General features: G+C 71.7%; 57 protein-coding genes and 2 tRNA genes (2 of these 59 only partly in view). 31 read left to right on the top strand and 28 right to left on the bottom strand.

The genetic code is table 11. The annotated features are described in order from the left end of the window. A protein-coding gene (locus IEZ27_RS09985) for a tyrosine-type recombinase/integrase (protein WP_189646911.1) crosses the window boundary here: on the top strand, positions 1-86 show its end. Its footprint begins 1,204 nt before the window's first position; 86 of the gene's 1,290 nt are visible here — the last part of the coding sequence; the start codon falls outside the window, past its left edge; it ends in the stop codon at positions 84-86. A 74-nt stretch (positions 87-160) separates the two neighbouring features. Here IEZ27_RS09985 and IEZ27_RS09980 read toward each other — a convergent pair. Further along, a tRNA-Arg gene (locus tag IEZ27_RS09980) sits at positions 161-234 on the bottom strand. 54 nt (positions 235-288) lie between these two features. Then, complete coding sequence (locus tag IEZ27_RS09975; RefSeq protein ID WP_189646910.1) at positions 289-1,023, bottom strand: ZIP family metal transporter; 735 nt, start codon at positions 1,021-1,023, stop codon at positions 289-291. Between the two features lie 402 nt (positions 1,024-1,425). Between IEZ27_RS09975 and IEZ27_RS53750 the strand changes: the two genes are divergently transcribed. Together IEZ27_RS53750 and IEZ27_RS09960 are read left to right on the top strand one after the other, a co-directional pair. After that, entirely contained in the window at positions 1,426-2,355 is a 930-nt protein-coding gene (locus IEZ27_RS53750) for a protein kinase family protein (RefSeq protein WP_229823807.1), read from the top strand. Beyond that, the gene (locus IEZ27_RS09960) at positions 2,339-3,274 is read left to right on the top strand and encodes a cobalamin biosynthesis protein (protein WP_189646909.1); all 936 of its coding nucleotides are present in this window, start codon (positions 2,339-2,341) and stop codon (positions 3,272-3,274) included. The genes IEZ27_RS53750 and IEZ27_RS09960 overlap by 17 nt, the downstream gene beginning before the upstream one ends. A gap of 152 nt (positions 3,275-3,426) precedes the next feature. On the opposite strand, the gene IEZ27_RS09955 is transcribed toward IEZ27_RS09960, so the two are convergent. From IEZ27_RS09955 to IEZ27_RS09940, 4 genes are all read right to left on the bottom strand, one after another. Continuing rightward, positions 3,427-3,663, bottom strand: a complete 237-nt coding sequence (locus tag IEZ27_RS09955; protein ID WP_189646908.1) for a hypothetical protein — start codon at positions 3,661-3,663, stop codon at positions 3,427-3,429. An 84-nt stretch (positions 3,664-3,747) separates the two neighbouring features. Beyond that, complete coding sequence (locus IEZ27_RS09950) at positions 3,748-4,548, bottom strand: exodeoxyribonuclease III (RefSeq protein ID WP_189646907.1); 801 nt, start codon at positions 4,546-4,548, stop codon at positions 3,748-3,750. 57 nt (positions 4,549-4,605) lie between these two features. Continuing rightward, complete coding sequence (locus tag IEZ27_RS09945; RefSeq protein WP_189646906.1) at positions 4,606-5,577, bottom strand: inositol-3-phosphate synthase; 972 nt, start codon at positions 5,575-5,577, stop codon at positions 4,606-4,608. 8 nt (positions 5,578-5,585) lie between these two features. Next, entirely contained in the window at positions 5,586-8,072 is a 2,487-nt protein-coding gene (locus IEZ27_RS09940) for an ATP-binding protein (RefSeq protein ID WP_189646905.1), read from the bottom strand. 74 nt (positions 8,073-8,146) lie between these two features. Between IEZ27_RS09940 and IEZ27_RS09935 the strand changes: the two genes are divergently transcribed. Further along, complete coding sequence (locus IEZ27_RS09935) at positions 8,147-9,250, top strand: MFS transporter (RefSeq protein ID WP_229823805.1); 1,104 nt, start codon at positions 8,147-8,149, stop codon at positions 9,248-9,250. Here IEZ27_RS09935 and IEZ27_RS09930 read toward each other — a convergent pair. After that, entirely contained in the window at positions 9,219-9,842 is a 624-nt protein-coding gene (locus tag IEZ27_RS09930; RefSeq protein ID WP_221762303.1) for a hypothetical protein, read from the bottom strand. The genes IEZ27_RS09935 and IEZ27_RS09930 overlap by 32 nt on opposite strands. A 20-nt stretch (positions 9,843-9,862) precedes the next feature. Here IEZ27_RS09930 and IEZ27_RS09925 point away from each other — a divergent pair, with 20 nt between their 5' ends. After that, positions 9,863-10,045, top strand: coding sequence for a hypothetical protein (locus IEZ27_RS09925; protein ID WP_125636917.1), 183 nt, complete (start codon positions 9,863-9,865; stop codon positions 10,043-10,045). On the opposite strand, the gene IEZ27_RS09920 is transcribed toward IEZ27_RS09925, so the two are convergent. Continuing rightward, a complete protein-coding gene (locus IEZ27_RS09920) occupies positions 10,021-11,598 on the bottom strand; it encodes an ABC transporter substrate-binding protein (protein WP_189646904.1) in 1,578 nt (525 codons plus the stop codon). The genes IEZ27_RS09925 and IEZ27_RS09920 overlap by 25 nt on opposite strands. Positions 11,599-11,758: 160 nt before the next feature. Between IEZ27_RS09920 and IEZ27_RS09915 the strand changes: the two genes are divergently transcribed. Further along, entirely contained in the window at positions 11,759-13,651 is a 1,893-nt protein-coding gene (locus IEZ27_RS09915; protein ID WP_229823803.1) for a sensor histidine kinase, read from the top strand. Beyond that, on the top strand, positions 13,644-14,000 hold the full coding sequence (locus tag IEZ27_RS09910; RefSeq protein WP_125636919.1) for a DUF742 domain-containing protein: 357 nt from the start codon (positions 13,644-13,646) through the stop codon (positions 13,998-14,000). Before IEZ27_RS09915 ends, IEZ27_RS09910 begins: the two co-directional genes overlap by 8 nt. Here IEZ27_RS09910 and IEZ27_RS09905 read toward each other — a convergent pair. Beyond that, positions 13,978-15,384, bottom strand: a complete 1,407-nt coding sequence (locus IEZ27_RS09905; RefSeq protein WP_229823802.1) for an MFS transporter — start codon at positions 15,382-15,384, stop codon at positions 13,978-13,980. The genes IEZ27_RS09910 and IEZ27_RS09905 overlap by 23 nt on opposite strands. A 73-nt stretch (positions 15,385-15,457) precedes the next feature. On the opposite strand from IEZ27_RS09905, the gene IEZ27_RS09900 reads away from it, so the two are divergent. The 7 genes from IEZ27_RS09900 to IEZ27_RS09870 all read left to right on the top strand — a co-directional run bounded on the left by IEZ27_RS09900 (position 15,458) and on the right by IEZ27_RS09870 (position 22,000). Beyond that, positions 15,458-15,919: a MarR family winged helix-turn-helix transcriptional regulator gene (locus IEZ27_RS09900; RefSeq protein WP_189646903.1), complete on the top strand. Its 462-nt coding sequence runs from the start codon at positions 15,458-15,460 to the stop codon at positions 15,917-15,919. Positions 15,920-16,049: 130 nt separating this feature from the next. Beyond that, positions 16,050-16,122: transfer RNA gene (locus IEZ27_RS09895), tRNA-Met, on the top strand. A gap of 25 nt (positions 16,123-16,147) precedes the next feature. Beyond that, complete coding sequence (locus tag IEZ27_RS09890; protein ID WP_125636921.1) at positions 16,148-16,582, top strand: RpiB/LacA/LacB family sugar-phosphate isomerase; 435 nt, start codon at positions 16,148-16,150, stop codon at positions 16,580-16,582. A 10-nt stretch (positions 16,583-16,592) separates the two neighbouring features. Beyond that, positions 16,593-16,817, top strand: coding sequence for a hypothetical protein (locus IEZ27_RS09885; protein ID WP_125636922.1), 225 nt, complete (start codon positions 16,593-16,595; stop codon positions 16,815-16,817). A 115-nt stretch (positions 16,818-16,932) separates the two neighbouring features. Further along, complete coding sequence (locus IEZ27_RS09880; protein ID WP_189646902.1) at positions 16,933-18,096, top strand: amidohydrolase; 1,164 nt, start codon at positions 16,933-16,935, stop codon at positions 18,094-18,096. A 27-nt stretch (positions 18,097-18,123) separates the two neighbouring features. After that, positions 18,124-20,649, top strand: coding sequence for a Tex family protein (locus IEZ27_RS09875; RefSeq protein WP_189646901.1), 2,526 nt, complete (start codon positions 18,124-18,126; stop codon positions 20,647-20,649). 256 nt (positions 20,650-20,905) lie between these two features. Then, positions 20,906-22,000, top strand: coding sequence for a hypothetical protein (locus tag IEZ27_RS09870; RefSeq protein WP_189646900.1), 1,095 nt, complete (start codon positions 20,906-20,908; stop codon positions 21,998-22,000). 313 nt (positions 22,001-22,313) lie between these two features. Here the strand turns inward: IEZ27_RS09870 and IEZ27_RS09865 are convergent, their stop codons facing one another. The 8 genes from IEZ27_RS09865 to IEZ27_RS09830 all read right to left on the bottom strand — a co-directional run bounded on the left by IEZ27_RS09865 (position 22,314) and on the right by IEZ27_RS09830 (position 29,517). Further along, positions 22,314-23,207 carry a sigma-70 family RNA polymerase sigma factor gene (locus IEZ27_RS09865; RefSeq protein ID WP_189646899.1) on the bottom strand — a complete coding sequence of 298 codons (894 nt, stop codon included), beginning with the start codon at positions 23,205-23,207 and terminating at the stop codon, positions 22,314-22,316. A gap of 9 nt (positions 23,208-23,216) precedes the next feature. Beyond that, the gene (locus tag IEZ27_RS09860) at positions 23,217-23,603 is read right to left on the bottom strand and encodes an STAS domain-containing protein (RefSeq protein WP_125636927.1); all 387 of its coding nucleotides are present in this window, start codon (positions 23,601-23,603) and stop codon (positions 23,217-23,219) included. 52 nt (positions 23,604-23,655) lie between these two features. Continuing rightward, positions 23,656-24,633, bottom strand: a complete 978-nt coding sequence (locus IEZ27_RS09855) for a phosphotriesterase family protein (protein WP_125636928.1) — start codon at positions 24,631-24,633, stop codon at positions 23,656-23,658. A 112-nt stretch (positions 24,634-24,745) separates the two neighbouring features. Beyond that, positions 24,746-26,143 carry a methionine--tRNA ligase gene (locus IEZ27_RS09850; protein ID WP_189646898.1) on the bottom strand — a complete coding sequence of 466 codons (1,398 nt, stop codon included), beginning with the start codon at positions 26,141-26,143 and terminating at the stop codon, positions 24,746-24,748. Positions 26,144-26,276: 133 nt separating this feature from the next. Continuing rightward, positions 26,277-26,678 carry a TrmH family RNA methyltransferase gene (locus IEZ27_RS09845; RefSeq protein ID WP_229823801.1) on the bottom strand — a complete coding sequence of 134 codons (402 nt, stop codon included), beginning with the start codon at positions 26,676-26,678 and terminating at the stop codon, positions 26,277-26,279. 221 nt (positions 26,679-26,899) lie between these two features. Continuing rightward, positions 26,900-28,138: an APC family permease gene (locus IEZ27_RS09840; protein WP_229823799.1), complete on the bottom strand. Its 1,239-nt coding sequence runs from the start codon at positions 28,136-28,138 to the stop codon at positions 26,900-26,902. Between the two features lie 173 nt (positions 28,139-28,311). Beyond that, positions 28,312-28,779 carry a universal stress protein gene (locus IEZ27_RS09835; RefSeq protein WP_125636932.1) on the bottom strand — a complete coding sequence of 156 codons (468 nt, stop codon included), beginning with the start codon at positions 28,777-28,779 and terminating at the stop codon, positions 28,312-28,314. Between the two features lie 120 nt (positions 28,780-28,899). Beyond that, positions 28,900-29,517, bottom strand: a complete 618-nt coding sequence (locus IEZ27_RS09830) for a DUF998 domain-containing protein (RefSeq protein ID WP_189646896.1) — start codon at positions 29,515-29,517, stop codon at positions 28,900-28,902. Between the two features lie 214 nt (positions 29,518-29,731). On the opposite strand from IEZ27_RS09830, the gene IEZ27_RS09825 reads away from it, so the two are divergent. Together IEZ27_RS09825 and IEZ27_RS09820 are read left to right on the top strand one after the other, a co-directional pair. After that, on the top strand, positions 29,732-30,082 hold the full coding sequence (locus IEZ27_RS09825) for a MerR family transcriptional regulator (RefSeq protein ID WP_125636934.1): 351 nt from the start codon (positions 29,732-29,734) through the stop codon (positions 30,080-30,082). Beyond that, entirely contained in the window at positions 30,079-31,053 is a 975-nt protein-coding gene (locus IEZ27_RS09820) for an aldo/keto reductase (protein WP_189646895.1), read from the top strand. The genes IEZ27_RS09825 and IEZ27_RS09820 overlap by 4 nt, the downstream gene beginning before the upstream one ends. Here the strand turns inward: IEZ27_RS09820 and IEZ27_RS09815 are convergent. Together IEZ27_RS09815 and IEZ27_RS09810 are read right to left on the bottom strand one after the other, a co-directional pair. Then, positions 31,050-32,189, bottom strand: a complete 1,140-nt coding sequence (locus tag IEZ27_RS09815) for a low temperature requirement protein A (RefSeq protein ID WP_229823797.1) — start codon at positions 32,187-32,189, stop codon at positions 31,050-31,052. The two genes, IEZ27_RS09820 and IEZ27_RS09815, sit on opposite strands and share 4 nt — an antisense overlap. A 10-nt stretch (positions 32,190-32,199) precedes the next feature. After that, positions 32,200-33,132 (bottom strand): sensor histidine kinase, encoded by a 933-nt coding sequence (locus IEZ27_RS09810; protein WP_189646894.1) that lies wholly within the window; start codon positions 33,130-33,132, stop codon positions 32,200-32,202. A gap of 179 nt (positions 33,133-33,311) precedes the next feature. On the opposite strand from IEZ27_RS09810, the gene IEZ27_RS09805 reads away from it, so the two are divergent. Further along, the gene (locus IEZ27_RS09805) at positions 33,312-33,866 is read left to right on the top strand and encodes a DUF1707 SHOCT-like domain-containing protein (RefSeq protein ID WP_229823795.1); all 555 of its coding nucleotides are present in this window, start codon (positions 33,312-33,314) and stop codon (positions 33,864-33,866) included. Here the strand turns inward: IEZ27_RS09805 and IEZ27_RS09800 are convergent. Then, positions 33,836-34,948 carry an aromatic ring-hydroxylating oxygenase subunit alpha gene (locus IEZ27_RS09800; RefSeq protein ID WP_189646893.1) on the bottom strand — a complete coding sequence of 371 codons (1,113 nt, stop codon included), beginning with the start codon at positions 34,946-34,948 and terminating at the stop codon, positions 33,836-33,838. The genes IEZ27_RS09805 and IEZ27_RS09800 overlap by 31 nt on opposite strands. A 63-nt stretch (positions 34,949-35,011) precedes the next feature. Further along, entirely contained in the window at positions 35,012-36,106 is a 1,095-nt protein-coding gene (locus IEZ27_RS09795) for an FAD-dependent oxidoreductase (RefSeq protein ID WP_189646892.1), read from the bottom strand. A gap of 50 nt (positions 36,107-36,156) precedes the next feature. Here IEZ27_RS09795 and IEZ27_RS09790 point away from each other — a divergent pair, with 50 nt between their 5' ends. From IEZ27_RS09790 to IEZ27_RS09775, 4 genes are all read left to right on the top strand, one after another. Beyond that, positions 36,157-36,720, top strand: a complete 564-nt coding sequence (locus tag IEZ27_RS09790) for a TetR/AcrR family transcriptional regulator (RefSeq protein WP_189646891.1) — start codon at positions 36,157-36,159, stop codon at positions 36,718-36,720. 89 nt (positions 36,721-36,809) lie between these two features. Further along, positions 36,810-37,181 (top strand): hypothetical protein, encoded by a 372-nt coding sequence (locus IEZ27_RS09785; RefSeq protein WP_189646890.1) that lies wholly within the window; start codon positions 36,810-36,812, stop codon positions 37,179-37,181. A gap of 115 nt (positions 37,182-37,296) precedes the next feature. After that, entirely contained in the window at positions 37,297-38,760 is a 1,464-nt protein-coding gene (locus IEZ27_RS09780; RefSeq protein WP_229823794.1) for a DUF2079 domain-containing protein, read from the top strand. Positions 38,761-38,791: 31 nt separating this feature from the next. After that, positions 38,792-39,583 (top strand): NAD-dependent epimerase/dehydratase family protein, encoded by a 792-nt coding sequence (locus IEZ27_RS09775; protein ID WP_229823788.1) that lies wholly within the window; start codon positions 38,792-38,794, stop codon positions 39,581-39,583. On the opposite strand, the gene IEZ27_RS09770 is transcribed toward IEZ27_RS09775, so the two are convergent. Beyond that, positions 39,580-40,662 carry a glycosyltransferase gene (locus tag IEZ27_RS09770; RefSeq protein WP_229823787.1) on the bottom strand — a complete coding sequence of 361 codons (1,083 nt, stop codon included), beginning with the start codon at positions 40,660-40,662 and terminating at the stop codon, positions 39,580-39,582. The two genes, IEZ27_RS09775 and IEZ27_RS09770, sit on opposite strands and share 4 nt — an antisense overlap. A gap of 38 nt (positions 40,663-40,700) precedes the next feature. Between IEZ27_RS09770 and IEZ27_RS09765 the strand changes: the two genes are divergently transcribed. The 3 genes from IEZ27_RS09765 (at position 40,701) to IEZ27_RS09755 (ending at position 46,095) form a co-directional block, all read left to right on the top strand. Further along, positions 40,701-41,519 carry a PIG-L deacetylase family protein gene (locus IEZ27_RS09765; RefSeq protein ID WP_189646887.1) on the top strand — a complete coding sequence of 273 codons (819 nt, stop codon included), beginning with the start codon at positions 40,701-40,703 and terminating at the stop codon, positions 41,517-41,519. 49 nt (positions 41,520-41,568) lie between these two features. Beyond that, the gene (locus IEZ27_RS09760; protein WP_189646886.1) at positions 41,569-42,627 is read left to right on the top strand and encodes a lysylphosphatidylglycerol synthase domain-containing protein; all 1,059 of its coding nucleotides are present in this window, start codon (positions 41,569-41,571) and stop codon (positions 42,625-42,627) included. A gap of 63 nt (positions 42,628-42,690) precedes the next feature. Then, positions 42,691-46,095 (top strand): BTAD domain-containing putative transcriptional regulator, encoded by a 3,405-nt coding sequence (locus IEZ27_RS09755; RefSeq protein WP_189646885.1) that lies wholly within the window; start codon positions 42,691-42,693, stop codon positions 46,093-46,095. On the opposite strand, the gene IEZ27_RS09750 is transcribed toward IEZ27_RS09755, so the two are convergent. Next, a complete protein-coding gene (locus tag IEZ27_RS09750) occupies positions 46,064-46,579 on the bottom strand; it encodes a hypothetical protein (protein WP_189646884.1) in 516 nt (171 codons plus the stop codon). The genes IEZ27_RS09755 and IEZ27_RS09750 overlap by 32 nt on opposite strands. A 155-nt stretch (positions 46,580-46,734) precedes the next feature. Here IEZ27_RS09750 and IEZ27_RS09745 point away from each other — a divergent pair, with 155 nt between their 5' ends. After that, positions 46,735-47,250 carry a DedA family protein gene (locus IEZ27_RS09745; protein ID WP_229823785.1) on the top strand — a complete coding sequence of 172 codons (516 nt, stop codon included), beginning with the start codon at positions 46,735-46,737 and terminating at the stop codon, positions 47,248-47,250. Here IEZ27_RS09745 and IEZ27_RS09740 read toward each other — a convergent pair. Then, positions 47,247-47,438, bottom strand: coding sequence for a YegP family protein (locus IEZ27_RS09740; RefSeq protein WP_125637282.1), 192 nt, complete (start codon positions 47,436-47,438; stop codon positions 47,247-47,249). The two genes, IEZ27_RS09745 and IEZ27_RS09740, sit on opposite strands and share 4 nt — an antisense overlap. Positions 47,439-47,595: 157 nt before the next feature. Between IEZ27_RS09740 and IEZ27_RS09735 the strand changes: the two genes are divergently transcribed. Continuing rightward, positions 47,596-48,396: a D-alanyl-D-alanine carboxypeptidase family protein gene (locus IEZ27_RS09735; RefSeq protein WP_229823783.1), complete on the top strand. Its 801-nt coding sequence runs from the start codon at positions 47,596-47,598 to the stop codon at positions 48,394-48,396. 11 nt (positions 48,397-48,407) lie between these two features. On the opposite strand, the gene IEZ27_RS09730 is transcribed toward IEZ27_RS09735, so the two are convergent. Continuing rightward, positions 48,408-48,989, bottom strand: coding sequence for a hypothetical protein (locus tag IEZ27_RS09730; RefSeq protein WP_189646883.1), 582 nt, complete (start codon positions 48,987-48,989; stop codon positions 48,408-48,410). 226 nt (positions 48,990-49,215) lie between these two features. On the opposite strand from IEZ27_RS09730, the gene IEZ27_RS09725 reads away from it, so the two are divergent. After that, positions 49,216-49,509: a hypothetical protein gene (locus IEZ27_RS09725; RefSeq protein WP_189646882.1), complete on the top strand. Its 294-nt coding sequence runs from the start codon at positions 49,216-49,218 to the stop codon at positions 49,507-49,509. A 4-nt stretch (positions 49,510-49,513) separates the two neighbouring features. On the opposite strand, the gene IEZ27_RS09720 is transcribed toward IEZ27_RS09725, so the two are convergent. Next, positions 49,514-49,963, bottom strand: coding sequence for a group II truncated hemoglobin (locus IEZ27_RS09720; protein WP_189646881.1), 450 nt, complete (start codon positions 49,961-49,963; stop codon positions 49,514-49,516). A gap of 175 nt (positions 49,964-50,138) precedes the next feature. Here IEZ27_RS09720 and IEZ27_RS09715 point away from each other — a divergent pair, with 175 nt between their 5' ends. Then, positions 50,139-50,624 (top strand): N-acetylmuramoyl-L-alanine amidase, encoded by a 486-nt coding sequence (locus IEZ27_RS09715; RefSeq protein ID WP_189646880.1) that lies wholly within the window; start codon positions 50,139-50,141, stop codon positions 50,622-50,624. A 29-nt stretch (positions 50,625-50,653) separates the two neighbouring features. Here the strand turns inward: IEZ27_RS09715 and IEZ27_RS09710 are convergent, their stop codons facing one another. Further along, on the bottom strand, positions 50,654-51,481 hold the full coding sequence (locus tag IEZ27_RS09710; protein WP_229823781.1) for a TrmH family RNA methyltransferase: 828 nt from the start codon (positions 51,479-51,481) through the stop codon (positions 50,654-50,656). Continuing rightward, a complete protein-coding gene (locus IEZ27_RS09705) occupies positions 51,474-52,244 on the bottom strand; it encodes a DUF4184 family protein (protein ID WP_189646878.1) in 771 nt (256 codons plus the stop codon). The genes IEZ27_RS09710 and IEZ27_RS09705 overlap by 8 nt, the downstream gene beginning before the upstream one ends. Before the next feature lie 141 nt (positions 52,245-52,385). On the opposite strand from IEZ27_RS09705, the gene IEZ27_RS09700 reads away from it, so the two are divergent. The 3 genes from IEZ27_RS09700 to IEZ27_RS09690 form a co-directional block, all read left to right on the top strand. Further along, positions 52,386-53,024: a cation transporter gene (locus IEZ27_RS09700; RefSeq protein WP_189646877.1), complete on the top strand. Its 639-nt coding sequence runs from the start codon at positions 52,386-52,388 to the stop codon at positions 53,022-53,024. 134 nt (positions 53,025-53,158) lie between these two features. Continuing rightward, the gene (locus IEZ27_RS09695; protein ID WP_229823779.1) at positions 53,159-54,931 is read left to right on the top strand and encodes a substrate-binding and VWA domain-containing protein; all 1,773 of its coding nucleotides are present in this window, start codon (positions 53,159-53,161) and stop codon (positions 54,929-54,931) included. 140 nt (positions 54,932-55,071) lie between these two features. After that, positions 55,072-55,628: the start of an RNA polymerase sigma factor gene (locus IEZ27_RS09690; RefSeq protein WP_189646876.1), read on the top strand. Its footprint extends 1,021 nt past the window's final position; 557 of the gene's 1,578 nt are visible here — the first part of the coding sequence; its start codon is at positions 55,072-55,074; its stop codon lies off the right edge, out of view.

Genomic DNA, 55,628 nt, shown 5'->3' with positions numbered 1-55,628 from the left:
CGGAAGTGGCCCACGAAGCAGCCCGCGAGACAGCCGAGCTGGTGCTGAACGCCGCATCCGCACTGGGGCGGCAGCTCAGCATCTGACTCAGGATTGCCTCATATTTGCCCCATGCCGCCCCAGCGCATGGGCGCGATCGGAGTTTCCGCAGGTAGAGAAGCGCGCCCTGCAGGATTCGAACCTGCGACCGTCGGATTAGAAGTCCGGTGCTCTATCCAGCTGAGCTAAGGGCGCTCCTGCCTTATTGTGCATGATCCGGCGACTTGTCACGCACACGTTTTGGTCGTGTCAGGTCGACAAACCGATCACCACCCACATGATCAGGGTTCCTGAGACCGTTGCGGCGAGGGTCCAGCCGGTTGAACGCCTGGTCGTGTGGGCCTCCGGGAGGATGTCGGAGGTCGCCAGATAGAGGAGGAAACCGGAGAAAAGCCCCAGGTAGGCGGTCAAGATGTGGGGCGGGATGGCGATGAGGAACGTCAGGGTGGCGCCCAGTACGGGGGCCAGGGCGTCGAGGGTCAGGAGGGTGAGGGCGCGGCGGCGGGCGTTTCCGTACAGAGACGTGATCGTGTACGTGTTGAAGCCGTCGGTGAAGTCGTGCGCGATGACACCTATCGCCACGGCCACGGCGAGGGAGGCGTCCGCCTGGTAGGAGGCGCCGATGGCGGCGCCGTCCAGGAAGCTGTGGATGACCAGGGCGGATCCCGCTGCGATGCCTACGCCGGCGCGGGCGTGGCGGTGGACGGCGTAGTCGCTCTCGTGGGCGATGTGCATGCCCATGGCGCGTTCGACGATGTGGATGCCCAGGAACGCCAGGGCGAACATGAGCATCGGGAGGGGCACGCCGAGGACTTCGACGGCGTCCCGGGTGAGAGCTTCCGGCAGGAGGTCGAAGGCCACCACGCCGAGCATCACGCCCGCGGCGGCGCCGAGGACGAGGTGGCGGTTGTTCTTGACGCGGTCGGCCACCAGCCCGCCCAGCAGCGTCATGAGGAAGGCCGCCAAGGAGAGCAGGATAGGCACGGTTCCTCAGGCTAGGGGTGGTGAGGGGTGGGCGGGTGGTACGACACTCGGCCTGGCGTCTTGAGGATCCGGCCCGTCTGTGTCCGCGTTACCGCTGTTCAGCGCCGCTGCTTCCCGCCGCTGCTTCCCGTCGCCGCTTCCCGTCGCCGCTGCTCATCGCAGCTTCCCGTCGCCGCTTCCCGTCGCAAAAGGTAGGGCTGGTGCAGCGAAGGTCACGCAAGGGAGTGAGGTAGAGGCGGGGCCTACGGGCCGAAGGACCGCACAACCGAAGGGCCGCACAGACCGAAAGACCACACAGACCGGAGGGCCGCGTAAGCGGGGGTTCAGGTGGGGCGGGGAGGTCGGGTGGGGGAAGGGAAAGTGCAGGCGGGCGTGGGGCAAATGGGGCTAAGCTGTTGTGGCATGGTCGCGACGCTCCTGCATGAGATTCCGCTGCAGGGCGGGGACGTGACAGACGGGGTGGTGCGCGTCGGTGACACGGTGCGCAGGCCGGTCGGTCCGGCCACGCCCGCCGTGCACGCCCTGCTCAGACACCTTGAGTCAGCCGGGTTCGGGGGTGCGCCGCGGGTCGTGGGGACGGACGGGTCAGGACGCGAGATCCTCACGTACGTCCCTGGGCGGAGCGGGTTGGTGCCGGCGAGTTCGACCGATGCGTTCCTGGCTGATCTGGCCGTGCTGGTACGGGAGTTCCACGACGCGACGGCGGGGTTCTCGTTGTCCGCAGGCGGGTGGGAAGGCGGGTCGAACGACGACCGCGCGCCGGAGATCATCGGACATTGCGATTTAACGCCGGACAACGTGGTCTTCCGCCAGGACGCCACCACGACGACCTACCTCCAGCCCACCACCACACCCACGCTCATCCCACCGCCCACGCCCGCCCCGCCGCCCACGCTCATCCCGCCGCCCACTGGCACACCCACTGCCAAACCCCCCGCCACACCCACCGCCACGCCCGCCGCCACGCCCTGCGCGCTGATCGACTTCGATCTGGCCCGTCCGACCACCCGCCTGTTCGACATCGTCACCACCCTGCGCCATTGGGCCCCGATCGCCGACCCCGTCGACCGTCATCCGCTCCAGCGCAACGTCGACGTCGGTGCCCGGATCCGCCTGTTCTGCGACGCGTACGGCCTGCCGCCCCGCGAGCGGCGGCGCCTGCTCGAACTGTCCAGGTTGCGCTTCCACCGCTCCTACGACGTCATGCGCACCCGCGCGGCCGCGGGCGGCAACTGGGCCAAGATGTGGACGGGCGGCGCGGGCCAGCGTATCCGGCGGGCTGCGGCCTGGCTGGATGTGCACGAAGATGAGCTTCATGCGCATTTGGTATGACCCGCTAGGTCTCGCCCTCGGTGTCGCGCTTGACCAGGTTCTTGGCGACCCGCGTAGCTCCGCCCATCCTGTCGCCCTCTTCGGACGGGCGGCGGCGAAGCTGGAGAAGTCGTCGTACGGCGACACGAGGTGGCGCGGCGTCGCGCATGTTGGGATCTGCGTCGGCGGCGCGACCGCACTCGGCGTCCTGGCTCAGAACAGCGGCGACCGGACCGTCCGTACGGCGGTGACGGCGCTCGCCACCTGGGCGGTGCTCGGCGGCACCACCCTCGCCCGCGAGGGCACGCACATGGCCGAGGCCCTGGAGCAGGGCGATCTCCGGCGGGCCAGGGCCCGGCTCCCCCACCTGTGCGGCCGCGACCCCTCCCGGCTGGAAGCGCCGGAGCTGGCCAGGGCGACGGTGGAGTCGCTCGCGGAGAACACCTCCGACGCCGTGGTGGCCCCGCTGTTCTGGGGCGCGGTGGCGGGCGTTCCCGGATTGCTGGCCTACCGGGCGGTCAACACGCTGGACGCCATGATCGGCCACCACTCCCCCCGCTACGAACGGTTCGGCTGGGCGGCGGCCAGGCTGGACGACGTGGCGAACTACGTACCGGCACGGGTGACCGGGCTGCTGACGGCGGCGCTGGCGCCCGCGCCCGCGAAGGCGCTGCGGGTGCTGCGGCGGGACGGCCACCGCCACCCCAGCCCGAACGCGGGCAGGTGCGAGGCCGCCTTCGCCGGCGCGCTCGGCGTCACCCTCGGCGGCACGAACGTGTACGGCGGCAGGGTCGAGCACCGTCCCACGATGGGCGACGGCCCCAAGCCGGACGTCAAGGACATCCGGCGCGCCGCCCGCCTCACCCGCGCGGTCGGATTGGCCGCGGCAGGACTCGCCGTGCTCACCGCATGGAGCCTGCGCCGCCGCCGTCCCGGATAGCGGCGCTCACCACATGAAGCCTGCGCCGCCGCCGTCCCGGATAGCGGCGCTCACCACATGAAGCCTGCGCCGCCGCCGTCCCGGATAGCGGCGCTCACCACATGGAACCTGCGCCGCCGTCCAGGATGATCGCGGTAATCAGCTAATGGCGGTCAACTCATTATCCGATTGAGATTGATCGCGAGCCAGATGACGAATGCCGCGACCGCGGTGACGCCGACCAAACCCTTCACCGCGTGGTGCGCGGTCTCCCGCCGGACCGTCACCTGCCTTTGCGTTTGCTTCCAGACCTGCCTGAGCATGATCATGTTCTGGAAGCGGCGTCCGAGTGCGAACAATGCCAGCCCGATGAGGACGAAGAGGATGACACGACCATCGGCAGGTTCCACGACACGGCCCCCTTTGTCGGTCTTGAAGAAGCTATGCCCCCGCACAGTGGACACTTACGATACTCGCATCACAGCTGTTTGGGATTAATTAATCGGGTCGAGATCCACCACGATGGGCGCGTGATCGGACGGCCCTTTCCCTTTGCGCGCCTCGCGGTCGACGTACGCCTTCCTGACCCGTTCCGCGACGTCGGTGGAGGCGTACACCAGGTCGATTCGCATGCCCTTGTTCTGGTGGAACATCCCGGCCCGATAATCCCAGTACGTGTACGGGTGCGGCCCCTTCATCGGCGTCGGGACCACGTCGTGCAGCCCGAGATCCAGCAGCTCGGCGAGCGCCTGGCGTTCGGCGGGGGTGACGTGCGTGGCGCCGACGAACAGTGCGGGATCCCAGACGTCGGCGTCGGTCGGCGCCACGTTGTAGTCGCCGCAGGCCACCAGCGGCGTGCCCATCTCCTCGGCCAGCGCGTCCCGCAGCGCGGCGAACCAGGCCAGCTTGTAGGCGTAGTGAGGGGAGTCGAGCGCCCGGCCGTTGGGCGCGTACAGGGACCAGACCCGCAGGCCGCCGCAGGTCGCGCCGAGCGCGCGGGCCTCGGGACGGGCGGCGCCCACGCCGTCGAGCTCGGCGAAGCCGGGTTCGCCTGGGAAGCTCAGCGTGACCTCCTCCAGCCCCACCCTCGACAACACCGCGACGCCGTTCCACCGGCCGTCGCCGTGGGCGGCGGCGGCGTAGCCGAGCTCGCTCACCTCCGCCACGGGGAACGACTCCGCGGGACACTTGGTCTCCTGAAGGCAGACGATGTCGGGCTCGGTCCCGGCCAGCCAGTCGAGCAGGCGCGGCAGCCGTGCCTTGACCGAGTTCACGTTCCAGGTCGCCAGACGCATCCTCCCAGCCTGCCACCGACAGGCGGTCCGTGCCCGGGAGCGGCACGGACCGGCGGTTCAGACCGCCTTCATGAGAGAGGCCGAGATCTCCCGCAGGAAGCCGCCGCCGCCCGCGTCGAGGGCGGCCCTGGCGTGCCGTACGGCGTCGAGGACGTTGCCCGCCGCGCTCGGCGAGTCCTCCACGACCATGCGCAGCTCCACCTCCAGCGGCGAACCGCCGAACCCCTCGCCCTCCAGCCGGATGAACGCGATCTTGCGGTCGTCCAGGAAGGGCAGGTACTGGGCGCCGACGTGGATGGAGGTGCCGGCGCCGGTCGTCTTGGTGGCCCGCTTGTCCGCCATCCTGGCCGGGTCCTGGAGGTTGGCGAAGTCCATGTTGCCCCCGGCGAGGAGCTGGTGGCCGGCGGTCAGGCGCACGCCGTTCGCGGTCAGGGCGTCGACCAGGGCGCGGTGCACGAGGGTGGCGCCGAAGGAGCTCTTCAGGTCGTCGCCGAGCAGCGGCAGCCCGGCCGCGGCGAAGCGGTCGCGCCACCGTTCGGAACGGGCGAGCACGGCCGGCATGCAGTTGACGAACGCGCAGCCGGCCTCGACCGCGGCCTCGGCGTACAGCTCGGTGGCACGCTGGGCGCCGGTGGGCAGGAAGTTCACCACGACGTGCGAGCCGGTCTCACGCAGGTGGGCGGCCACGTCGGCGACGGTGGTGCCGCCGCTCGGGTCGACCAGCTCGGCCGAGCCCGCCCCCACGCCGTCGGCCAGGACGCCCTCCCGCACCGGCACGCCCAGGTGGGGCACGTCGGCGAAGCGGCGCGCGTTGTTCGGCTCGGCCCAGATCGCCTGTGACAGGTCCAGGCCGAGCTTGGCGCGGCCGACGTCGAAGGCCGCGGTGAAGCGCACGTCGGAGACGGCGTAGCCGGCGCACACGGGGTTGAGCAGGCCGGGCGCGTCGCCGTCCCGGTAGTGCTCGACCCCTTGTACGAGGGACGACGCGCAGTTTCCAACACCGATCAGGGCGACGTTCACGGTTGTCATGCGGACGTTCATATCAGCCCGGTTCTGCGGGCCACGGCGGCGGCCTCGACGCGGGAGGCGGCGCCGAGCTTGGCCATGATGTTCGACACGTGCACGCCGGAGGTCCTGGCCGAGATGAACAGCCGCTCGGCGATCTGCCTGTTGCTCAGCCCCTCGGCGACCAGGCCGAGCACCTCCAGCTCGCGGACCGACAACCCCGGCGCCGCGGACAGGGCGACCCGCGCGGTGGCGGCCGCCGCCTCGGCCCGCCGCCGCAGGGGCTCCGCGCCGAGCGCGGCGGCGACGGCCAGGGCCTCGCGCAGCGGCTCGCGGGCCCGCGCGGGGTCCTGCTCGGCCGCCCTGACCAGCGCCTGCCCCAGCTCGTACGGCTGCCCCACCGCCCGCCAGGCGGCCACCGCCTCCGCCCACGAGCCGCCGCACTCGGCCTCGAACGTGGCCCGGTACGCCTCCTGCACCCGCCCGACGGTGGCCAGACCGGCGGGCGCGGCGCGTACGCGTCCGATGCGGGCGGCGAGGGCCAGCAGCGGCCAGGCGTAGCGGCGGCTGCGCGTGAGATCGTGCTCCGACAACACGTGGTCGATCAGCCGGCCGGCCCGTCCCAGGTCACCCCCGGCCTCGGCCAGGCGGCATTCCAGCAGGTCGGGCTCCAGGCAGGAGTCGTAGCCGCGCGACCGGCCGCGCATCAGCGGCCGGGCCTGCGCCAGCAGGCGGGCGGCCTCGGCGAGCGAGCCCTCCTGCACGGCGACCCAGCCGAGCACGAGCAGGATCCAGGCGCGGTAGATCGGCGGCGGGTCGAGCGCGAGCGCGAGCGCGGCGGCCTCGCGCGCCTCCCGCCAGCGGCCCAGCGAGGCCAGCGGCTCGGCCAGGTTCGCCGCCAGGTGGGCGCCGCGCGCGCGGGCCAGGCCCAGGCGGGCGGCCTCGGCGATGCCGCGGCGGGCGACGGCCTCGGCCTTGACGTGCTCGCCGGCGGCCTGCAACACGTCGGCCTCGCTGGCGTACGACACGAGCAGGGCGTCGTCGTCGGGCGCGGCGGTCCTGGCGCGGGCGTACAGCGCCGAGGCGGTGGCGAGGTCGCCGTCGAGCGCGGTGAGCTCGGCAAGGGTGGCCAGGGACCTGGCGTCGCCCAGCCCGTACGCCTGCTCGGCCAGGGCGCGGGCCTCGTCGTCCTGGCCGTTCCAGGCCAGTGTGCGGGCCAGGGCGCCGAGCAGCCTGGACTCGCGCGGGGCCAGGCGGACGGCCTCGCGCAGGTCGTCCAGTCCCTCCTCGCCGAGCAGGTCGCGGATCGCGACGCGCAGCTCCAGCAGGTGGGCCGCGCGCAGCGGGTCGGAGATCTCGGCCAGGGCCCTGGTGGCCAGGTCCTCGGCGCGGTGGGCGGCGCCTTCGCACAGGGCGTCCCTGGCGGCGTGTTCGAGCACCTCGGCGTGGTCCTGGCCGTCCGCGTACGCCCACAGCTCCAGTACGAGGTCCCATCTGCGGGCCCGCCAGGCGGCCTCGAAGGCGCGCGGCCCGTCCCCGGCGGCGTGCCAGTGGTCGGCGGCCAGGTCGGGCTGGGCGGGGGCGCAGCGGGCGTGCAGGCGGCGGCGTTCGCCGGGGAGCAGGTCGTCGTAGACCGCCTCGCGGATGAGCGCGTGCCGGAAGACGTAGGCGTCGCCGTCCACGAGCAGCAGCCGGGCCCGTACGACCGGCCGCAGCGCCTCGTCGAGCGCCAGGTCGTCGAGCCCGGCGACCTGGCGCAGCACCTCGTGGGGCGTCCTGCGCCCGGCGACGGCGGCGATCCGCAACACGTCGAGCCCGGCTCCCGGCAGTTTCTCGGCGCCGGCGAGCAGCAGTTCGCGCAGCGAGGCGGGGGTCGTGGCGCCCGCGTCGGCCAGCGCCTCGGCGAACAGCGGGTTGCCCTCGCTGCGCGCCATGATCGCGTCCACGTCGTCGCGGCCGAGCAGGCGGGCCACCTCGTCGCGGCCGAGCGGCGGCACCCTGATCACCTCCGCGCCGGGCAGCCGCAGCGGCTCGCGCGAGGTCGCGACCACCGTCACGCCGGGACGCATGAGGTTGCGCAGCAGGAACACCAGCAGGTCGCGGCCGGCCTGGTCGGCCCAGTGCAGGTCCTCAAGTACGAGCACCAGGGGACGGCGCTCGGCGGCCCGCTCGACCAGCAGCAGCACCTCCTCGAACAGCCGGGCCCGGCCCAGGTCGGGCGTGTCGTCCAGCTCCCCCAGCTCGGGCAGCAGGCACGCCAGCCCCCTGCGCCCGCCGCCCGGTACGAGCCCGGCGCCGTACTCCCTGACCAGGCGGCGCAGCACGGGCACGAACGGCGCGTACGCCGGCCCGCCGGGATCGGCCCCACCCTCGGCGACCAGCGCGTCCAGCCCGCGGACGAACTCCGCGACCAGCGCGGACTTGCCGATCCCCGCCTCCCCCACGACCAGCGCCGCGCCCGGGGCACGGTCCCGCACCGCGGCCAGCCGGCCCAGCTCGGCCTCACGTCCGACGAACACACCTCACATTATGAAGAGGCGGCTACGCATCATGCCCGATCCCACCCAGGGCAGGATTTGTCACCGTCATGGGCATGATGACGCGATCGCTGGCCCTGATGATGGCCGCCTCGGTGACCGGGATGCTGGGCTTCTTCCTGCTGTTCTCCGCCGTCCCTCTGTACACGGCCACGGGCGGCGCCGGAGCGTCCGGCGCGGGCCTTGCCACCGGCGCGATGATGTCGTCCACGGTCCTCGCCGAACTGGCCGTCCCCTGGTTGTTGTCGAGGCACGGCTACCGCGCCGCGATGGCGCTCGGCCTGATCCTGCTCGGCCTGCCCGCCCTGCTGCTGCCGCTGTCGGCGGAACTGTCCGTGGTGCTGGCCGTGTCCCTGCTGCGCGGGGCCGGCCTCGGCGTGCTCGTGGTGACCGGCACCGCGCTGACCGCCGAGCTGGTGCCCGCCGAGCGCCGCGGCGAAGGGCTGGGCCTGTACGGCCTGGCCGTCGGCGTGCCCTCGGTCCTCGGGTTGCCGCTGGGGTTGTGGGCGGCCGACGTGCTGGGGTTCGCGCCCGTCTTCGTGGTCGCCGGGCTGCTGCCCCTGGCCGGGCTCGTCGCCGTGACCGGCCTGCCCGCCGCCCGGCCCGGTGCCACCGCCGCGGGAGGGCGGGAGCGCGTGCCGGTCGCGCCGATGCTGATCTTCGGCTCGGTCACGGTCTCCTTTGGCGTCCTGGTGACGTTCCTGCCGCTGGCGGGCTCGCCCGGCCTGGCCTCGGCGGCCCTGCTCGCCCAGTCGCTGGCCACGCCCGTGGCCCGCTGGTGGGCGGGCCGGTTCGGCGACCGCCACGGCTCGGCCAGGCTGCTCGTGCCGGGGCTGCTCGCCACCGCCGCCGGCACCGCGCTTCAGGCGTGGACGGACGCGCCCGTGCCGGTAGTGGCCGGGATGGCGCTGTTCGGGGCGGGGTTCGGCGTGCTGCAGAACGCGACGCTGGCCCTGATGCTGGAGCGCGGCGGCGCGGCCCGGGTCAGCGCCCTGTGGAACCTGGCCTACGACGCGGGCATGGGCGTGGGCGCGACGGGCTTGGGGCTGGTGCTCGGGCACACCGGCTACCGGCTGGGGTTCGCGCTGGTGGCCGGGCTCGTCGCGGTGACGATCCCGCTGGCTAGGGTCAGGCCCGCGTACGCGCCACTCCCACGGTGATCTCCCGGCCGAGCCGGTGGCCGGTCAGCAGCTCCAGGTCGTCGCCGCTCCAGAACCTGCCCGGGTCGTACCAGTTGGGACGGCGCCCGCCGGGCAGCAGGCCCATCTCCTCGTAGGTGACGGCCACGACCTCCGCGCAGTACGCGCTCTCCAGCGTGCGGTCGTCCCTGGCCCGTCGCGGGATGCGGCCCCTGGCCCAGCGGGCGGCCAGCCGGGCCGTGGACGGGAACGGGGTGCCGTCGAGGCGGGCGACCGTGCGCAGCGCGGCGTCCTCCATCTCGGGCGTGGCCTGGGGTTCGAGCTGACGCAGCCAGGGACGCTGGCCGTAGCGGTCGGCCCAGACGGTGACCGCGTCGCGCAGGTCGTGGAGCTGGACCCCGCGATGATGGGCGCCCGCCCACAGGTCGAGCAGCGACTTGCCCAGCTCGGCGTGCCACATCATGGGCGGCAGGTCCTCGATCACGATCGCCATGCCCACGTGGTTGACCGGGCTGTTGGTCATCGTCTGGATGGCCCGGTCGGGCACGGACCGGCCGCGGAAGATCCACAGATCGCCGGTGCGGGTCACCTTCACGGCCTCGTCGAGAGTCAGCACATCGCTAGCCTAGGCACATGCGCTGGTGGAAGATGCTCGGTCTGGCGGGAATCGCGGGAGTCGCGGCGACCGGGGTGGTGATCGCGCGGGCCGAACGCCGCCGCCGCGCGTACACGCCGGAGGAGATCAGGACCCGGTTGCGGGAGCGCGTCGAGGCGTCCGCCGCCGATCCGGATCAGCCGGAGGGCCGCAGGTCGTAGGCGAAGACCACGTCGGGGTAGGCCGGGTTGTCGTCGTAGCCCTGGACACCGCCGAGGTAGGCCCTCTGGTACTTCACCACCCAGGGCAGCGCCGCGGCGGCCCGTACGTCGAGCACCCGTCCGGTGGCCTGCTCGTACGCCGCCTGCGCCGCCTCCTTGTCGGTCACGCTCAGCTCGGGCAGCCCTTCGAGCAGTTCGTCCAGCGTCCTGTCGCGCAGGTAGGACAGGTTGAACACGGGCGGGTTGCCGCTGCGGAAGACGTTGCCGAACCATGAGTAGCCGTCGGCGTAGTCGGGCCACCAGTACATGACGAAGATGTCCTGGCCGCGTTTCCTGCCCTGCTGCCATTGGGCGTTCCAGGACATGGCGCGGGCGTCGAGCGTGACGTTCAGCGGCCTCAGCACCGCCTCCAGGCTGGTGGCCAGCAGCCGCTGGTCGCTGTCGCCCTGGGCGTAGGTCAGCCGCAGCCGCAGCGGCCGGCCGCCGGGTCCGTACCCGGCGCGGGTCAGCAGCCGCGCCGCGCCGGCCAGGTCCTGCCGGGGCGGGCGGCCCGGGACGTGGCCGAGCAGCCCTTCGGGGACGACGCCGCTGGCCGGCGTGCCCGCTCCCCTGAGCGCCCTGAGCAGGCCGCGGTAGTCGACGGCCTTCTGCACCGCGCGGCGCACCCGTACGTCCTTCATCGGGCCGCTCGCGGTGTTGAACAACATCAACGCGGTCTGGTACGAGTCCCGCTCGCTGGTACGCACCCCTGGCGTGACCGCGGCCCTGGCGAACAGGCGGGGGTCGAGCCGGTCCACGAAGCTCACCTCGCCGCGCGCCAGCATCCGCCACGACCGGTCGGGGTCGGGCACGACGCGGTACTTGACGATGCTGTAGTGCGGCTTGTCCCAGCCGCCCCAGTATCGGGGGTACGCCTTGAGCGTCAGCTCCTCCTCCTGCCCCGGACTCCAGGCCGCCACCGTGTACGGCCCAGACCCCGCGTCCCTGCCCTTCCCGAGCCAGGAGCGCAGGTCCGGCGCCGCCTGGGTGTCGTAGACGTAGGCCGCGTACCCGGAGGAGGCGATCAGGTCGAGCGGCACGGCGTACTTCAGCGCGAACGTGACCGTGCTCGGGTCCTCGGCCCTGATGGAGGAGACGGCGTCCCAGATGTAGGACGCGCCCGCGCGGGTCTTCATCGTGCGCTCGATCGACGCCTTGACCGCCGCCGCGTCCACCGGTCTGCCGGTGTGGAACGTCGCGCCCTCGCGCAGGGTGAACGTCCAGGTGCGGCCATCGGGGGTCGAGCGCCAGGACGTGGCCAGGCGGGGGGTCGACTTCTTGGTGAACGGGTTCCAGTGGGTGAGGGTCTCGTAGACGTTCTGGAAGGCGATGATCTCGTTGGAGTAGGAGCTCGCGGGGTCCCAGTCGGAGATGACGTCGAGGTTCTGCGCGTACACGAAGGCCGACTCGGCCGCCGGGGAACGGGAGGGCTCGGGGGCGCCCGGGTCCTGCGGGGATGCCGAACAGGCCGACAGGAGCACCAGCGCGGCGGCCGCTACGAGACGACGGCGCAACGCATCTCCCTCTGTAACCGATTTGGGGGAAACCTACTGCAAGATCACTGACAGATGTCCAAAAGTCCCGAAAAATTGGGCAATTGGGTGATCGAATTGCTATCCTCTGGGCTTGTCCCGTCCGGGGTTGCCAGCAGGGGACCGACCGGAGTGAGGTGCCATGGGTCGTAGCCGGACGATCCGCATGAAGATCATCGGACTACTACTCGTGCCCCTGACCTCCATGGTCGTGTTGTGGGGGGTCATCACCGCCGTCACCGCCGGCGAGAGCCTGGAGCTGCGTCAGTACAAGACACTCTGGACGAACCTCCGCCATCCGGCGTACACGTTGATCAGCGAGCTCCAGGACGAGCGTCTCACCTCGGCCAAGCTGCTGCGCCGGGCCTCCTCCCAGAAGGACGTGGCAGACCAGCGCATCCGCACCGACGCCGCCAGGGACGCGTTCAGAAAGCTCTCCAGCAACTCCAAGGACCGATCGGAAGAGATCCGTACGCAGGTGGACGCGGTGTACACGCAGCTCGACAGGCTCGACGCGATCCGGGGTGAGATCGACGACGGCCTGTCCGACCGTCTGCTCGCCGGTGAGGCGTACAACACCGTGATCGACGCCCTCTACGGCCTGCACCGGCGCGTCGCGCTGATCGACGACCTCCCGATCTACGAGCAGTCCCGCGTGATCATCGAGCTGGGCTACGCCAAGGAGCTGCTGACCAGAGAGCAGTCCATCGCGCTCGGGCCCGTCACGGCGGCCGAGCGCCGGCAGTTCGCCCAGATCGTGGGCAACCGGCGCTTCCTGATCGACCAGGGGCTCGGCGAGCTGGACCCGAGCATGCGCGACACGCAGGTCTCGCTCGTCACCTCCCCCGCCTACCAGCGCATGCGGCTGATGGAGGACCGGATCATCGCCGGCGCCGCGCCGCCGCGCGGCTGGCTGTCCACGACCGAGGCGATGTCCCAGACGTTCGGGGAGTCGCTCATGCGGGCCGGCACGCTGCTCAACTCGCGCGCCGACCCCGTGGCTGACCAGGTGCTGTCGCGGGCGTTCATCCTGGCCGGTACGTGTTTCCTGCTGGTCATCGTGTCGATCGTGTTCTCGCTGCGGATGGGCAACCGGCTGTCGAAGGAGCTGGGCGCGCTCCGGCTCGCCGCGCTGGAGGTGGCCCAGGAACGGCTGCCGCACGTCGTGGCCAAGCTGCGCAAGGGCGAGACGGTCGAGATGCCGGAGTTGTCGGTGGCGACCAGCACGGTCGAGATCGGCGACGTCGGCCAGGCGTTCTCCACCGTCCAGCAGACCGCCGTCGAGGCCGCGATCGGCCAGGCGCAGCTCAGTGAGGGCGTCGGGCACGTCTTCCGCAACCTCGCCAGGCGTTCGCAGGCGCTGCTGCACCGCCAGCGCATCCAGCTGGAGGACATGCAGCACCGCGCGACCGACCCCGAGGCCCTGGACGACCTGTTCCGCCTCGACCACCTGACCACCCGCATGCGCCGCCACGCCGAGGGCCTGATCATCCTGTCCGGCGCCACCCCGGGCCGCGGCTGGAGCAAGCCGGTGCCGCTGCTCGACGTGGCCCGCGGCGCGACGGCCGAGGTGGAGGACTACCGCCGGGTCACCGTCGATCCGATGTCCGGCCAGCGCCTGGCCGGGCCCGTGGTCGGCGACATGATCCACCTGGTCGCCGAGCTCATCGAGAACGCGACCGTCTACTCGCCCCCGCACACGCAGGTCATCGTGCGCGGCGAGGAGACGGCCCGCGGCTTCGCCTTCGAGGTCGAGGACCGCGGGCTCGGGATGAGCCCCCAGGAGCTGGCCGAACTCAACGAGCGGCTGGCCAGCCCACCCGAGTTCGACCTGGCCGACAGCGACAAGCTGGGGCTTTTCGTCGTCTCCCGCCTGGCCGCCAGGCATGACATCCGCGTGACGCTACGCGGTTCACCATATGGAGGGACCACCGCGATCGTGTTGATCCCGGCTGAGCACGTGGCCGATCCGGAACCGGAGGCCGACGTGAAGGAGCCCGCCCGTCCTGTGATGCGGGTGGTGCCAAGTGAGTGACGAGCGATGGCTGGACGAGGACGCCGGTCCGATCGTCCCCGCCTATCTGCTGACCAGGGGCCGTACGGTGCCCGCGAGTGAGGCCATCGACCTCATCGCGGTCATCGTCACCGCCGGTGGGCTGACGCCGCCGGTCGGGCTCGGGCCCGAGCATCTGATCATCATGCAGAAGTGCACCAGGCCCACCCGGCTGGTGGACGTGGCCGCCGAGCTGAACCTGCCCATCGGCGTGGTCAGGGTGCTCGTCGGCGACCTGCACGCGCGGCAACTCGTACAGGTCGAGCTGCCGCCGCCGGCGCCGGACGCCAAGGTGCTGCTGGAAGTGATCAGTGGGCTGAAGGCGCTGTGACGACCCTGCTGTTCAGCCGTCCGTAGACCGCCGCGAACACCGCCGCGAACAGCCCGGCCACCGCGGCGGTGCCGAACACCCACTGGAACCCCAGGACGCCGGGCCGCGCGGCCAGGATCGCGGCGATGGCCGCGCCCGCCACGCTGCCGCCGACGATCCGCACCAGCGCGTTGACGCCCGCGGCCAGCGCGGTCTTGGACGGCTCGACGTGCTCGACGGCCATCGTGCCCAGCGCGGCGTAGCCGACGCCGAGGCCGACGCCCATGAGGGAGGAGGCCACGTACAGGGTGGCCGGGGTGCCGTGCTCGACGGCCAGCCACGCCCCCGACAGCCCGGTCACCGCCGCGCCCGTGGCCACCATGTACGAGGCCGCGAACCGGCGCATGATCCGCCCCGCGAACAGCGAGATGACCAGCATGAACAGGGTGCTCGGCAGCAGGAAGAGCCCGACCTGGAGTGTCGAGGCGCCGAAGCCGTAGCCGGTCGCCACCGGGACCTGGGCGAACTGCGACATGCCGGTCAGCATCGTGAAGAACGAGAAGCCGAGCAGCATCGAGGAGACGGTCGCGCCGACCGTGCCCCTGTGCAGCAACATCGACATCGCCACCAGCGGCTCGGCCACCTTGCGTTCGACCAGCACCCAGACCGCGGCCAGCACGACGGCCGCGGCGAACAGGCCGAGCACGCCGGGCGACGTCCAGCCCCACGACCCGCCCTCGCTGATCGCCAGCAGCAGCGCCACGAGCCAGGCGGTCAGCAGTACGGCCCCGGCGAAGTCGGGACGGCCCTTGCCCGCGGGCGCGACGTCGCGGACCAGGAAGGCCACGATCACGACCGCCACCAGGGAGATCCCGCCGGTGATCCAGAACACCAGGTGGTAGTCGCCGGCGGCCAGCCCGGCCAGGATCATGCCGCCGCCGCTGCCGAAGCCCATCGTCGCGCTCAGCACGCCGATGCCGGTGGCGAGCTGCTGTCTGGGCAGCATGTCCCGGACCACGCCGATCGACAGCGGGACCAGCGCGGCCACCGCTCCCTGGAGGATCCGGGCGACGATCAACCAGGTCAGCGACGTGGCCAGCGCCGCCATGACCGAGCCCGCCACCAGCAGGGCCAGCGCGCCGAGGATCATCGGGCGCCTGCCGTACATGTCGCCGAAGCGTGACAGCAGCGGCGTGGCGACCGCGGCGACCAGCAGGCTGATGGTGAGTGTCCAGCTCACGGCCGAGAGAGAGGCGTGCAGCTCGCGCTGCAGCACGGGAAGCAACGGGACCACGGCGGTGTTCTGGAGGGCGGCGATGGAGGCCGCGAACGCCAGTGAGACCACGGTGGGCCAGGGGTTGCGCATCGACGTCTCACGCGCCGCGGACGCGACGGCTGTCGCCATGTCGGCTCCTTTAGATAACTTAGGTAAGTAACCGAGCAACGATGATACATACGTAAGTTAGGTAAGCAAACAGATGGGCGAAGATCTCAACAAGACGGTGTCGGCGTTCCGGAAGTTGATCATCACTCTCAACCGCGCCAAGACCCACGAACGGCTCACCCAGGCGGCCGGCGTCCGGCTGGACCGGCCCGACGTGCAGATCCTCGTCCACCTGCTGGACGTCGGCGAGCCGCGCAGGATCGGCGTGATCGCCGAGGGGCTGCAGGTCGAGAGCCCACACGTGACCAGGCACGTCGCGGCCCTGGAGCAGCGCGGGCTGGTCGAGCGCGTACGCGACGCCGACGACCGGCGGGCCTGGCGCATCGCGCTCACCGAGGAGGGGACCGAGGTGGCGGGCAGGTGCCGCCAGGTCACCACCGAGTGGTTCGAGGAGACGCTGTCCGACTGGCCGGAATCGGAGCGGGCCGAGCTGGCCAGGCTGATGACGAAGCTGTCGGACGACCTCTGCGAGCACATGCGCGCCCGGTACATCTGAAAAAGGCGTTGCCTGACCGGCGGCGCGGGCGGCATGCTCGTTCCATGGTCAACCGGCGAATGCGCATGCCGCACCCGTCCGGGGGTCCCCGCCTCTGAGGCCGCGGCCCCCGGGCCTGGACGACGTTCCAGGCGGGTGGGGGCGCTGGTGTGCCCGGCGGTTTCATAAGCCGCTCCAGGCGGGTTCGATCCCCGCACCCGCCACCGGATTGCTGGTAGAGATGGGCTCATGCGGATTTCGGTAGCGGCGGACAGCAAGGACGGGGTGGCCGTACGGGTCGTGTCCGAGCTGCGCGGGCGCGGTCACGACGTCCTGACCCACGGCGCCCTCGACGACGGCGAGCGCGACGACTGGGCGTGGGCCTGCGAGCGGGCCGCCAGAGACGTCGCCGACGGCCTGGCCGACCAGGCGGTGGTCTGCTGCTGGACGGGCACCGGCGCCTCGATCGCGGCCAACAAGGTGCCGGGCGTACGGGCCGCGCTCTGCGTCGACGCCTACACCGCCGACGGGGCCCGCACATGGAACGACGCCAACGTCCTGGCCCTCAGCCTCCGCCTGACCTCGGACGTCGTGCTCGGCGAGATCCTCGACGCCTGGTTCGGCGGGCGGCCCAGCACCGATCCCGCCGACGTCGCCAACGTCGCCCACCTCGCGGAGATCTAGGCTCTGCGGCATGGACAACTTACGGTGCACGCATTGCGGCGAGGAGGCGCTCGAACCCGGGTTCATCGCGGACCAGGGGGAGCACGCCCGCGGGTATGCCCGATGGGTCGAAGGGGCCCTGCAGCGCGGGATCTTCGGCGGGGCGCGGCTGATGGGGCGTCCCAAGTGGGAGATCGACGCCTACCGCTGCCGCCACTGCCACCACCTCGAACTCTTCGCCAACCGCCCCGACTGACCCGGCCGACCCGCTCCGGGCCGCGGGCGCCGTTCCGGGGACGGGCGGCACGGGTTCGGGACCGTCACACTCGCGGGCACGGAAATCGTCGGTGGCGCCGTCTAGGGTGCTTGCCATGACCGACGTGCTGATCCGCGGCGGGCGGCCCTGGGGGCTCGCGTTCGCCGCCGACCTGCTCGTCCGCGACGGCCGCGTCCACCGGGTCGGCGCGGCGCTCGACGCGCCCGGCGCCGTCGTCCTCGACGTCTCCGGGCAGCTCGTCCTGCCCGGACTCGTCGACGCCCACTGCCATCTCGACAAGACCCTCTACGGCGGCCCGTGGGTCCCCCACTCCGCCGACGACTCGCTCGCCGGCCGCATCGCCAACGACCTGGGCCGCCGCGCCGAGCTGGGGGTGCCGAGCGTCGAGCGCGCCGCCGCGCTGCTGGCCCGTATGAGCGAGGCCGGCACCACCCACGTGCGCACCCACACCGACATTGACCCCGTCGTGGGCCTGCGGGGCGTGGAGGCCGTGCGCGAGGCCGCCGCCCGCTCCCCCGTCGACGTGCGGCAGGTCGCCTTCCCGCAACACGGCGTGCTCACCAACCCCGGCACCGCCGACCTGCTGGCCGAGGCGCTCAGGAGCGGCGTCGAGGCGATCGGGGGCCTCGACCCGGCCGGCGTCGACCGCGATCCCGTGCGCCACCTCGACCTGATCTTCGGCCTGGCCGACCGGTTCGGCGCGCGCCTCGACATCCACCTCCACGACGGTGGCTCGCTGGGCGGCTGGGAGCTGGAGCTGATCACCGAGCGCACCAGGGCGCTGGGCCTCGGCGGCCGGGTGACGGTCAGCCACGCCTACGCGCTGGGCGAGCTCGGCGAGGCCGCCCAGGACCGCCTGATCCAGGGGTTCGCCGACGCGGGCGTGGCCATCGCGACCGCCGCCGTCTACAGCTACCCGGTGCCGCCGGTCAAGAAGCTGCGCGCGGCCGGCGTCACCGTCGCCTGCGGCCACGACGGCATCCGCGACCTGTGGGGCCCCTACGGCTCGGGCGACATGCTGGAGCGCGCGATGCACCTCGCCTACCGCAGCGCGTTCCGCGCCGACGAGGACATCGAGCTCGCGCTGGAGGCCGCGACCGTGGGCGGCGCGCTGGCCCTCGGGCTGCCCGACTACGGCCTCGCTCCGGGCGACCGCGCCGACCTCGTCGTGGTGCCCGCGAGCGGCCCAGGAGAGGCAGTGGTCGTTCACCCTCGGCGCACTCTGGTCATGAAGGACGGCGTCGTCCTGCACAATTGACCGGCGGGACCATCGAAAGGCAGGCAAGTGCTCTCTATTCACCAGCGGATCGCGGCAGAGCTCGACGTGCGCGACGGGCAGGTGCAGGCGGCGGTCGAGCTGCTCGACGGCGGCGCCACCGTGCCGTTCATCGCGCGCTACCGCAAGGAGGTCACCGGCGCCCTCGACGACGCGCAGCTCCGCACGCTTGAAGAGCGGCTGCGCTACCTGCGCGAGCTCGACGACCGCAGGTCGGCGATCCTGGAGTCGATCGAGTCTCAGGGCAAGCTCGACGACGAGCTGCGCGCGCAGATCATGGCGGCCGAGACCAAGGCCAGGCTCGAAGACATCTACCTGCCCTACAAGCCCAAGCGGCGTACCAAGGCGCAGATCGCCCGTGAGCTGGGCCTTGAGCCGCTGGCCGACAAGCTGCTCGGCGACCCGACCCTCCACCCGGCCACGGTCGCCGCGGAGTTCGTCACCGAAGGCGTGGCCGACACCGGCGCGGCCCTCGAAGGCGCCAGGGCGATCCTGATCGAACGCTTCGCCGAGGACGCCGACCTCATCGGCGACCTGCGCGAGCGGCTGTGGAGCCGGGGCCGCCTGGTGTCGAAGGTGCGCGAGGGCAAGCAGGAGGCGGGGGCGAAGTTCTCCGACTACTTCGAGTTCACCGAGCCGTTCACGAAGCTGCCCTCCCACCGCATCCTGGCGATGTTCAGGGGCGAGAAGGAGGAGGTCCTCAGCGTCGCGCTGGAGCCCGACGAGACCGCCGACTACGAGCTGCGCATCGGCGCCCGGTTCGCCATCTCCGACAAGGGGCGTCCGGCCGACAGCTGGCTGTCGGAGACCGTGCGGTGGGCCTGGCGCACGCGCATCCTCGTCCATCTCGGCATCGACCTGCGGATGCGCCTGTGGCAGGCGGCCGAGGACGAAGCGGTGCGCGTGTTCGCCGCCAACCTGCGCGACCTGCTGCTCGCCGCCCCGGCCGGCACCCGCTCGACCATGGGCCTCGACCCCGGCCTGCGCACCGGCGTGAAGGTGGCCGTGGTCGACGCCACGGGCAAGGTCGTCGAGACCGCCACCATCTACCCCCACGAGCCCAAGCGCCAGTGGGACCAGTCACTGGCGGTGCTCGGCGCGCTGGCCCAGAAGCACGACGTCGAGCTGATCGCCATCGGCAACGGCACCGCCTCGCGCGAGACCGACAAGCTGGCCGGCGACCTGGTCAAGCTCATGCCGTCGATCACCAAGATCGTGGTGTCGGAGGCGGGCGCGTCGGTCTACTCGGCCTCGGCCTACGCCTCCCAGGAGCTGCCCGAGCTCGACGTGTCGCTGCGCGGCGCGGTCTCCATCGCCCGCCGGTTGCAGGACCCGCTGGCCGAGCTGGTCAAGATCGACCCCAAGTCGATCGGCGTCGGCCAATACCAGCACGACCTGGCCGAGTCCAAGCTCTCGCGCTCGCTCGACGCGGTCGTCGAAGACTGTGTCAACGCGGTCGGGGTCGACGTCAACACGGCTTCGGCGCCCCTGCTCACGCGCGTGTCGGGCATCGGCTCGACGCTGGCCGAGAGCATCGTCCGCCACCGTGACGCCAATGGGCCGTTCCGGAGCCGTATGGCGCTCAAGGACGTCTCGCGGCTCGGGCCCAAGGCGTTCGAGCAGTGTGCCGGCTTCCTGCGCATCCCGGGCGGCGACGACCCGCTCGACGCCTCCAGCGTGCACCCGGAGGCCTACCCGGTGGTCCGGCGCATCCTCGGCTCGGTCCAGACCGACCTGAAGACGCTGATCGGGAACACCTCCGCCCTGCACACGCTCCGCCCGCAGGACTTCACCGACGACATCTTCGGCCTGCCGACCGTCACCGACATCCTGCGTGAGCTGGAGAAGCCCGGCCGCGACCCGCGTCCGGCGTTCAAGACGGCCGCGTTCAAGGAGGGTGTGGAGAAGATCTCCGACCTGGTGGCCGGGATGATCCTGGAAGGCGTGGTCACCAACGTGGCCGCCTTCGGGGCGTTCATCGACATCGGCGTCCACCAGGACGGCCTGGCGCACGTGTCGGCCATGTCCCACAACTTCGTCAAGGACCCGCGCGACGTGGTCAAGCCGGGTGACATCGTCCGCGTCAAGGTTCTCGACGTGGACATCCCCCGTAAGCGCATCTCCCTGACCCTGCGCCTGGAGGACGACGTCACCCAGCCGTCCCAGGAGGGCCGCCCGCCCCGCAAGTCCGGCAACCGCGCCGAGGGTGCGGGCAACGAGGGCCGCGGCGGCAACGGCAACCGCGGGGGCGCTCCCCGCGGCGAAGGCGGCCGCGAAGGCGGCGGCCGCGGTGACGGTCGTGACGGCGGCCGGGGCGACGGCGGCCGGAACGGTGGCGGTCGTGGTCAGGGTGGTCAGGGCGGTCGCGGCGACGGCGGTCGTGGAGACGGCCGCGACGGTGGCCGTGACGGCGGTCGCGGCCAGGGCCGCGGTGACGGACAGCGCGGCGGCCAGCGTCGCCAGGACCGTCCGGCTCCCATGGGCGCGATGGCCGAAGCCCTCCGCAAGGCCGGCCTCGGCGGCGACAACCGCTGACCTCGCCAACGACTGAGCGGTGGGCCAGCCCGGCCCACCGCTCAGACAGGCCAACCCGGAGCCGGGCCGCCGCTCAAACAGGCCAGGCCGGACCGGGCCGCCGCTCAGACAGGCCAACCCGGACAGGCCCGCCGCTCAGACAGGCTCAGCCGGCCGGCCGGCTGAGCCGTACCAGCCCGCTCGTTGAACGAACCGGCCCAGCGCACCGGCCCTTGGGTGGGGGCGTTGCCGGTTGGCAGGGCGATACGGTCGGAGGGTGAGCACAACTGCGTTTTCCACGGCGGTCGCCCAAGCCCGCGACCTGCTCAGGTGGCGTTCGCCGCTGCGGACCGAGCTCTGGGCGGCCCGGCTCGCCGCCGGTCTGGAGCCCGGCGAGGTGGAGCCTTTCCTGCGCGAACTGGCCGCGGACGGCAGCGCCGAGTCGCGTCTCACCCTCGCCGCCCTGGCCGCGGTCGACATCACCGGCCGGGCGGCAACGGGCTCTCTCCTGGACGAGGATCGCGAACCGTCCGAGGATCAGAGGCCGTCCGAGGATCAGGAGCCGTCCGAGGGGCGTGAGTCGTTCGAGGCGGGCGGTACGGCGGCCGGTGGGCGGATTCTGGGGGTGGAGGTGCCCGGGGTGACCGGTACGGACCTCGGCCTGCCCGGATGGGTCGACCGTATGGGCCAGGTGACCTGCGAAGAAGCCTGGTACGGCAAGGCCGACCCGTACGGCGAGCAGACCTTGGCCGTCCTGTCCTTCCGGTACGAGAACGGCAAGGAACCTCACATCCTCGTCGTCGGCATCGACCAGCCCAACGGCGGCCTCGCCGTGGACGCCGTGGTCGAGGAGGTCAAGTTCCTCGACGACCTGGGGTTGGGTCCGGCCGAGCCCGGGGTGGTGGCGGGGCGGGTGCTGGACGCGTTCGAGCTGGGTGACCGGATCATGGGGGCGCAGGTGGCCGACACGCTGCCCGCCGTCCGGCCGCTGGCCATCGCCCGGGCCCTCGCCGTGACCGGGCTCGTACGGCAGGCGCCCGACGGCACGCTGGCCGATTTCCATGATCTGCCTGATGTGCCGGGGGCGCGGGAGGCGTTCGAGAGGCTTGCGGAGTTCGTGGGGGAACGTCCGTTGTGGTGGAGTCCGGCGCGGGTCAGCCAGTTCCTGACGTCGTGGCTGCCGAGGGAGGCGATCCTGTCGGACGCGGCGGTGGCCGCGATGCCGGAGGTGGTCCGGGCGTGGAGCCGTTTCAACGGCGACCAGCCTGCCGTACTGCGCCAGATCGACGAGGATGCCCCACGCCTGCCCACCCTGATGGCCGACGAGTCGCTGGCGGGACTCGTCAAACGCCTCGCCCAGCAACGCCCCTGACCTCGAACCTGGCTCACGGCACCGGCGGCGTCGTGGGAAGGCCGGTGTGCGTGGGTGGATCGGGTTGGGGGTGGGGGCGGCTATGCTGCGCAGTGACGTTTAGCAGTGCCCCACTTGGGCGTTTCGAGGGAGACTTGCGCGATGTACAAGGAGTTCGCTGTCGAGGCCGTCATGTGGCTCGTCCCGGTTGCGGTGCTGATCGGGGTTGCGCTCCTCGTCACCTCCTGAGCCGCCAAGACCCGAGAAGGGGGCCGGGCACGAGCTCGGTCCCCGTTCACTGAGCGCACACGGCCTCTGAGTGACGGCAGGGGTATCAGGACGCCCACGCCAGCAGGGGGCTGTCCTGGCGGAGGCGTTTCAGGGCCTGCCGTTCCAGTTGCCTGATGCGTTCCCTGGTGAGCCCGAGCCGGGCCGCGATCTCGGTGTAGCTCTGCGCCTGCTGCCCGGTGAGCCCGTACCGGAGCCTGATGACGAACGCCTCGCGCGGCGGCAGCGCCGTGACCACGTGCTGGACGTCGGCGCTCATGGCGCGGCGCTCGGTGAGTTCCTGCACCTCCAGACCGTCCTCGTCGGCGATCATGTCGCCGATGCGGCCCTCTCCGAGCTCGCCGACCGGGATGTCCAGGCTGATCACCTCCTGGCCGGCCCGGCGTAACGCGGCGACCTGGGCGCGGGACAGCTCGGCCGACGTGGCGAGCTCGCCGTCCGTCGGCTCGCGGCCCAGGTCGGCGGCGAGCCGCCGCCCGATCCTGAGCAGCCGCGACAACTCCTCGGCCACGTGGATGGGCAGCCGTACGGTACGGCTCTTGTCGTGGATGCCGCGCTCGATGGCCTGGCGGATCCACCACATCCCGTACGTCGAGAACTTGTACCCGCGCGCGTGGTCGAACTTCTCCACGGCCCTGATCAGCCCGAGGTTCCCCTCCTGGATGACGTCGAGCAGCGGCAGTCCGCGGAAGGCGTAGCGCCTGGCGGCGGCGACGACCAGGCGGAGGTTGGACCTGATCAGCTCGTCCTTGGCACGCCGCCCGTCACGTACGACGAGCTGGAGCTCCGGGGTGTCCGCGCCGCGCTCGATCAGGTGTCCCGCGTACAGTCCTGCCTCGATCCGCCGGGCGAGGTCGACTTCGTCCGCGGCGGAGAGCAGGGGAGTTTTTCCGATCTGCTTCAGGTACAGACCGAGCAGGTCGGGCTCTGCAGCCGACATGTTCCGGCACTACCCGCTGAACGGCGGTGAACTCCCAGCTTCGTTGAGTTCCGCGATGGCCAGCTCGGCCGTGCTGCGGATGTCGAAGAACTTGTCCAGCGCGGTGATCGCGAACAGATGCTTGCACCGGCCGTTGAGCCCGGACAGCAGCAGTTTGCCGCCGGAGGCGGTGACGGCCTTGTGCAGGTAGACCAGCACGGACAGGCCGGAGGAGTCACAGACGCTGACGGCCTGCATGTCGATGACGAGGAGCGGCGGCTGGGTGAGGTCGAGCGCCTTCGTGACACGGTCGCGAACCTCGGCCGCGGACCCGAAGTCGAAATCCCCCGTCAGCCGTGCGATGACGCAGGGTCCCTGGAGTCCGAGGCTGATCGACAAGGCCTGCTCCGAAGTCACCCAGCTCCACCTACCCGCGTCGCTTCCCGTTTGCCGTCACTTCCCGACCACTTTACGAGAAGTAGCGACTCGGGTTGAACACCAGCATCTGCTCGATCTGGTCGTCGGTCACACCAGAGGCGAGCAGTGCGGCCAAAACGTCATCGTGAATGTGATCGTAGCGCCAGTTCGGCGCGAGCGTGCCCCTGGCCTCGTCCCATGCGCCGCCGAAGTAGTCCATGAAGCAGGCCGCGTCGTGGCTGAGGACCATCCGGTCGGCGTATCCGCGCCCGCACAGGGCCGCGATCGTGGCCACGCGCTGCTCGGTCGGGTTGTAGACGTCGAGCCCGAAGCGGTCCATCCCCAGCGTCGCGCCGGTGTCGGCCAGGCGCATCAGGTAGTCGAGATCGTTGCTGTCGCCGGCGTGCCCGATGACCACCTTCTCCAGGTTCACCCCTTCCTTGGCGAACAGGTCGAGCGCGAGCAGCCCGCTCTGGGTGAAGGAGTTCGTGTGTACGGTGATCGGCGCCCCGGTCCGTACGTGTGCCCGCGCGACGGCCCGGCAGATGCGCTCGACGCCCGGCGTCAGGCCCTTGTGCTCCACCACGCACTTGAGGAACGCGGCCTTCACCCCGGTGTCGGCGATGCCCTCGGTGAGGTCCCTGACGAAGTCGTCGATCATCGGGTCCGGCACGTCGATGAACAGGCCGGGGCCGCGGTGCTCGTACTGGTGGGGCAGTTCCTCGAAGGCGTAGATGCCCGTGGCGACGATGATGTTGAGGTCGGGCACGCCGGCGGCGACGCGCTGGACGCGCGGGATGTAGCGGCCCAGCCCCCACACCGTCGGGTCGACGATCGTGCGTACGCCCTTGGCCGCCACCGCGCCGAGCTTGGCGATCGCGTCGGCGACCCGGAACTCCTCGTCCCACCAGGCGCCTTTGCCGTAGTTGTCCAGGTGCTCGGTGGCCACGACGAACACGTGCTCGTGCATCAGCGTCTGGCCGAGTTCGCCGACGTCGACCGGGCCGCGGACGGTGTTGACGGTGGGCATGGGAGCCTCCATACCGACTGGTCGGGAAGTGCGCCCAACCTAGGCCGCCCCTGCCGCACCGTCAACCATCCGTGACGAGATCACCCCGGCGTGTCCGCACCTCACACCAGAGTCAGCGGGTCAGGCGCGGGAACAGCGGCTCGGGTCGCGGCAGCCGCTCCCCCGCCACCGCCGCCGCCACGCGCCCCGCCGCCGTCGGCAGGAACGGCTCCAGTTCCACGGCCAGCGTCCGGCACGCCGCCACCAGCACGCCCAGCGACGCCTCCCGCTCCCGCGCGCCCTGCTGCCACGGCCGGACGGTCTCGACGTACTTGTTCGCCTCCTCCACCAGCCGCCACACCGCCCCGGCGGCCCGGCGGAAGTCGAAGTCCCGCAGCGCCCCGTGCACGTCCCCCGGCCCGAACTGCGCGCGGGCGTCCGGGACGTGCCCGTCCAGGAACCGGTGGACCATGGTGACCACCCGGTTGACCAGGTTGCCCACGCCGTTGGCCAGGTCCGCGTCGGCCCTGGCGATCAGGCGTTCCTCGGTGAAGTCGGCGTCGCCCACGCGCGGCACCTCGCGCAGCAACCACCACCGCACGGCGTCCACGCCGTACGCGTCCACCAGCGCCACCGGATCAGCGGCCGTACCGGACGACTTGCTGATCTTGCGGCCGTCCGCGGTGAGGTAGTCGTGCACGAAGATCTCCGAAGGCAGCGGCTCACCCGCGGCCAGCAACATCGCCGGCCAGTAGACCGCGTGGAAGCGGATCACCCCCTTGCCGAGCAGGTGGACCTTGTGCGGCTCGGCCACCCACCAGCGCTCGTAGTCGGTCCCCTCCAAGGCCGTGATGTAGTTGGCCAGCGCGTCCCACCACACGTACACGACCTGGGTGGGATCCCCCGGCACCGGGATGCCCCAGCCGCGGGCGCGGGCCGCGGACCGGGAGACGCTGATGTCCTCAAGGCCCGCCTCGACGAACGCCAGCACCTCGTTGCGCCGGGCCGCGGGCTCGATGCGCAGGCCGCCGCCGCGGATCAGGTCGAGCAGGGCGTCCTGGTAACGGGAGAGCCGGAAGAACCAGTTACGCTCCGACACGACCTGCAGCGGCGCCTCGTGCCCTTCCGTACAGGGGCCTTCGGGGTAGAACTGCTCGCAGCCGACGCAGTAGAGCCCTTCGTAGTGCCGCTGGTAGAGGTCGCGTTCGACGGCCTTCCAGATGCGTTCGACCCCGGCCCGGTGGCCGGGGTGGCTGCTCGTCCTGATGAAGGCGTCGAAGGACAGGTCCAGCGGCTCGCGCAGCCCCTCGAAGGCGGCCGCGTTCCGGTCCACCAGCTCCCGTACGGGCACCCCTTCCGCCTCGGCCGCCAGCACGTTCTTGAGCGAGTTGTCGTCGGTCCCGGTCTGGAACCGTACGGGGTCGCCGCGCCGCCGGTGGTGCCGGGCCAGCACGTCGGCCTGGACGAGCTCCAGCGCGTGCCCGAGGTGCGGGCGGGCGTTGACGTAGGGGATGGTCGTCGTGATGTACATCGGTCGCCTCCAGAAGGGGCCCGAACACGACGAGAGGCCCCGGGTCGCAGGGCCTCAAGTGGACGTCGCCGGTGAAACCCCCTACGGGGTCATCATCACCGGGCTCGTCGTCATACCTGGGATCGTAGCGTTCTCAGGCCAGTCCGGCGAGCTTGTAAAGCACCAGCGATCCGGCCACGGCCACGTTGAGGCTGGCCCCGGTGCCGATCATCGGGATCTCGACCACGGCGTCGAGCAGGTCGAGCGCCTCGGCGGGGATGCCGGTGGCCTCATGGCCGAGCACGACGACGGTCGGCTCGCGGGCCATCGGCAGGTCGGCCAGCCTGATGGCGTTCTCGGCCAGTTCGACGCCCAGCACGCGGTCGCGCCGCGAGGCCAGCCAGGGCAGCGGGTTCACCCAGTGCACGCACGCCCCGGTCCGCAGGGTGTTCCCCTTGGCCAGCGCGTCGGGCACCCAGGGCAGGCGCGGCACGGCCATGCACGCTCCGGCGGCGTCGCAGGTGCGCAGCAGGGTGCCGAGGTTGACGCCGTACATGGGCCACAGGGGGGCGACGGTGAGGTGGCCAAGGCATCGGGGCCGTCTGCGCCGCCGCTGGGCCCGGAGCTCTCTGGGGGTACGCACCCGGATCCCGCTCATGCGGCCGGGCGGAGGTTCCTTACGCGGACGTTCACGAGGAGGGCGCTTTCGTCGGCACGCCCGGGCCATCTCCGAAGGGAATCACCGCCAGTCTACGCCACCGGGCCCCGGCGGCACGATCACGCACGGCGGCGACGGCGTACCGCCCAGGCGATCAGACCGGCGGCGAACACGGCCGCGCCCGCGAGCACGGAGGCCGGCGGCAACGTGAACGCCAGCACCAGGCACAGGACCAGCCCGAGCACCGGAACGGCCTTGACCGGGGCGCCTTCGGCCCGCGAGAGCGTCAGCGCGCAGGCGTTGGCGATCGCGTAGTAGACCAGCACCCCGAACGACGAGAACCCGATCGCGCCACGCAGGTCGGCCACCAGCAGCAGCACGACCACCGCGGCCCCGACCGCCGCCTCGGCCCGCCGCGGGACCCGGCGCACCGGGTCGACCGCCGCCAGCGCCCCCGGCAGGTCACGCTCCCGGGCCATCGCCAGCACCGTACGCGAGACGCCGAGCAGCAGCGCGAGCAGCGCCCCGAGCGAGGCCACCGCCGCCCCCACCCCCACGACCGGGACCAGCCACTCGACCCCGGCCCGGCGCGCGACGTCCGCGAGCGGCGCCCTGGACCCGGCCAGCCCGGACGGCCCCAGCGTCCGCAGGGCGGCCACGGCGATCAGCGTGTAGACGACGAGCGTGACGCTCAGCGCGATGCCGATCGCCCGCGGGATGGACCGGGACGGATCACGTACTTCCTCGCCCAGCGTGGCGATCCTGGCGTACCCGGCGAAGGCGAAGAACAGCAGCCCGGCGCCCTGGAGCACTCCCCACAGCCCGGGCCCGGCGAGCACACCCGGCGCCACGGGCGGCGTGCTCTCGCCGGTCAGCCCGGCGGCGATCACCGCCGCCAGCACGGCGAGCACGAGCACGACGATCACCCGGGCGACCGTGGCCGAACGCTGGACGCCGTAGAGGTTGAGCAGGGTGAGCGCGACGACCGCCGCGACGGCCAGGGGCCTGGCCGCGCCGGGGGCGACGTACGCGCCGAAGGTGAGGGCCATCGCGGCGCACGAGGCCGTCTTGCCGATCGTGAAGCCCCAGCCCGCCAGGTAGCCCCACAGCGGGCCGAGCCGCCGCCTGCCGTAGACGTACGTGCCGCCGGACTCGGGGTAGAGGGCGGCCAGGCGGGCCGAGGACGTGGCGTTGCAGTAGGCCACGACGGCGGCCAGCGCGAGCGCGGCGAGCAGCCAGGCTCCCGCCGCGGCGGCGGCCGGGGCGAAGGCGGCGAACACGCCGGCGCCGATCATCGCGCTCAGCCCGACCACGACCGCGTCACCGGTCCCGAGCCGCCGCGCCAGCCCCTCAGCCACACCCACCCACCGGAAACGCCCCCGCCCAACGCCCACCACGCGGGCCCCGTGACGGACACCCCCGGTCAGCGGCGTCGCCGATGACGGATCCCATCGTGGGGTCGGGAGACCCGTCAGGCAAGCCCGCCGTTCCCGCCCCGCGGCCCCCGCTCTGCCGGACGACGCGGCGGCCGTCAGGAGGCCCGCGAGATCGCCTCCGGCCCCGGGACCACCAGCACCGGACGGCGGGCATGATGCAGGACCCGGTCCGACGTGCTGCCCAGCAACAACGACCGCACCCCGCCCAGCCCCCGCGTCCCCGTCACGATGAGCGTGGCGTCGATCTCGTCGGCCACGTCCACGATGGTCGACCACACCGCCACCGAGTCCAGGTCGCACCGGGGTGTGGCGTCGAGTCCGGCCTCGCGGGCCAGCTCGGCGCCGTGCCCGGCCAGCTCGGTCATCGCCTGGCCGATCGCCTCGTCCTCGGCGGCGGTGTTGTCGAGGGTCATCATCAGCCCGGCCGAGGCCCGGGCCGAGGTCATCGCCAACCGCTCCCAGACGGTCAGCACGACGGCCGACCTGTCCTGCACGGCCCGTCCGGCGAAGGCGATGGCGGCCTTGGCGTCGTCCGAACCGTCGTAGGCGATCAAAATGCTCATCTTCACAACTCCTTGGCCGAGGTCAGGTGCCTGTCCTCTTACCAGGAGCGGACCGTTCTCACGCGAAAGGGGCGGGAAGATCATCCCGCCCCTGCCCGACGACCCACCGGCCGGCGCCCGTCAGGCCAGTACGGCCGACACCCGCCGCGCCGCCGGCCTGAGCATCGACAGGCCCGCCAGCGCCAGCACCCCCAGCTCGGTCACGACCACGACCCGCTGCGTCAGGCCCGCCGGGATGTCGTCGTTGCTCAGGGGGATGCCGAACATGCGCACCACGTACGGGACCACGACCAGCAGCAGGGCGCCGAGGGCGATCCCGCTCAGCACGCGCATCGACCTGGCGTACCGGATCCTGGTCTTGGCCAGCAGGAAGCCCGCGGCGGGCATCACCAGGAAGGCGGCGAAGGCGGCGTACCGGTGGATGCCTCCCGACAGCGAGAGCGGCACACCCGGACGGTCGGTCGGGAACGCCCCGATCAGGAACATGCTCGCCCCCCACGCCAGCAGCAGCGCGACAACCCAGCGGTTCGCCCCGGAACGGCGCAGCGCCTCGGCGATCATCCCGGAGCCCACGGCGAACAGCGTCAGCGACGTCGGCAGCAGCCATCCGGACGCCTGGAAGGCGTACTCGCTGATGACGCTGTGCAACGGGTCGAGGCCCGATTCGGCGTGCAAGGTGAGCATGGCGCCGGTCCCGGTGCCGATGGCCGCGAATCCACTGACAAGCAATCCCCTCATGCCTTAAAGCTCGCGTAACACGGCTTTTGCCAACATCGGAGATGAGCCCCAGCGAGCCCTGACTCATCCCCTAATACCTTGGTCGCGGGACTCCGGGGTCGTGCTCACGACCTGGGAAAAGATGACCCTGGGTAGGGTTTGCCCCCTCAGGGTGGCTACAGCTGACTGCACGCTGATTTGACTTTGAGTGCACTCAAAGGGTGAACCTGGATGCATGACGATCCAAGAGGCCGCCCAGCGTTCGGGCCTCAGCGCCCACACATTGCGCTACTACGAGCGTATTGGGCTCATCCACTCGGTCGGCCGCAACCACAGCGGGCATCGGGACTACGCGGAGGAGGATCTCCAGTGGCTGGATTTCCTCACCAAGCTCAGGACCACCGGCATGCCCATCGCGGACATGTGCCGCTACGCGGAGCTGCGCCGGATGGGCGAGCACACCTCCGGCGAGCGCCTGGCCATGCTGGAGCTGCACCGCGAGCGCGTACGGGCCAGGATCGCCGAGCTCAGTCAGGACATGAAGGTCCTCGACTACAAGATCGACGTCTACAAGGGACGGGTATGAACAAGCGTGTTCTCGGAACCGGCGGCCCGCAGGTCTCGGCCCTCGGCCTGGGCTGCATGGGCATGTCAGAGTTCTACGGCGAAGGTGACGAAAAAGAGTCGATCGCGGTCATCCACCGCGCCCTCGACCTTGGCATGAATTTTCTAGACACAGCCGACATATATGGAATGGGGCGCAACGAAGAGCTGGTCGGCCGGGCCGTCAAGGACCGCCGCGACGAGGTCGTGCTGGCGACCAAGTTCGGCATCAACCGCCAGGACGGCTCCCGTACGGTCGAGAACAGCCCCGAGTACATCAGGGCCGCCTGCGACGCCTCCCTCCGCCGCCTCGGCGTGGACCACATCGACCTCTACTACATGCACCGCCGCAACCCCGACGTGCCGATCGAGGAGTCGGTCGGCGCCATGGCCGAGCTGGTCGAGCAGGGCAAGGTAGGCCACCTCGGCCTCTCGGAGGTGAGCGCGGACACGCTGCGCAAGGCCGCCGCCGTCCACCCGATCGCCGCGCTGCAGAGCGAGTACTCGCTGTTCACGCGCGGCCTGGAGGCCGAGATCCTGCCCGCGGCCAGGCAGGTGGGCACCGCGCTGGTGGCCTACTCGCCGATCAGCCGCGGCCTGCTCGGCGGCACGCTGCCGAGCGCCGACCAGCTCCCGGACGACGACTTCCGCAAGCACATGCCCCGGATGGCCGGCGCGAACGCCGAGCACAACGCCGCCCTGGTGGCCGAGGTGCGCAGGATCGCCGAGGCGGCCGGCATCACCGCCGCGCAGCTCTCGCTGGCCTGGCTGCTCGCCCAGGGCGACGACGTCGTGCCGATCCCCGGGACCAAGCGACTGACGTACCTGGAGGAGAACGCCGCGGCGGCCGACGTCACGCTGACCGCCGACCAGCTCGACGCGCTGGCCAGGGCCGTGCCGCCGGACGCCGTCCGCGGGGACCGCTACGCGAGCATGGCGGAGGTCGAGCGTTAGTCCCGCGGCCTGGTCACGCCGGTCACGGCCACCAGCGCGACCAGGACGACGGCCGTCAGCGGGATCGGCGCCGGCGTGAGCGCCGACAGCAGCACGAGCAGGGCCGCGCCCAGGAACGCCACGTCGTCGGCCACGCCGTAGCGGTGGGGCCGCACGTGCAGCGCCCACACCATGAACAGGAACACCGCGACGGGCACCGACACGGCCAGCGCCACGCCCGTGGACGGCAGGTGGGCCGTGCCCGAGATGTGGTCGATGTTCACTTCGACGCCCGCGCTGAAGGCGCCGACGGCCGCGAAGATGGCGTAGTGGCCGTACCCCCAGAGGATGGCGCGCCTGCTGGAGTCGAGGATCTCGGCGGTGGGCGAGTCGAAGTACAGCCACCACATGGCGAACGCGATCACCAGCGCGCCCAGGGCCAGGACGATCAGCTCGGGCCCCAGGCCGACGCCGCGCGCCTCGGCCTGGACGGCGACCGTCGCGGCCAGCACGTTCTCGCCCATCATGATGATCGTGAACAGGCCGTACCGCTCGGCGATGTGGTGGGGGTGCCAGGCGGTCGGGCTGCCGTGCTCGGCCCAGACGGGCACCGAGAGCTCCAGCACCACGCCGAGCGCGAACGCGGCCAGGTACCACTCCCCCGGCGCGACCAGCAGCAGGATCCAGCCGGCCTGCGCGACGCAGATCCCGACGGCGTAGCGCACGGCCGTACGCCGTCCTGGCCGGTCGGCGGAGGCCGCCCGGAGCCAGTGGGCGGCCATGGCCAGGCGCATGATCAGGTATCCGGCGTAGACCACCCGGAAGTCGTGGTCCTGGAACGCCCTGGGCACCCCGGCGGCCAGCACCAGCACGCCCGAGATCTGCACGAGCGTGGTCAGCCGGAACAGCCAGTCGTCGTTGTCGTAGGCGGAGGAGAACCAGGTGTAGTTCATCCACGCCCACCAGATGGCGAAGAACGTGGTCAGATATCCCAGGACGCCCTGGGCCACGTGCCCTTCGCTGAGCGCGTGGTGGAGCTGGGAGCCGGCGAACGAGACCGCGACCACGAAACACAGGTCGAAGAAGAGTTCGAGGTTGGTGGCGGTGCGATGGGACTCGCCCGCGTCGCGCGCCCGCATGGGCCGGAGGCGGATCACCCTCCGATGTCTACACCAGAGAGGGCGGCAGGTCGAAATACACGCGGATCGTGGTCGCGCCGACGCGGGTGTGGACGCGTACGAGGTCGCTGAGCAGGTTGACGATGAGCAGGCCGCGCGAGCCGAACCGGTGGGCCTCGACGGGCCTGCGCCCGGCCAGCGGGTCGGTGATGTGACCGGTGTCGGCGACCTCGCAGACCAGCCGCGTGTCCTCGGTCCAGACCCTGATCAGGCCGGCGCCGCCGCCGTGGTCGAGGCTGTTGGCGCCGAGCTCGGCCACCACGAGGCGGAGGTCGTCGAGCCGGTCGCCGGCCAGGCCCGCCGCGCCGCCCCGCTCGGCGGCCAGGTCGCGGGCCGCCGACAGGTTGGTGCGGTCGAAGCGCAGCGCGACGCCCGCCACCGGCTCGCCGAACGGCCGGTTGTGCGCCTCGACGACCAGGCCGGGCGCGTAGTGGGGGCTGGCCCGCTCGCCGGTGGCGTCGCGCAGCACCGGGTGGGTGCGCTCGGCCTCGCGCAGCACCTCGGGCTTGAGCCCCTCCAGGTCGTACGGGCACAGGATCGTGACGCGGCGGCCGGTGAACGACAGGTTGATCAGTGCCTCGTGCTGGGCGCAGGCCGGGTACTCGGTCTCCGAGCGCCCCGGCCAGACGGGCTCGCCGATGATCCGTACGTGCCGGTCGGGATGCCGGTCGGCGACCTCCCGCAGCACGGCGGGGATGATGCGCCCGGGATTGCGGCCCGCCACGCCCATGTCGAGCAGGGTCACCCGCGCGGCGTCCGCGCCGAGCCCGGCCTCGATCCTGGCGAGGTTCCCCGCAGGCACGGCCACCGCGACGGGCTCGCCCGCGGCCAGCCCCTCGCGTACGAAAGCCGTGGTGGCAGCCACGTACTCCCGGTCGCCTCGGTAGAAGAGGGCCGGGTGCGCGAAAGGCTCAGCCGACATCAGGCTCACGCTACCTCCGCTTGAGGACTTCCCGACAAATTGCTGGGTATCTACGGGGTGTGAAGAGACTTCAGATCGTGCGCAGGCCCCGGCGGGGGCGTCGGCACTCCCACCTCGATCTGCGGACCCCTTCGGGGCGACGCCTCCCGTTCTGACCGCTTCGAACCTATGCTCTAGACATGCCGGAAATGCAGATGCGGGTCTCCGACGAGGACCGGGAGCGTGCGACAGGACAGCTCCAGCGTGCCTTCGCCGAAGGCCGCCTCACGCGCCCCGAGCTCGAAGACCGGCTTGAGCTGGCGCTCACCTCGAAGACCTACGGCGACCTGCTCGGCCTGATCACCGATCTGCCCGCCGAGGCGCCCCCGGCCGACGACGTGGTCGAGCTGGAGTCCAAGAGCGGCCACGTACGCCGCTCGGGCGACTGGGCCGTCCCCCGGCGCCTGCGGGTCTCCTCCAAGTACGGCAGCGCCGAGCTCGACCTGTCCCAGGCCGTCATCCCCCACCCGGTCGTCGACCTCGAACTCGACCTCACGTACGGCTCCGCGAAGATCATCGTGCCCGAGGGCGCCGTGGTGAACGTGGACGCCTTCCATACCGAGTGGGGCCAGACCTCCGTCTCCGACGTACCGGGCAGGCGGCGGCCCGGGACGCTCTACGTGGTGGTGAGCGGCCGGGCCAAGTACGGCGGCCTGCGGGTGCGCTATCCGCGCAGGCGCTGGTTCACCCACTGATGGAAGGCCGAGATGTGGTGCTCGCTCGGCACCAGCACCCCGCCCGCCCGGTAGGCGCGTGAGCCCATGCCGAGCTGGGTGCGCTCGCAGGCGTCGAAGTCCTGCTCGTTGACCCGGTGGAACAGCTCGACCGACGACGACAGATCGGCGCCCGAGGCCACCACGTCGGGGTGGTAGAGCCAGTCGCACTCGATCACCGTGCGGTCGGCGGCCATGGGGAACATGCGGTGCAGGATCACGTGGTCGGGCACCAGGTTGACGAACACCTGCGGCTTGACGGTGATCGCGTAGTAGCGGCGGTCCTGCTCCGGCGCCAGGTCGGGGAGCCGGTCGAAGCCCGCGCCGCCGTCCACGGTGAAGCCCTCGGCGCGCTCGGCGAACTCGGCTCCGTGACCCACGTAGTACTGGGCGGCGTACCCGCCGGCGAACTCGGGCAGCACGGCCACCAGCTCGGGGTGGATCGTGGCGCAGTGGTAGCACTCCATGAAGTTCTCGACGACGAGCTTCCAGTTGGCCTTGACGTCGTAGATGATCCGGCGGCCCAGGGCGAGCCGGTCGACCTGGTAGTTCTCGATGGCCGCGGGGTCGCCGAGACGCTCGGTGGCCGCGTACGTGACGGTGTCCTCGAAGGAGGGCGGCTCGCCGGCCAGGCACACCCACGCGTACCCGAGCCATTCGCGCAGGTGCACCGGGACCAGGCCGTACTCGACGCGGTCGACGTCGGGCATCTTCGCCAGGTTGGGCGCGGCGGCGAGCCTGCCGTCCAGGTCGTAGGACCAGGCGTGGTAGGCGCACCTGATCGTCCGTCTGACCTCGCCCTGCTCCTCCATGCACAGCCGGGCGCCGCGGTGGCGGCAGACGTTGAGGAAGGCGCGCAGCCGCCCGTCACGCCCGCGGACCACGATCACGCTCTCCGCGCCCACCTGGACGGTACGGAACGCGCCCGGCCCCGGCAGGTCACCGGCCCGTACGGCGCAGAACCACATGTTCTCGAAGATCTTGGCCTGCTCCTCGGCGAACAGGTCGGGATCGGTGTAGGAGCGGCCGGGAAGGGTGGAGATCAAGCTCGACGTGGTGGTCAACCGACACCCCTTGTTGCGTATTACGCACCGAGTTGCTCTATATGCGACATCGTCCGGCGGCCTTCACGAGGCTGTCAAGAGGTAGCTGCTGAACCTGCGCAGCGACGCCGTGTGCAGCCGGGTCGCCATCCAGTCGGGGAACAGCCCCGCGTACGACCGCTGCCTGTTGGTCACCTCACTGCTGGCGAGCAGGGCGGGCCGCCGCGCGATCCGCGCCCTGGCCCGCTCGTACGCGCGCAGGTCGCCACCGACCGACCGGGTGAGCAGCCAGGCGTCCTCCAGCGCCTGATTGGCGCCCTGCGCCATGGTCGGCGGCATGGTGTGGGCCGCGTCCCCGGCCAGCGTCGTCGGGCCCCTGCCCCAGATCGCGGGGATCGTGTGCCGATGGTGCGGGAAGAAGTCGATCTCGTTCATCGTCTCCAGCACCGTGGGCACCGGGTCGGCCCAGCCGCCGAATCGCTCACGCAGCCGCCGTACGATGTCGGGGTCGTCCTTCCAGAACGGCCCGCCGGGTGACGCCTGGACGTCGAACCACCACAGCAGCCTGCCCTCGCCCGCCGGGATCAGCCCGCACAACTCCCGCCGTCCGGCGATCATCACCGCCCTGCGTGCCCCGGTCAGCGAGGTCGGCGCGGTGGTGAAGCCCTGCCAGGTGACCCAGCCGCTCAACGTGGCGGGGTCGTCCCCCCACAGGGCACGCCGCACCGCCGACCTGCGGCCGTCGGCCCCCACGAGCACGTCGCCGCGCACGGTGCGCCCGCCGGCCAGCCGTGCCTCGGCTCGTTCCGGCACCGCGTGCTCGACGCCCGCGCCGTAGACGACGGGCAGGTCGCCGGCCAGCGCCGCGACCAGTTCGCGGCGGGCCACATGGACGCACGGATGCCCGTAGCGCCGCTCGGCCGAGGTGAGATCGACGGTGAACAGCCGGCGGCCGTCCTCGGTCCACGACTCCATGGTCTCCAGCCGCCATCCGAGGTTCGCGTAGCCGATGCCGAGCTCGTCCAGGATGGCCGTGCTGCCGGGCCAGAGGGTGACCGAGCCGCCCGCCGTCCGCGGTCCGGGCGCCTCCTCGTACACCTCGACGTCGTGACCGGCGGCCAGCAGGCCGCGTGCCGCCGCGAGTCCGGCCACTCCGGCCCCCGCCACGATTACTCTCATAGAAGCCCCATTTTTAGAGACTGCAAGTATCAGATACTGGGAGTATCACAATGTCCGCGCGCGGCCGCAAGCCCGATCCCACGGTCGATCACCGCATCAGGCAGGCCGCCACCGAGCTGCTGCTCTCCCACGGCCTCGACTTCACGATGGACGACGTCGCCAGGGCGGCAGGCGTGGGCCGGGCGAGCGTGTTCCGGCGTTACGCCACCAAGCGCGACATGTTGCTCGAATCGCTCGGCGGCCTCATGAACACCCACGTCGCCGTCCCCGACACCGGCTCGCTCGAAGGCGACCTGCGCGTGGTGGTCTCCGACACCCTCGCCCTCTGGCAACACGCCGGCGTCGCCCGCCTGGCCAGGCAGATGTACGGCGAGGCCGGCCGCGACCCCGCCGTCGCCGAGATCATCCGCACCGGCATGCGCACCAGGATGGAACGCTCATGGGTCGTCTACGAGCGCGCGATCGGCCGCGGCGAGCTGCCCCCGGACGCCGACCTGTGGCTGCTCACGGACCTGTTCGCGGGTCTCGTGACCTACCGCGGCCTGCTCGACCTGCCCATGCCCGATCCCGACGAGACCGTACGGGTGCTGTTGCGCGGTTTTACGCCCGCCTGACGGCCCGGATGTTAGCGGCGTGCAAGTGGCGATCAAGCATTGATCCATAATGTCTCTCTCGTTCGGAAAACCAACGAAGGGCACCAAAAATGACTCCCCCTCGCCGACTCGCCCTCGCAGTCGCGACGATCTCTCTTGCCGCTCTGTCCACCGCTTGCGGTGCCGTCGGCCAGGCCGTTGACTGCAACAGCGCCGCCAACGAGGTCACCAAGATCGCCACCGACTGGAGCAGCGCGATCACGAAGAACGCCACGGACACCGCGGCGCTCGGGGAAGCCTCCAAGACGGCTGCCTCCAAGACCAAGGAGCTCGCCGGCAAGTACGACGGCGACGTCGCGGCCGCGCTGAACGACCTCGCCTCCGGCTTCGAGAGCCTGGAGAGCGGCGACATCAGCAAGGCGACCGAGTTCAGCGGCAAGATGAGCGGGTTCCAGTCCAAGATCACCGCCGCCTGCACCTGACCGGCCCGCGGCCGCCGCACCGCCTGTGGGGGGCAGGCCGGCGCGGCGGCCGCGTCATCCGGCTCGCCGGACCGGGGGACGGACATCGCCGGATGATCCCTTTACGCTTGCTGCCGTGACGGACGAAACGGTGATCGCACGGCCTCCGGCAAGCACCGCACTCCCCGCCAGAGTGCTCTTCCGCCATCGCGTGCGGGTCGGCGCCGTCGCGCTGCTCGCCGCGGTGGCGTACTCCGTTCTCGGGCTGGTCAAGCTGGCCACGTTCCGGGCGACCACGTTCGACCTGGTCATCGTGGATCAGGCGGTGCGCAACTACGCGCACTTCCGCCCGCCGGCCGTGCCCGTGCTCGGCGTGTTCCACGGGCGCGGCGCGGACTACCTCCAGCTCGCCGACCACTTCTCACCGATCTACGCGCTGCTCGCGCCGTTCTACTGGGTGCACGACGGGCCCGAGTCGCTGGTCGTGGCGCAGGCGTTGCTGTTCGCGGGGGCGATCCCGTTCCTGTGGTTGTTCACCCGGCGCGTGCTGGGGATCGGGCCCGCCTACCTGGTCGCCGTCGCGTACGCGCTGTCGTGGCCGATCGCGCAGGCCGTCGCCTTCGACGCGCACGAGGTGATGTTCGTCCCGCTGCTCACCGCGATCATGATCGAGCGCTACCAGGCGGGCCGCGTGCTGCCGGCGTTCCTGGCGATGCTCGGGCTGCTCCTCGTCAAGGAGGACATGGGCCTCCTGGTGATCGGGGCGGGGCTCTACCTGTTCGCCGTCGGCGACCGGATCCGCGGCGTCATGTGCGCGGTGATCGGCGCGGGCGCCGTCGTGCTCGTCCGCGGCCTGCTGATCACCTCGTTCGGCGGCGACAGCAAGGACTTCTGGGCCTACGGCCACCTCGGGCCCGACGCGCCCGCCGCGCTGCTGGCGATGGTGCGCGACCCGCTCGCCACCCTGCTGCTGCCCTTCAGCGAAGAGGCCAAGGTCGACACGCTGTTCCTGCTGGTCTGGCCGACGCTGCTGCTGTGCCTGCTGTCGCCGCTGTCGCTGGCGGCGCTGCCGCACGTGCTCGAACGCCTGCTCTCCGACCGTCCCCAGTGGTGGCAGGCCGACTTCCAGTACAGCGCGTTCACCGTCATGATCCTGTTCTGCGCCGGCGTGGACGGCCTGGCCAGGCTGCTGCGCTGGACCGGCCGCGCCGACGACAGGGGGCTCAGGCTGGCCTGGGCGGCCGCGGCCTGCGCCGTCGCCCTCACGCTGGTGCCCAAGTTCGCGCTCGACCAGCTCTACCATCCCGCCTTCTACAAGGAGGACAAGGCCGCCGCGGCGGCCGAGGCGGTGAGCAAGGTGCCCTCGGGGGTGACGGTCGAGGCGGTCAACTCCCTGGGCCCGGCGCTGACCTCGCGCACCACCGTCCTGCTCTGGAGCGCCGCCCCGCGCGGGGCGCCGTGGATCGTCGCCGACACCGCCCGCTGGGAGTTCCCGTTCGGCTCCCCGGACGACCAGCGCAACCGGGTCGGGCAACTCCTGGGCGAGGGGTACACGAAGGTGTTCGAACGCGACGGCTACGTCGTGCTCCGGCGCGGCTGACCGTACCCGGCCGATGGCGCAGAATGTCCGCATGGGAATGATCGTGCTCACCGGCGCCGCCGGGATGGTCGGCGGCGCCGTACGCGAGCGGCTCCGCGAGACCGCCACCAGGCTGGTCCTGGCCGACCGGGTGCCCATGGAGGCGCAGCCGGGCGAGGAGGCCGTCCGCACCGGCCTGTCGGACCTGGACGAGACCGTGGCGCTGGTCAAGGGCGCCGACGCGATCGTGCACCTGGCCGGGGTGCCGGACGAGGCTCCCCTGCCCGACCTGCTCGACGGCAACGTCCTGACCACGCACCGCGTGCTGGAGGCGGCCCGGCTGGCCAGCGTGCCGCGCGTGGTGCTGGCCGGCAGCAACCGCATGACCGGCATGTACCCGGCGACCGCGACGATCTCCGCCGACCTCCCGCCGCGCCCCGACGGCCTGTACGGCGTCAGCAAGGCCGCGTTGGAGGCCCTCGGCCGCCTGTACTCCGACAAGTTCGGACTTGAGGTGGTCTGCCTGCGTATCGGCAGCCTGGAGGCCGAGCCCGTCGACGTCCGCCACCTGGCGACCTGGCTGAGCCCCCGCGACTGCGCCGGCTTCTTCCACGCCGCCGTCACCACGCCCGGCCTGCGTTTCCTGGCCGCCTACGCCGTCTCGGCCAACACCCGCCGCTTCTGGCAGCTCTCCCCCGAGCTCGGCTACGAGCCCCAGGACGACGCCGAGTCCTACGCCGCCCGCGTGACCGGCGTGCCCGGCGACTTCTTCACCGACGGCGTCCCGCAGGGTGGCGACTTCGCCTCCGTGGAGTACACCCTGCGCAGGGGCGGCCTGGCCTAACGCGCGATCGCCTGCTCGTAGGCCCGGTCGAACCCCTCCAGCACCCCGGCCCACGAGCCCGCGACGGGCGGCGTCGAGCGGTTGTGCTCGGCGATCGCCCCGCGCAGCCCCGCGTCGGAGCACAGCCGGGCCACCGCCCCGGCCAGGTCGCCCAGCGTGCGGCCGAGCAGCCCCTCGGTGCCGTCCTTGACGAAGTCGGCGACGCCGCTCTGGGCCCTCGCCACCACCGGGACCCCGGCGGCCCGCGCCTCCAGGGCCGCGATGCCGAACGACTCCCTGGCCGCCGGGGCCACGAAGACGTCGGCCGACCCCAGCATCTTGGCGATCTGCTCGCGCGAGTAGCGGCCCGGCAACGACACCCAGCCGGTCATGTCGTGCTTGGCGAGAAAACGTTCCATACGGCCGCGCGCGGGACCGTCGCCCACGATCGTGGCGCGCATCGGGATCTCCGCAGGCACCCGCGCCCGCGCGGCCAGCAGCAGCCTGAGCAGCCGTACGGGCTGCTTGCGCGGCGCCAGCCGGCCGACGGCCACCACGTGGACCTCAGCGCGCGGGGCGGGCACGTCCGGGGAGGGCGCCCAGCCCGACAGGTCGAGGCCGTTGGAGACCACCCGCACCGGCACGCCCGGCCCGGCCACGGCCCTGATCGGCGCCGCCGCCGCGGTGCTCACCGTGGTGGCCACCAGCCCCCAGCGCTGCCACCCGAACGCCAGCCGCAACAGCCGGTAGAGCCCCCTCGTGACCGGGTCCCACATGCTGTGCACGGTCACCACGCACGGCACCCCCGCCCGCCGCGCCGCCCGCACCCCCATCCAGGCGAACGGCGAGACCGCGCCGGTGTGCACGTGCACCACGTCGGGCCGGGTGACGGTGATGCCCCGAGTGAGATGCCCCACTCCGAACGGGTGGACCGGCAGGTCGAAGGGCATCCTGGCGACGACCCTGCGCACGCCCGGCATCGCCTCGCCCCTGGTCGCCGTGGCCACGACCACGTCGTGCCCGGCGTCGCGCTGCGCGCGCACCAGATCGGCCACCTGGACCTCGATCCCCCCGAGTCTCGGCAGGTAACAGTCACTCACGTGAAAGATCCGCACCCCTCCCAGACTAATCTGGGCGTGTGCCTCCACGTACCGCGGTCTTCTTCCACGCCCATCCCGACGACGAGGCCCTGCTCACGGCGGGCACCATGGCGATGCTCGCGGCCGAGGGGCACCGCGTGGTGCTCGTGGTCGCGACGGCCGGCGAGCGCGGCCTGGCCGAGATCGGCCCGGGGGAGGAGCTGCGCGAGACCAGGCTCAAGGAGCTCTACGAGTCGGCCGCGCTGCTCGGCTGCGCCCGCGTGGAGTGCCTGGGCTACGGCGACTCCGGGCTCAGCCCCAAGGGCGGCATCGCCGAGGAACGCCCCGACAACGCCTTCATCGACGCCGACACCGAGGCCGCGGCCAGGGCGCTGGCGGCGATCCTGGAGGAGGAGAAGGCCGACCTGCTGTCGATCTACGACCCGGCCGGCGGCTACGGTCACCCCGACCACGTCCAGGTCCACCGGGTGGGCAAGCGGGCGGCGCAGATCGCGGGCACGGAGATCGTCCTGGAGGCGACGGTCAACCGCGACCCGCTGGTACGTCTGCTGCGCCTGGCGGGCCGGGTGTACAAGTTCCCGCCGGAGTTCGACGTACGGACGTTCGAGAGCGCGTACTCGGCCAACGACGCCATCACCCATCGGGTCAACGTCCGTCGATACACCCGGCAGAAGCGGGCCTCGATGGCCGCGCACGCCTCCCAGGCCACCGGCGGCGACAGCGACCGCACCCTCGCCGTCGTGCTGAAGGTCCCCGGCCCGCTCTACCGCCTGGTCTTCGGCACCGAATGGTACGTACGCCGCGACCTCCCCCCGGGCACCAGACTCACTCATCCTTTCGACCGGTGGCCGAAGTAGCACCTGAGAGTGACGTGCCGGGTCCGATGAGCCGTCAGACTGGTGGGCGATGAAGAACAAGCCGCTCCAGATCGCCCTGTCCGTCGTGTCGCTCGGGCTGGCGGTGCTGCTCGTGGTCTACCTGCCGCAGATCGTGCGCGCGCTCACGGGCAAACCGGTCTCCTGGCACGAGATCGGCGCGGTCTTCGGCACGCTCAGCTTCGGCGAGATCGCCCTGATGACCGCCCTGTGGCTGCTCAGCCTGCTGGCGTACACGTTCGTGCTGACCAACTCGCTGCCGGGGCTGACCAACCTCCAGGGCCTGACGCTCAACGCGGCGGGCAGCGCGGTCAGCAACCTGCTGCCGTTCGGCGGCGCGGTCGGGGTGGCGCTGTCGTTCGCCATGACCAGAGGCTGGGGCTTCGCCAACCGGCCGATCGTGGTGATGACGCTGGTCAGCGGCATCTGGAACACCTTGTTCAGGTTCATCCTGCCGGCCGTGGGCATCATCGGGCTGCTCATGGCGGGCGAGGTGCTCAACCCGACGTTCGTCAAGGCGGGCTGGACGGGCGCGATCTCCATCCTGGCGCTCTGCGCGATCGTGGCCGCCGCCCTCTACTGGGACCGCGCCGCCGTCGTCCTCGGCAAGGCGCTCGACGGCCTCACCCGGGTGCTGCGCCTGAAGGTGCACGCCTCCGACGCCTTCCACCGGCTGCGCGCCGACACCGCCGAGATCGTCCGTACGCGCTCGCTCGGCCTGTCGCTCGGCATGGTGTTCTTCCTGGGCTTCCAGTGGGCGATCATGGCCGCGTGCATGTCGGCCACCGGCGCCTGGCCGGGCCTGGCCCAGTCGATCGCCGTCTTCGCGCTGTCGCGCGTGCTGACCAGCGCCGTGGTCACGCCGAGCGGGGCCGGGATCATGGAGAGCGGGGTGGCCGCGCTGCTGATCACGTTCGGGGTGCCGGGCACTCCGGCGGTCGCGACAGCACTACTTTTCGGCTTCTGGACTTACACTATCGAGATCCCGTTCGGCGGCCTCGCACTCGGCGCGTGGGCGCTCCTGCGCAGGCGCAACGGCCGGAACGCCGCCGCGGAGTCCCCGTCCGCGATCTCGAAGGCCCCCCAGTGACAATCCCAAACCCATCAAAGACCTTGTGCGCGATTCGGAAGCGCGCATAGCGTGGCGGCTGACATGGTGGCGTTCCGAGTTCTGGGGCCAGTCGAGGCGTACGAACACGACGACGAACTCGACCTCGGCGGGTTGCGGCAGCGGGCCGTCCTCGCCCGACTTCTCGTGGCCAGAGGTCAGGTCGTGCCGGTTGACACGCTTCTTTACGATCTGTGGGACGACGACGCCGCCAAGGGCGCCCAGTCGGGTCTCCAGGTCTACATCTCCCGCCTGCGAAGGGTGCTCGAACCGGGCCGCCCGCGTGGCGGCCCCAACCGCCTGCTGGTGACCGTCGCCTCCGGCTACGCGCTGCGCGTGGCCGCCGACCAGGTCGACGCGCTGCGGTTCGAGCAACTGGTCAGGGCGGCGGGCGAGCACCTTGAGGAGGGCGACCCGCAGTCCGCCCGCGGCCGCCTGGTGAAGGCGCTGGGCCTGTGGCGCGGCACCCCCTACTCCGACTTCGCCGACCAGCCCTGGGCCGAGGCCGAGGTCAACCGGCTGGCCGAGCTGCGCCTGGTGGCCCGCGAGCGCCACGCCGACACCGGCCTGCGGCTGGCCCTGCACGCCGAGACCGTGCCCGACCTGGAGGCGCTGACCACCGAGCATCCGCTGCGCGAGGAGGGCTGGCGGCTGCTGGCGCTCGGCCTCTACCGCTGCGGCCGGCAGGGCGACGCGCTGGCCGCGCTGCGCAGGGCCAGGAACATGCTGGCCGACGAGCTGGGCATCGACCCGGGCCCCGCGCTGCGCAAGCTGGAGTCCGACATCCTGGCCCAGTCCCCCGAGCTGGAGCTGGCCGCGCCGCCGCGCCCGGCCAGGCCCGCGCCGGTCACCGACACCTGGCCGCCGCGGCCGGCCGCCGCCCACGTCGAGCCGCCGCCGCTGGAGCCCGAGCCGTTCGTCGGCCGCGACGCCGAGCTGGCCAGGCTGACCACGGCCGCCTCCCGTACCGGGCGGTTCCAGGTCGCGATCGTGACCGGGGTCGCGGGCGCGGGCAAGACCACGCTGCTGCGCCAGCTCGACGGCCGGCTCGGCACCGACGGCTGGATCACCGCCTCCGGCGCCTGCCCCGACTCCAGCGCGACCCCGCCGGGCTGGGCCTGGGTGGAGATCCTGCGCTCGCTGATCGGCATGACCGGCGCCGGTGAGTACGCCCAGCTCCTCGCCCCCCTGCTCGACGACACCGCCCCCGACCCCGACGAGGACGAGGTCTCGGGCGGCTTCCGCCTCCACCGCGCGGTCGGCGGCTACCTCGCCGGCGTGGCGCGCCGGGCGCCGGTGCTGCTGACGCTTGAGGACCTCCACTGGGCCGACGACCAGACCCTGGCCCTGCTGCGCGCGCTGCCGAGCCTGCTGGCCACCAGCCGCGTCCTGCTCGTCGTGACGTGCCGGGAGAGCGAGCTCGACGACCGGCAGTCCGACGTGCTGGCGGCGCTGGCCCGCCTGGAGCCTGTCCGCGTGGGCCTGTCGGGCCTCGACCCCAAGGCCGTGGCCGAGCTGGTCAAGGCCACCTGCGTACGCGAGATCGACGAGCACGCGGTCGAGTCCATCGTCGAGCGCACCGGCGGCAACCCGTTCTTCGTGCGTGAGACCGTGCGCCTGCTCGACGCCGAGGGCGCGGCCGACCGGGCCAGCGCCACGCAGGTGCTCTCGCGGGTGCCCTCGGGCGTACGCGACGTGCTGCGCCGGCGCATCTCCCGGCTGCCCGCGGGCGCCCAGCAGATCCTGCTCCAGGCCGCGGTGATCGGCCGCGACGTCGACCTCGACGTGCTGGTCACGGTGGCCGCCGACGAGGACGCGGTGATCGAGGCGGTCGAGGCCGCGCTGCTGGCCGGGCTGGTGACCGAGCCGGGGCCCGGTCTGCTGCGTTTCGACCACGACCTGGTGCGCGACACGATCTACTCCGACGCCTCCCGGCTGCGCCGCACCCGGCTGCACGCGGCCGTCGCCTCGGTGATCGAGCAGCGCACCCCGTCCGACGTGGCGGCGCTGGCCCATCACTACTTCCTGGCCGACGCGGCCGGGAAGGCCGTCCACTACGCGGGCCTGGCCGCCGAGCAGGCCGAGCGGCGCTTCGCCCACCGCGAGGCGGCCACCCTGTGGGAGCAGGCCATCGCGGCCTTCGACCGCGGCGGCCCCCGTACCGACGACAAGGGGCGCGAGCCGGCGCCCGAGCGGTCCAAGGAGCGCCTGCGCCTGATGCTCCGGCAGATCAAGGCGCTGGCGCTGTGCGGCGACATGACGGCGGCCAGGCTGCTGCGCCGCCAGGCCATGGACGCCGCGCTGCCGCTCGGCGACCTGGAGATCACCGCGAAGGTGGCGGCGTCGCTGGCCGTGCCGCACAAGGGCATGGCCCGCGACTTCACCCGCACCGCGTGGGAGATCGTCGACGTCACCGAGAAGGCGCTCATCGAGCTGCCCGAGGGCGAGCAGCGCCTGCGGGCGAGCCTGCTCACCACGCTGGCGCTGGAGCTGGAGGGCTCCTCCTCGCCCGAGCGCGGGCGGCAGGCCTCGCTGGAGGCGCTGGAGCTGGCCAGGCAGAGCGGCGACCCGACGCTGATCGCGGCGGCGCTGAGCGGGCGGCTGCGCCAGTCCTACGACATCCCTGCCGTCGACACCCGCGAGAGCATCGGCAGGGAGTTGCTGGAGGTCGCCCAGCGCTCGGGTCAGATGGCCACCCAGGCCCTCGCCCACCTGGTGCTGCTGGAGTGCGCGGCGGCGAGGGGCGACTTCGCGGCAGCCGACCGGCACGCCGCCGCCGCCGACAGCCTGGCCAGGCAGTACGACCTGTCGGCCCCGGCCGCCGTCGTCGTCTGGTACGCCGGGCAGCGCCTGATGATCGCCGGCGACTACACCGGCGCCGAACGCGCCTACCGCGACGCGGCCAGGATGACCGCGCGGGCCGGCATGCTCGAAGGCCGCCAGGACCTCCCGCTGATCACGACGTTCTGCCTGCACCTGGTCGACGGCCGGGCGGCCGAGACGGTCGACCTGCTGGCGGCGGCCCACCAGCGCGGCGCCAAGTGGACCCTCGACGCCTACGCGCTGGCCCTGGCCTCGGCCGGGCACGTCAACGACGCCAGGGCGGTGGCCGCCACGCGCCCGCCGGTCCGGCCCGACTTCCTCTACGAGCTGGTGATGACCTGGCGGGCCCTCGCGGGCATGTTGCTGGACGACCGCGAGCGCATGGTCGACTGCTACGACAAGCTCAAGCCGTTCGCCGACCGGGTGGCCGGCGCGGGCACGGGCGTCGTGGCGCTGTGGCCGGTGGCGTTGACGCTCGGCGACCTGGCCATCCGGCTGGGCCAGCCCGACGCGGCGCGCGAGCACTACGAGAAGGCGCTGGAGGTGGCGCAGCGGGTGGGCGTGCCACGCTGGGTCGAGGCCGCGCGGCGCTCGGTCAGCAGCTCACCTGGAAACGCTCGCTCGTGACGGTCGCGCCCGACCCGGTGACCAGCTCGACCCGGTACCAACCGGGGTTGCCCGAGACCTGCGGCTGCCACTCGACGTTCTGACCGGCCCCGGCGAACCCGGAGTGGTCCATCAGGTAGGTGCGCCACGCCTTGGCCGCCGGGCTCCAGCGTGACAGCCGCCAGCGGTACAGGACCGTCTCGCCGGGGCGCGGGTTGACGAGCAGGCTGCGGGCCAGGAACGACCTGCCGCAGCCGGGGGCGCCGTCGTTCTGCGCGCTGAGGGCGATCTCGCCCGCCTTGGCCGGGGCGCTCTCCCCGGCCGGGGCGGTGATCGGCACCTCGCGTGCCGACAGGGTGACGGTCCGCGCGGGCTCGGCGGCCGGCCCGGCGTTGTTGTACGCGGAGAAGCCGACGTAGGCACTGGTGAAGGCGAGGGCCGCCACGAACAGCTTGACCGCGTTGGCGGTACCCCCGGCCAGAACCACTGCGCTTCTCGACGACATGATCAACACCCCTTTTGCTCAGTTCAGGTATAGGGCGGGATGGTTGAGGGGTGGTTGTCGCCTGCTTGCAGCCGTTGCCTCAGCCTTGCATGCTGATGTGGCGGAAGGCTTACTCCTTGACTAAGGTTAGGCTGACCTAAGGTTTATGAGTGGGGGTGAGCGGGCTCATGTGGCATGCGGCGGTCGCCCTTCCTGATCCCGCCCGGCCGTTCTGGTTCGGGTTGCCGTACTGGCTGGTGGGGGCCGTCCTCATCCTCGCGTTGTTCGGAGCGTTCCAGGTCTATTACTGGGTGGGCCGCAAGCTCGGCGAGAAGATCCACGAGTCGCGGGTCGGCAAGCGGCTGGGCCGTGAGCGCATCGAACGCATCGAGCGGGTCGTCGAGAAGTGGGGCGCGCTGGCGGTCTACGGCTGCTTCTGGGTGCCCATGCTGCGGCACACGCTGCCGTGGGTGGCGGGCGCCCTGCGGGTGTCCTATCCCTGGTACGTGGTGGCCAGCGCGCTCGGCTGCCTGACCTGGGCGCCCATCTGGTGGTTCGGGCTCACGGCGCTGGTGTGGGGCTGGCTGGAGCTGGCCGCCCACTCCCCCGTCAGCGCGGTGGTCGCGCTGCTCGCGGTGGCGGCCTGCGTGGCCTGGTTCTTCGTCCGCCGCCGGCGGCCGGCCTCGTCCTAGAGGGCGGCCGGGGCCTGGTCGTCGATGGCGGCCTCGGGAGCGTTCCTGCGTACGGTCTCGATGCCGTTCACGCAGGCGGCCTTGCTCGGATAGCCCTCGCCCACGGCCAGCGTCTGCCCGTTGTTCGCGACGAGCGCGAAACGGAACGTTCCCCGCTCGTCCTGGCTGATGACGAACCTGCCTGCCACTCGCCTCATCTCCCCGCGGATGTCGGATCTATCAAGCATTTACCCCCAAGTGAGGGTGACTTACGGCCGAGTTTCGCAAATCAACCCTTGATCTCCTGCGAACATATCTGGCATGCGTATTGGGGGTTTCATAGGCTCTGCCGTACTCGCCCTGGTTGTGGGGGTCTCTTACCCGGCGTCCGCCGCGTGGGCCGCCGACGCGCCGGCGGTGAAGGCGACCTCGGCGTACGTGGTGGACTCGACGGGCACGGTCCACTTCCGCAAGCGGGAGACGCGGCGGGTCCCGGTCGCCAGCCTCGTCAAGGTCATGACGGCCTACGTCGTCCTGAACGAGGGCCGGCTGACCGACACGATCACGATCACCGCCGCCGACGTGAAGCACGCGACCAGCAACGGCGCGACCACGGCCGGCCTGAAGAAGGGCGAGCGCCTGACGGCCAAAGACCTGCTGTACGGCCTCATGCTCCCCTCGGGCGCCGACGCCGCCAACGCCCTGGCCAGGCAGTACGGACCGGGCAAGACCGCGTTCGTGGCCAAGATGAACCGGGCCGCCCGCTCGCTCGGCCTCGCCGACACCCGCTACACCAACCCCGACGGCCTGCCCACGCCGGCCGCCGGCGGGTACTCGACGGCGGTCGACCAGGTCAAGCTGGCGCAGCGGGCGCTGGCCGACCCGATCTTCCGCACGGTGGTGGGCACCCAGGTGCACAAGACCGCCAAGACGGCCGTGCACCGGGCGCACACCTGGCGCAACTCCAACAAACTGCTCGGCCGCAGCGAGGACGTGCTGGGCGTCAAGACCGGGTACACGAACGCGGCCGGGTACTGCCTGCTGTTCGCCGGTGAGCGGGCCGGAAGACGCGTGGTGGGCGTCCTCCTCCACGACGGTGACGAACGCCGCTTCGCGACCGCCGAACGGTTGCTCGACTACGCGGGCGAGCAGATCGCCGGCGGCTGAGGGCAGGAAGGTCAGCCGAAGGTGAGCCGGCCCGCGGCGGGAAGCCTGCTCAGGCCGCCGGTCGCGCAGCCGAGGATGCCCATGGCGGGCGTGATCCCGCCGCCGACGCGCTCGCGGGCGAGCGGCCCCGAGACGACCGTGCCCGCCAGGAAACTGTCGGCCGGGCTCTGGGTGGCCAGGCGGTCGGCTCTCGTACGCACCTCGGAGGTGCCGACGGGCCGGCCGTCGACGCCGAACCAGGTGATGCGGAGGGTGCCGTGGACGTGCCTGGCGCTCGTGCAGGAAGCCTGGCCGACGCTCTTCAGGGTGACCCAGCCGGAGCGCAGGTAGGGGGCCGAGCCGTCGCCCGACAGGCAGCCGGTGAGCTGGAGGTTGCCGCGGGCCGAGACCGGACGCGCGGTCAGGCCGATGCGCGGGGTGAAGGTCAGCGGCCGGCCTTTGGGGGAGCTGACGGCGCAGGTCAGGGCGGCGCCCTCGGCGGCGGGCCGGGCCCGCGGGAGTGCCTGCGTACGGACGGCCGTCGGCGCCTGCGGGGCCGCCCACGCGCAGGGGGCCGTCACGGCCGCGGCCGCGATGATCCAGGCCAGCTTCACGGGACCCCTCCGTCGGTCGCTTGTTGTGATCGTCCGATCACATCTTGCCGCATCCCCGTACGGCGGCGGGCCGCTGCCGGCGTTGTCGCCCGAGAGATGAGCAATGACCGATCCCCACGAGATAGCGGCCCGACCCGGTTCGGGATTATTTCCCGGCCCGAAGCCGACCCCCGGCCGATTCACGCAGATAGGGTGGGGAATCTACCTCTCCGCAATAAGGAAGATCATGGCGGAATTCATCGAAGTCCGCACGACGATCGAGGGCCACGAGCAGGCCGCCGCGCTCGCGCACGGCATCCTGCTCGCGGGGCTGGCAACCTCGATCGACATCGCGGAAGTCCCGTCCATGGAGACCGGGATCTCCTGGCAGATCACGCTCATCACGCCGCAGACGCAGGCCGCCGCGCTGGCGGCGCACATCAGGGCGAACGGCGGGCACGGCCCGATCGACTCCCAGCCGGTGCTGCACGACATCGACGCCCGTCCCGACTGGCTCGCCGAGGAGACCGACCACCCCTGACCGGCTACCGCGGCGGCTGCTCCCACTCCCAGATCGGCACCTCGCGCAGCGGGTGGAGCTGGTCGTCGGTGTCGGCGTGGGAGTTCTGGAGCGCCACCTGGGTGCCGAACTCCACGTGCGAACGCAACGAGGCCCGGAACGGCTCGTCGGCGGGCAGCCCGGCCGTGTCGGCGGCCAGCATGTACAGCTCGACGAACCTGAGCCGCTGGGCCTCCTCGATGCGCAGCCCTCGATGCGCGTCGATGAGCAGCGGGAAGCCGCCCATCTCCGCCGAGAACGTGTCGGGGCCGCCGAACGTCTCGGCGGTGAAGGCGGTCAGATTGTCCACATGGCTGGCCTTGCCCGTGCCGAACAACGGCTGGAGCAGGGGGTCGGCCAGCAGGCTGCGATAGAAGATCTCGATGAAGCGGCGTAAACCCTCTTCGCCGCCCGCGTGCTCATATAGCGTCTCCATGATTACATGGTTACACGGCTGGTCGGGGCACCGCCAGGCCCACGTCCGAGCCGCTCTCCCGCCGCTCCGGCCAAGCCGGGATGAAATCCCGGCAACCGCGTCGCGCCCCTCGTCCTCCGCGCCCGTGCGCCGCTTAACCTGCGAAAACACCAGCACAAGACAGCAGGAGCACAACATGGGGATCGTCATCGTCGACCGCGCCGGCTGGAACGCCCGCCCGCCCAGGGACCCGGCGGACGTCGAGCACGTCCCGTTGTCCGGGCGCACCGAGTTCGTCGTGCACCATACCGAGACCCCGGCCGACCGCACGCCGAGGTCCATCCAGGACTCGCACATGGACGAACGCGGCTGGAACGACATCGGCTACAACTTCCTCGTACGCGACGACGGCACCGTGTACGAGGGCCGCGGCTGGCTCGTCCGCGGGGCCCACGCGACCGACCACAACGTCACCGGGATCGGCTGCGCGTACATCGGCATGAACCAGCCGACCGAGACGGCCAAGAGGACGATCCGCGCCCTGTACGACGAGGCGTGCGCCAGGACCGGCCACGAGCTCGCCAAGCGGGGCCACAGCGACGTCGGCAACACCGACTGCCCCGGCACCACGCTGCTGGCCTGGGTGACGGCCGGCATGCAGGTCGCCGAGGACCTGGTGTGAGCCGAGGACCTGGTGTGAGCCGGTGACGGTCAGCGCTCGGCGGCGACCGGCGCCGAGCGCATCAGCCCGTGGCAGGCGATCGCCGCCGCGGCCACCACGTTGAGCGAGTCGACGCCGGCGTCCATCGCGGCCGGGCTCATGGGGATGCACACCGCGCGGTCGGCCTCGTGCAGCCAGTGGGAGGACAGGCCGTCGCCCTCGGAGCCGAGCAGGAGCGCCACCCGCTCGCCCATCGCCACCCGGTCGATCGGGGTCGCGGCCTGGTCGGGGGTCAGCGCCAGGGTCTGGAACCCCGCCTCGCGCAGCCGGCCGAGGCCGGTGTACCAGTCGTCGAGCCGGGCGTACGGGATCGAGAAGACCGCGCCCATCGAGACCTTCACGGCCCGGCGGTAGAGCGGGTCGGCGCAGCGCGGCGACAGCAGGATGCCGTCCACCCCGAGCGCGGCGGCGCAGCGGAAGATCGCGCCGACGTTGGAGTGGTCGACCAGGTCCTCAAGGACCAGCAACCGGCGGGCGGAACCCTTGATCAGGGCCTCGGCCGAGGGCAGCGGCAGGCGCCGCATGGAGGCGAGCGCGCCGCGGTGGACCGGGAAACCCGCGATGCCGGACATCAGCTCGTCGCTCACCTCGTAGACCGTGGCGTCGCCGATGACGTCGGACAGGGACTCGTACCAGCGCCTGGTGGTCAGGACCGAGCGGATGGGGTAACCGGCGGCGATGGCCCGCCTGATCACCTTCTCCCCCTCGGCGAGGAACAGGCCGCGCTCGGCTTCCAGGCTCTTGCGCAGCTCGACGTCCCGCAGCCGGGTGTAGTCGGCGAGTCGGGGGTCGTCGGCGTCGAATACGTAGTCAGGCACCTTCCGATACTGCCACGCGCCGCCTGACCTGCCAGACGATCGCATAACAGGCCAGGACGGCGGACAGGCCGACCACCGTGCCCGCGCCCGTCTTGGTGACCACGCTCCTGAAGCCCAGCGCGGGGTTGGGCTCGTCCACCAGGGGCCACACGAGGGCGCCGGCGACCGTGCCGAGCGCGCACGCGGCCAGCACGGCCCACCGTACGGCGGGCGACGTCCGCAGGCGGCCCGGCACGTCGGCCGCCGACATCCGGGACAGCGCCCGCCAGGCCCACCACACGACCACGGTCAGGCCGACGGCGGAGGAGGTGTACTGCAGCACGCCGAAGAGCTTGGTCGTGCCATAGACGGGCGTGTCCAGCCACGTGCCCCAGCGGGCGGCGGAGTAGGAGTGGGTGAAGGAATCCCAGAACACGTGGGTGGCCGCGCCGATCACGCCGCCCGCCACGACCGGCAGGAACCTGGGACGTCCCGGCCGCAGGAGTGCGGCGCGGCCCGCCAGCGACGGCGGCAGCAACGCGATCAGCGGGTCGCGCAGGACGAGGTGGAACAGCGGCAGGAGCACCAGCACCGCGGCCAGGTCGAGCGTGAGCACGCCCGTCCAGGAGTGCCAGTCGCCGTACACGGGCAGGAACGGCAGGAAGATCGGCAGGTCGGGCACCATCGTCCCCAACGCGAGGGCCCACGGATCGGCGAGGCGCCGCCCGCGTTCGGAGGCCACCAGCGGCAGCACGGCGGCGATGTGACTGGGCGTGAACGGCACGATCCCTCCCCCGGACGCGATCACCGCCATTATCCGGTGAATCTTGAACATCCTTTGCCGCACAGGGCTTAAGGTCACCAGAAGTGATGGGTACGTTACGTAACGCTGTCGACGGCCGGATAGCCGGGAGTTCGGGGGTTCATGGTGCCTGACCAGCGGATTCATGAGCATCCGGCCGCGACGGCCGAGTGGCTGCGGGCCGCCCGCGCCGCCCGTGCCCTCTCGGTGGCCACGCTGGCCTGGCTGGCCGTGGAGAGCACGCTCGGCCTGGCCGCCGGGCTTTCGGCCCATTCCGTCGCGCTGATCGGGTGGGGCCTGTCGGCCTTCGCCGAGGCGGCGGCCAGTTTGATCGTGGTGTGGCGCTTCACCGGCGCCCGTACGCTCTCGCCGAACGCCGAGAGCACAGCCAGGCGCGCGGTCGCGGTGAGCTTCTGGTTGCTCGCCCCCTACCTCGTCGTGCACGTCGCGCACGACCTCGACGCCGGTCACCGGGCGACGCCGACCGTGCTCGGCATCGTGGTGACGACGGTCAGCCTGGTCAGCATGCCGGTGCTGGGGCTGGTCAAGCGGCGGCTCGGGACGCGGCTGGCGTCGGCGGCCACGTCCGGAGAGGGCACCCAGAACCTCATCTGCGCCGCCATGGCGGCCGGCGTGCTGGCCGGTCTGTGGCTGAACACGCTGGGCTGGTGGTGGGCCGATCCGGTCATGGCGGTGGCTCTCGCAGCGGTCGCGGTGCGTGAGGGAGCGCGTGCCTGGCGCGGTCACGCATGCTGCCACTGACCGTTACTCAGCGCGATAGGCGCACCAAAAGAGCGGTTTTGCCACACAGAGCCCACCGAGTATCGTTCCCGGAGTATTGCGGAGCAACTCCCGCTAGGGTCTCCGGAAGGTCTCAACACACCTAAGAGGACATCGTGGGGCGACACCGCACAGACGAACTCGACGGCGGCTACCGAGCCCAGGAACCCCCCTCCCGCAGAAAGTCCGTCAGCGGGCGTGGCAGGGTGCTCGTACCGCTGGCCGGGGCCGTCGCGCTGGCCGTGCTCCTCGGTGTCGCGGCGTTCGTGATCTTCAACCGCGAGCACGACTGCTCGGCCGGCAAGCTGCCGCTGCGCGTCGTCGCCACCCCCGACATCCAGCCCGCGCTGAACAAGGTCGCCACCAACTACAACAAGGCCATGCACTCGATCGACAGCAAGTGCGTCGAGGTCACGGTGACGCGGGAAGGCGCGGCCAAGACCGCGAACGGGCTGGCCGCGGGCAAGGCGAACGCGGATGTGTGGGTGGCCGACTCCAGCCTGCTGGTGGGCAACGTGCGCAACTCCCCCGCGGGCGCGGCGCTGCCGCAGCCGGCCGGCTCGGTCGCCGTCTCGCCCGTCGTACTGGCGACCGCCAAGTCGTCGGCGGCGAAGTTGTCCGGCAGCCTCACGCCGAGCTGGGCCGGCATGATCGCGGCGGCGAACGTGGCCAACCCCGACGGGCCGGGCAAGAAGGTCCGGGTGCTGGCGCTCGACCCGCAGAAGAACTCCGCCGGGCTGGCCGCGCTGCTGGCCGCCGCCTCCTCGGCCAAGGAGGCCGGGCAGAACAAGGCGCTGGTCGGCGCGCTGAAGGAGATCTCGGGACAACTCGCCTCCGACCCGTCGGCGCTGCTGGCCAGCCTCACGGTGAAGTCGGGCAGCAGGGTGCCGGTCGGCGTCGCCTCCGAGCAGGCCGTCTACGCCCACAACGCCAAGAAGCCCGAGGCCCCGGTGGTCGCCCTCTATCCCAAGGAGGGCACGCTCAGCCTCGACTACCCGCTCACGATCGTCACCAAGGACCCGGGGGTCCAGAAGGCGGCCGCGGACTTCAAGCAGGACCTCGAGACCGACTCGGCCAGGAAGACCCTGCGCGACGCGGGCTTCCGCAGCCCCGACGGCAAGGCCGGCGACGCGCTGTCGAAGGAGAAGGGCTTCGTCCCGGCGAAGCCGGAGGCGCTGCCCAGGCCCGACGCCAAGACCGTGGCCTCGATGGTGCAGACCTGGTCCCGGCTCAACCTCGGCACCCGCCTGCTCACCCTGCTCGACGTCTCGGGCACGATGGGCCTGCCCGTCCCCAACACGAACATGACCCGGATGCAGGCCATCAACAAGATCGCCATGGAGGGCCTGGGCCTGTTCCCCGCCGACTCCGAGATCGGTCTGTGGACGTTCTCCACGCATCTGGACGGACAGGGCAAGGACTGGAAGGAACTCGTCTCCGTCGGGCCGCTCACCGAGTCGACCGACGGGGTGCTGCGCAAGCAGGCGCTGGTCAAGGAGTTCGGGCTGATCCAGGCCAAGCCCACCGGCGACACCGGGCTGAACGACACCATCAAGGCGGCCTACGCCGAGCTGACGAAGACGTACCAGGAAGACAAGATCAACACGCTGCTGATCCTCACGGACGGCGCGGGCAACGACGACCCCGACGGCGGCGTCGCGAACGCCCAGATCCTGCAGTACCTCAAGAAGACCTACAACCCGAAGCGGCCGATCAGCATCCTGCTCATCGCCTTCGGGCCCGAGGCCGAGGCGGGCAGGAAGCAGATGGACGCGCTGGCCAAGACCACCGGCGGCGAGGCGTACATCGCCAAGGACGTCCTCCAGGTGCGTGACTTCTTCCTCCAGGGCATGGAACGCCGGCTCTGCGCCCCCGACTGCGACGGCTGAGCCACTCCCGTCACAGGAATCACGAGGTCATGCCCGTTCGGCATGATCCGGGCCGTACCGGTCAACCTGGCCGATCGAGGCGGCGTCCTCTCCCGCGTGGGGGCCTTGAGCGCCCGTTTCGCCCGCGGGGAGGGGAATCCGTGCCTGGATGGCCGACGATCGGCCGCGCCGACGACCAGGAGCTGGTCGAGGCTCTGCGGCGGGCCGACACCGATGCTCCCGCCACTCTGTACGACTCCTACGGCGAACGGCTCTACGACTACGCCCTCTCCCTGATCGGCGACCGGGAGGCGGCCGCCGACGCCGTGCACGACGCTTTGGTGACCGCGCAGGGCTGCGTGGAGCGACTGAAGGAGCCCGGCCGCCTGCGCGCCTGGCTGTACGCGCTGACCAGGTTCCAGGTACGGGCCAGGATGGCGCACCGCAGCACCCCGCCCGGCGGCGTCCCGCGGGTCGAGCCCGCCGGTGCGCCCGACGCCGAGCTCGCCGAGCTGGCCGGGCTGGTCCGCGAGACGCTGGGCGAGCTGAGCGGGAACGAGCGCGAGATCGTCGAGCTGTCGCTGCGGCACGGCGTGACGCCTGCGGAGGTGGCCTCGGTGCTGGGGCTGACCTCCCGCCAGGCCGCCACACGGCTGCGCCGGGCCCGCGACCAGCTGGAGAACGCCGCCGCGGCGGTCGTACTGGCGAAGACGGGCCG

The organism is Nonomuraea spiralis (assembly GCF_014648435.1).
Classification (GTDB): Bacteria; Actinomycetota; Actinomycetes; order Streptosporangiales; family Streptosporangiaceae; genus Nonomuraea; species Nonomuraea spiralis.
This window is presented reverse-complemented; position numbering and strand designations above follow the sequence as displayed.

Bases quoted from the DNA above. Each gene is read 5' to 3' on its own strand.
- IEZ27_RS09905 (WP_229823802.1), bottom strand. From the start codon at position 15,384: ATGGCGACAGCCGTCGCGTCCGCGGCGCGTGAGACGTCGATGCGCAAC.
- IEZ27_RS09845 (WP_229823801.1), bottom strand. From the start codon at position 26,678: ATGTACGGCGTCAACCTCGGCACCCTGCTGCGCACCTGCGACGCCGCC.
- IEZ27_RS09715 (WP_189646880.1), top strand. From the start codon at position 50,139: ATGGGGATCGTCATCGTCGACCGCGCCGGCTGGAACGCCCGCCCGCCC.
- IEZ27_RS09825 (WP_125636934.1), top strand. From the start codon at position 29,732: ATGACGATCCAAGAGGCCGCCCAGCGTTCGGGCCTCAGCGCCCACACA.
- IEZ27_RS09900 (WP_189646903.1), top strand. From the start codon at position 15,458: ATGGGCGAAGATCTCAACAAGACGGTGTCGGCGTTCCGGAAGTTGATC.
- IEZ27_RS09945 (WP_189646906.1), bottom strand. From the start codon at position 5,577: ATGACAACCGTGAACGTCGCCCTGATCGGTGTTGGAAACTGCGCGTCG.
- IEZ27_RS09795 (WP_189646892.1), bottom strand. From the start codon at position 36,106: ATGAGAGTAATCGTGGCGGGGGCCGGAGTGGCCGGACTCGCGGCGGCA.
- IEZ27_RS09775 (WP_229823788.1), top strand. From the start codon at position 38,792: ATGGGAATGATCGTGCTCACCGGCGCCGCCGGGATGGTCGGCGGCGCC.
- IEZ27_RS09835 (WP_125636932.1), bottom strand. From the start codon at position 28,779: ATGAGCATTTTGATCGCCTACGACGGTTCGGACGACGCCAAGGCCGCC.
- IEZ27_RS09890 (WP_125636921.1), top strand. From the start codon at position 16,148: ATGCGGATTTCGGTAGCGGCGGACAGCAAGGACGGGGTGGCCGTACGG.
- IEZ27_RS09960 (WP_189646909.1), top strand. From the start codon at position 2,339: ATGCGCATTTGGTATGACCCGCTAGGTCTCGCCCTCGGTGTCGCGCTT.
- IEZ27_RS09810 (WP_189646894.1), bottom strand. From the start codon at position 33,132: ATGTCGGCTGAGCCTTTCGCGCACCCGGCCCTCTTCTACCGAGGCGAC.
- IEZ27_RS09790 (WP_189646891.1), top strand. From the start codon at position 36,157: ATGTCCGCGCGCGGCCGCAAGCCCGATCCCACGGTCGATCACCGCATC.
- IEZ27_RS09935 (WP_229823805.1), top strand. From the start codon at position 8,147: ATGATGACGCGATCGCTGGCCCTGATGATGGCCGCCTCGGTGACCGGG.
- IEZ27_RS09880 (WP_189646902.1), top strand. From the start codon at position 16,933: ATGACCGACGTGCTGATCCGCGGCGGGCGGCCCTGGGGGCTCGCGTTC.
- IEZ27_RS09755 (WP_189646885.1), top strand. From the start codon at position 42,691: ATGGTGGCGTTCCGAGTTCTGGGGCCAGTCGAGGCGTACGAACACGAC.
- IEZ27_RS09885 (WP_125636922.1), top strand. From the start codon at position 16,593: ATGGACAACTTACGGTGCACGCATTGCGGCGAGGAGGCGCTCGAACCC.
- IEZ27_RS09760 (WP_189646886.1), top strand. From the start codon at position 41,569: ATGAAGAACAAGCCGCTCCAGATCGCCCTGTCCGTCGTGTCGCTCGGG.
- IEZ27_RS53750 (WP_229823807.1), top strand. From the start codon at position 1,426: ATGGTCGCGACGCTCCTGCATGAGATTCCGCTGCAGGGCGGGGACGTG.
- IEZ27_RS09855 (WP_125636928.1), bottom strand. From the start codon at position 24,633: ATGCCCACCGTCAACACCGTCCGCGGCCCGGTCGACGTCGGCGAACTC.
- IEZ27_RS09915 (WP_229823803.1), top strand. From the start codon at position 11,759: ATGGGTCGTAGCCGGACGATCCGCATGAAGATCATCGGACTACTACTC.
- IEZ27_RS09750 (WP_189646884.1), bottom strand. From the start codon at position 46,579: ATGTCGTCGAGAAGCGCAGTGGTTCTGGCCGGGGGTACCGCCAACGCG.
- IEZ27_RS09785 (WP_189646890.1), top strand. From the start codon at position 36,810: ATGACTCCCCCTCGCCGACTCGCCCTCGCAGTCGCGACGATCTCTCTT.
- IEZ27_RS09805 (WP_229823795.1), top strand. From the start codon at position 33,312: ATGCCGGAAATGCAGATGCGGGTCTCCGACGAGGACCGGGAGCGTGCG.
- IEZ27_RS09700 (WP_189646877.1), top strand. From the start codon at position 52,386: ATGGTGCCTGACCAGCGGATTCATGAGCATCCGGCCGCGACGGCCGAG.
- IEZ27_RS09925 (WP_125636917.1), top strand. From the start codon at position 9,863: ATGCGCTGGTGGAAGATGCTCGGTCTGGCGGGAATCGCGGGAGTCGCG.
- IEZ27_RS09865 (WP_189646899.1), bottom strand. From the start codon at position 23,207: ATGTCGGCTGCAGAGCCCGACCTGCTCGGTCTGTACCTGAAGCAGATC.
- IEZ27_RS09725 (WP_189646882.1), top strand. From the start codon at position 49,216: ATGGCGGAATTCATCGAAGTCCGCACGACGATCGAGGGCCACGAGCAG.
- IEZ27_RS09850 (WP_189646898.1), bottom strand. From the start codon at position 26,143: ATGTACATCACGACGACCATCCCCTACGTCAACGCCCGCCCGCACCTC.
- IEZ27_RS09820 (WP_189646895.1), top strand. From the start codon at position 30,079: ATGAACAAGCGTGTTCTCGGAACCGGCGGCCCGCAGGTCTCGGCCCTC.
- IEZ27_RS09720 (WP_189646881.1), bottom strand. From the start codon at position 49,963: ATGGAGACGCTATATGAGCACGCGGGCGGCGAAGAGGGTTTACGCCGC.
- IEZ27_RS09830 (WP_189646896.1), bottom strand. From the start codon at position 29,517: ATGAGGGGATTGCTTGTCAGTGGATTCGCGGCCATCGGCACCGGGACC.
- IEZ27_RS09950 (WP_189646907.1), bottom strand. From the start codon at position 4,548: ATGCGTCTGGCGACCTGGAACGTGAACTCGGTCAAGGCACGGCTGCCG.